Annotated in this window: 35 protein-coding genes (1 of these 35 running past the window's edge); 19 read left to right on the top strand and 16 right to left on the bottom strand. The window is 41.8% G+C overall.

Annotated elements, in window-relative coordinates:
- Positions 1 to 33: 33 nt before the first annotated feature.
- Complete coding sequence (locus RMX98_RS19605) at positions 34 to 291, bottom strand: 4-Cys prefix domain-containing protein (RefSeq protein ID WP_322679554.1); 258 nt, start codon at positions 289 to 291, stop codon at positions 34 to 36.
- Positions 292 to 480: 189 nt separating this feature from the next.
- Here RMX98_RS19605 and RMX98_RS19600 point away from each other — a divergent pair, with 189 nt between their 5' ends.
- The 8 genes from RMX98_RS19600 (at position 481) to RMX98_RS19565 (ending at position 11,111) form a co-directional block, all read left to right on the top strand.
- A complete protein-coding gene (locus RMX98_RS19600) occupies positions 481 to 1,356 on the top strand; it encodes an MBL fold metallo-hydrolase (RefSeq protein WP_322679555.1) in 876 nt (291 codons plus the stop codon).
- A 362-nt stretch (positions 1,357 to 1,718) separates the two neighbouring features.
- A complete protein-coding gene (gene purC / locus RMX98_RS19595; protein ID WP_322679587.1) occupies positions 1,719 to 2,456 on the top strand; it encodes a phosphoribosylaminoimidazolesuccinocarboxamide synthase in 738 nt (245 codons plus the stop codon).
- A gap of 176 nt (positions 2,457 to 2,632) precedes the next feature.
- Complete coding sequence (locus RMX98_RS19590) at positions 2,633 to 5,137, top strand: BamA/TamA family outer membrane protein (RefSeq protein WP_322679556.1); 2,505 nt, start codon at positions 2,633 to 2,635, stop codon at positions 5,135 to 5,137.
- Between the two features lie 507 nt (positions 5,138 to 5,644).
- The gene (gene lpxC, locus RMX98_RS19585) at positions 5,645 to 6,493 is read left to right on the top strand and encodes a UDP-3-O-acyl-N-acetylglucosamine deacetylase (RefSeq protein WP_322679557.1); all 849 of its coding nucleotides are present in this window, start codon (positions 5,645 to 5,647) and stop codon (positions 6,491 to 6,493) included.
- Positions 6,494 to 6,589: 96 nt separating this feature from the next.
- Positions 6,590 to 7,120: a 3-hydroxyacyl-ACP dehydratase FabZ gene (gene fabZ / locus RMX98_RS19580; RefSeq protein ID WP_322679558.1), complete on the top strand. Its 531-nt coding sequence runs from the start codon at positions 6,590 to 6,592 to the stop codon at positions 7,118 to 7,120.
- A 312-nt stretch (positions 7,121 to 7,432) separates the two neighbouring features.
- Positions 7,433 to 8,248 (top strand): acyl-ACP--UDP-N-acetylglucosamine O-acyltransferase, encoded by an 816-nt coding sequence (lpxA, locus tag RMX98_RS19575; protein ID WP_322679559.1) that lies wholly within the window; start codon positions 7,433 to 7,435, stop codon positions 8,246 to 8,248.
- Positions 8,249 to 8,484: 236 nt separating this feature from the next.
- Positions 8,485 to 9,654, top strand: coding sequence for a lipid-A-disaccharide synthase (lpxB, locus tag RMX98_RS19570; protein ID WP_322679560.1), 1,170 nt, complete (start codon positions 8,485 to 8,487; stop codon positions 9,652 to 9,654).
- 203 nt (positions 9,655 to 9,857) lie between these two features.
- The gene (locus tag RMX98_RS19565) at positions 9,858 to 11,111 is read left to right on the top strand and encodes a DNA cytosine methyltransferase (RefSeq protein WP_322679561.1); all 1,254 of its coding nucleotides are present in this window, start codon (positions 9,858 to 9,860) and stop codon (positions 11,109 to 11,111) included.
- A 33-nt stretch (positions 11,112 to 11,144) separates the two neighbouring features.
- Here the strand turns inward: RMX98_RS19565 and RMX98_RS19560 are convergent, their stop codons facing one another.
- The 5 genes from RMX98_RS19560 to RMX98_RS19540 all read right to left on the bottom strand — a co-directional run bounded on the left by RMX98_RS19560 (position 11,145) and on the right by RMX98_RS19540 (position 14,514).
- Entirely contained in the window at positions 11,145 to 12,110 is a 966-nt protein-coding gene (locus RMX98_RS19560; protein WP_322679562.1) for an aldo/keto reductase, read from the bottom strand.
- A 43-nt stretch (positions 12,111 to 12,153) separates the two neighbouring features.
- Positions 12,154 to 12,372, bottom strand: a complete 219-nt coding sequence (locus tag RMX98_RS19555; protein ID WP_409881623.1) for a type II toxin-antitoxin system VapC family toxin — start codon at positions 12,370 to 12,372, stop codon at positions 12,154 to 12,156.
- Positions 12,368 to 12,673 carry a hypothetical protein gene (locus RMX98_RS19550; RefSeq protein ID WP_322679563.1) on the bottom strand — a complete coding sequence of 102 codons (306 nt, stop codon included), beginning with the start codon at positions 12,671 to 12,673 and terminating at the stop codon, positions 12,368 to 12,370. The genes RMX98_RS19555 and RMX98_RS19550 overlap by 5 nt, the downstream gene beginning before the upstream one ends.
- The gene (locus tag RMX98_RS19545) at positions 12,651 to 13,589 is read right to left on the bottom strand and encodes a hypothetical protein (protein ID WP_322679564.1); all 939 of its coding nucleotides are present in this window, start codon (positions 13,587 to 13,589) and stop codon (positions 12,651 to 12,653) included. Before RMX98_RS19545 ends, RMX98_RS19550 begins: the two co-directional genes overlap by 23 nt.
- A gap of 403 nt (positions 13,590 to 13,992) precedes the next feature.
- Entirely contained in the window at positions 13,993 to 14,514 is a 522-nt protein-coding gene (locus RMX98_RS19540; RefSeq protein ID WP_322679565.1) for a hypothetical protein, read from the bottom strand.
- Positions 14,515 to 14,754: 240 nt separating this feature from the next.
- Here RMX98_RS19540 and nfi point away from each other — a divergent pair, with 240 nt between their 5' ends.
- The 3 genes from nfi (at position 14,755) to RMX98_RS19525 (ending at position 18,153) form a co-directional block, all read left to right on the top strand.
- Entirely contained in the window at positions 14,755 to 15,420 is a 666-nt protein-coding gene (gene nfi, locus RMX98_RS19535; RefSeq protein ID WP_322679566.1) for a deoxyribonuclease V, read from the top strand.
- 107 nt (positions 15,421 to 15,527) lie between these two features.
- A complete protein-coding gene (locus RMX98_RS19530; RefSeq protein WP_322679567.1) occupies positions 15,528 to 16,079 on the top strand; it encodes an FHA domain-containing protein in 552 nt (183 codons plus the stop codon).
- Between the two features lie 115 nt (positions 16,080 to 16,194).
- Entirely contained in the window at positions 16,195 to 18,153 is a 1,959-nt protein-coding gene (locus tag RMX98_RS19525; RefSeq protein WP_322679568.1) for an FHA domain-containing protein, read from the top strand.
- 166 nt (positions 18,154 to 18,319) lie between these two features.
- On the opposite strand, the gene RMX98_RS19520 is transcribed toward RMX98_RS19525, so the two are convergent.
- On the bottom strand, positions 18,320 to 18,691 hold the full coding sequence (locus tag RMX98_RS19520; RefSeq protein ID WP_322679569.1) for a hypothetical protein: 372 nt from the start codon (positions 18,689 to 18,691) through the stop codon (positions 18,320 to 18,322).
- A 728-nt stretch (positions 18,692 to 19,419) separates the two neighbouring features.
- Here RMX98_RS19520 and RMX98_RS19515 point away from each other — a divergent pair.
- On the top strand, positions 19,420 to 20,703 hold the full coding sequence (locus tag RMX98_RS19515) for a type IV pilus twitching motility protein PilT (RefSeq protein WP_322679570.1): 1,284 nt from the start codon (positions 19,420 to 19,422) through the stop codon (positions 20,701 to 20,703).
- Positions 20,704 to 21,338: 635 nt separating this feature from the next.
- Here RMX98_RS19515 and RMX98_RS19510 read toward each other — a convergent pair.
- From RMX98_RS19510 to aroF, 3 genes are all read right to left on the bottom strand, one after another.
- Positions 21,339 to 24,686, bottom strand: a complete 3,348-nt coding sequence (locus tag RMX98_RS19510) for an efflux RND transporter permease subunit (protein WP_322679571.1) — start codon at positions 24,684 to 24,686, stop codon at positions 21,339 to 21,341.
- Positions 24,687 to 24,825: 139 nt separating this feature from the next.
- Entirely contained in the window at positions 24,826 to 26,130 is a 1,305-nt protein-coding gene (locus RMX98_RS19505; protein ID WP_322679572.1) for an efflux RND transporter periplasmic adaptor subunit, read from the bottom strand.
- Positions 26,131 to 26,652: 522 nt separating this feature from the next.
- Entirely contained in the window at positions 26,653 to 27,525 is an 873-nt protein-coding gene (gene aroF, locus RMX98_RS19500; protein ID WP_322679573.1) for a 3-deoxy-7-phosphoheptulonate synthase, read from the bottom strand.
- An 807-nt stretch (positions 27,526 to 28,332) separates the two neighbouring features.
- On the opposite strand from aroF, the gene RMX98_RS19495 reads away from it, so the two are divergent.
- The 5 genes from RMX98_RS19495 (at position 28,333) to RMX98_RS19475 (ending at position 33,004) form a co-directional block, all read left to right on the top strand.
- Positions 28,333 to 28,827, top strand: a complete 495-nt coding sequence (locus RMX98_RS19495; RefSeq protein WP_322679574.1) for a hypothetical protein — start codon at positions 28,333 to 28,335, stop codon at positions 28,825 to 28,827.
- Positions 28,828 to 28,971: 144 nt separating this feature from the next.
- Positions 28,972 to 29,667, top strand: coding sequence for a pentapeptide repeat-containing protein (locus RMX98_RS19490; protein WP_322679575.1), 696 nt, complete (start codon positions 28,972 to 28,974; stop codon positions 29,665 to 29,667).
- 836 nt (positions 29,668 to 30,503) lie between these two features.
- Positions 30,504 to 31,109, top strand: a complete 606-nt coding sequence (locus RMX98_RS19485; protein WP_322679576.1) for a DUF4360 domain-containing protein — start codon at positions 30,504 to 30,506, stop codon at positions 31,107 to 31,109.
- Between the two features lie 516 nt (positions 31,110 to 31,625).
- Entirely contained in the window at positions 31,626 to 32,480 is an 855-nt protein-coding gene (locus tag RMX98_RS19480; protein ID WP_322679577.1) for a DUF72 domain-containing protein, read from the top strand.
- An 83-nt stretch (positions 32,481 to 32,563) separates the two neighbouring features.
- On the top strand, positions 32,564 to 33,004 hold the full coding sequence (locus RMX98_RS19475) for a hypothetical protein (protein ID WP_322679578.1): 441 nt from the start codon (positions 32,564 to 32,566) through the stop codon (positions 33,002 to 33,004).
- Between the two features lie 138 nt (positions 33,005 to 33,142).
- Here the strand turns inward: RMX98_RS19475 and RMX98_RS19470 are convergent, their stop codons facing one another.
- Complete coding sequence (locus RMX98_RS19470; protein WP_322679579.1) at positions 33,143 to 33,376, bottom strand: hypothetical protein; 234 nt, start codon at positions 33,374 to 33,376, stop codon at positions 33,143 to 33,145.
- 781 nt (positions 33,377 to 34,157) lie between these two features.
- Here RMX98_RS19470 and RMX98_RS19465 point away from each other — a divergent pair.
- A complete protein-coding gene (locus RMX98_RS19465; protein WP_322679580.1) occupies positions 34,158 to 34,571 on the top strand; it encodes a hypothetical protein in 414 nt (137 codons plus the stop codon).
- A 412-nt stretch (positions 34,572 to 34,983) separates the two neighbouring features.
- A complete protein-coding gene (egtC, locus tag RMX98_RS19460) occupies positions 34,984 to 35,796 on the top strand; it encodes an ergothioneine biosynthesis protein EgtC (protein WP_322679581.1) in 813 nt (270 codons plus the stop codon).
- 249 nt (positions 35,797 to 36,045) lie between these two features.
- On the opposite strand, the gene RMX98_RS19455 is transcribed toward egtC, so the two are convergent.
- The 5 genes from RMX98_RS19455 to RMX98_RS19435 form a co-directional block, all read right to left on the bottom strand.
- Positions 36,046 to 36,780 (bottom strand): amino acid ABC transporter ATP-binding protein, encoded by a 735-nt coding sequence (locus RMX98_RS19455; protein ID WP_322679582.1) that lies wholly within the window; start codon positions 36,778 to 36,780, stop codon positions 36,046 to 36,048.
- Positions 36,773 to 38,260, bottom strand: a complete 1,488-nt coding sequence (locus RMX98_RS19450; RefSeq protein WP_322679583.1) for an ABC transporter permease subunit — start codon at positions 38,258 to 38,260, stop codon at positions 36,773 to 36,775. Before RMX98_RS19450 ends, RMX98_RS19455 begins: the two co-directional genes overlap by 8 nt.
- 197 nt (positions 38,261 to 38,457) lie before the next feature.
- A complete protein-coding gene (gene cls / locus RMX98_RS19445; protein WP_322679584.1) occupies positions 38,458 to 39,900 on the bottom strand; it encodes a cardiolipin synthase in 1,443 nt (480 codons plus the stop codon).
- A 1-nt stretch (position 39,901) separates the two neighbouring features.
- The gene (locus RMX98_RS19440) at positions 39,902 to 40,747 is read right to left on the bottom strand and encodes an endonuclease/exonuclease/phosphatase family protein (protein ID WP_322679585.1); all 846 of its coding nucleotides are present in this window, start codon (positions 40,745 to 40,747) and stop codon (positions 39,902 to 39,904) included.
- Between the two features lie 232 nt (positions 40,748 to 40,979).
- Positions 40,980 to 41,056, bottom strand: the 3' end of a protein-coding gene (locus RMX98_RS19435; protein WP_322679586.1) for an MFS transporter. The gene runs 1,210 nt beyond the window's last position; only the last 77 of its 1,287 coding nucleotides appear in the window; its start codon lies off the right edge, out of view — the gene reads right to left on this strand; it ends in the stop codon at positions 40,980 to 40,982.

Here is a 41,056-nt window from a genome sequence, read left to right as displayed (position 1 = left end):
TATGGGTCAGCCACTTTATATAGTACATAAATACTATAAAATAGCGATCACGCTGTGCCAGTTGCGTAAGTCCTGAAATTGAGGGACAAATTGCTTAATTACGCAAGGTTCGTCTATTTTATCTGCATCTCTAGCTTCATAAGTTCTACTAAATCCACCCTCACCCAAAAGTCGTATTACCCGAAAACGGTTTCTGAATAATAGTGTGAGTGTTTGTCCACACTTAATGCAAAACTTATTATCATCAGGATTAAAGGGATTTGCACAACTGGAATTAGAACAGTAAAGCATATTTGGGAATATATCAGCAGATAGTGTCTATATTGAGTTTTCCCAATTTATGCTGACTGGGTTTCACAGTCTTTATATTTTTGAGCAGATTTACTTCTACTGGCATCTACAATCTCAAGTCACTTTTGCTAGCGTAGGGATATAAGGTTTATCGCTCCCCAGTAAGCGCCTGGAAGCAAAAGGATTAATATGGCTCATTTAAATCAGCGTCGTCCCCAAAATGTCAACGGCGATTTTTATGTAGATAGTACTTGTATTGATTGTGATACCTGTCGCTGGATGGCTCCGGAAGTATTTTATGATGTTGATGACCAATCGGCTGTTTATCATCAACCAACGAATGATGCGGAAAGATTAGCAGCGCTGGAAGCACTTTTAGCTTGTCCTACTAGTTCTATTGGCACAGTTGAGAAACCAAAAGATATCAAAGTTGCTCAAGAACAGTTTCCAATATTAGTAGCAGAAAATGTTTACCATTGCGGCTATCATTCTGAAAAATCTTACGGTGCTGCTAGCTATTTAATTCAACATCCAGAAGGTAACATTTTGGTGGATTCTCCCCGGTTTACGCCGCCTTTAGTCAAGCGTTTAGAAGAAATGGGGCCAATTCGCTATATGTATTTAACTCATAAGGATGATGTGGCAGATCATCAAAAATTTGCCGAGCATTTTCAGTGCGATCGCATCCTCCACGTTGATGATATTACTGCCGATACTCGCAATGTAGAAATACAGCTAACTGGTTCTGAACCATTTACCTTGACACCAGATTTATTAATTATCCCAGTTCCCGGTCACACCAAAGGACAAACCGCCCTACTCTACAAAAATAAGTTTCTTTTCACAGGCGATCATCTCGCTTGGTCAGAAAGCTTGCACCAACTGACTGCATTCTACGGTGTCTGCTGGTATTCTTGGCCAGAACAGACTAAATCAATGCGTAACTTGGCTAATTATTCTTTTGAGTGGGTGCTACCAGGTCATGGACGAAGGTTTCATGCTGATAAAGAAACCATGCGCCAGCAGATGCACAAGTGTATTGAGTGGATGGAATCTTTGGATTGACATTAGCATATCTTGCAAAAGTGCTTAACATCCCACACACTAGGCACTCCACTTAATCACAATTAGCCTTCATCCCCGACTTAGGGACATCCAAAAATTACATTACTCAATTTTTGCATCCAATAGGAGCAGGGGAACAAGGGGGACAAGGTAGACAAGGTAGCAATACCTCTCCCAAGTCTCCCCAAAGCGATTGATTATTTTTTTATTTGGAAGTCCCTTAAAAGACTTAACCCTTCAAAACTTTTTGGTTTTGAAGGGTTAACTTCAGGGTTTTCGGCATTTTTCCTATAACTAAAGATAAAATGGTGAAGCCTCAAAGGACATACCTTTGTCAATCGCCTAAAACTTTACCTGCCACCATGTCTGTTAATTCCAAGTTATACGAAGGCAAAGCAAAAATTCTCTATACAACGGACGATCCGGAAGTCTTGTTGGCTGATTTTAAGGACGATGCCACGGCGTTTAACGCCCAAAAGCGTGGCAGCATCCAAGGTAAAGGAAAAATCAATTGTAGCATTTCCAGCCAACTTTTTAAACAGTTGGAGGCTCATGGTATAAAGACTCACTTTATCGACAGCCCTGCCCCAAATCAGATGCGCGTGAAGGCAGTAAAGATTTTACCCTTAGAAGTGGTGATCAGAAATATTGCTGCTGGCAGTTTGTGTCAGCAAACAGGATTACCAGTGGGTACAATTCTAAAACAGCCATTGGTTGAGTTTTATTACAAAAACGATCCTTTAGGAGATCCTTTGTTGACACGCGATCGCCTGTACCTACTAGAACTAGCGACTGCGGAACAAGTAGACGCAATTACACATCTAGCATTGCAAATCAATGAATTTCTCAATAACTTTTGGCTGCGGTGCGGCATTACCCTAGTAGACTTCAAACTAGAGTTTGGTTTGGACTCACAACAGCAGTTGCTCTTGGCAGATGAAATTAGCCCCGACACCTGCCGTTTGTGGGATACCGCAGAAGAAGACTCAAACCGCCGGGTAATGGACAAAGACCGCTTTCGCCGAGACTTAGGAAATGTAGAGGATGCCTACCAGGAGGTTTTACAAAGAGTGCTAAAAGCAGTAGAAACTACAAGTTAAACAGGTAAAAACCAAAAGGTCAGAAGGAATTATATTTAACTTTTGCCTTTTGCCTTTTGCCTTGTAAAGTAAAAAAGCAAAAGAAAAAAATTATGTTTTGAAATTTTACCTTTGGCATGAGGGCATTATTGCCTTGTGATGGTGTGTGTGTGGTCGTGAAGAGGAATATAAGTAAAATGCGTTTATCTCCAGTATTGCTGGCAGCAGTAGCAATTGCAGCCCCTTTGGGTGGCTCATTGAGTGCAAATGCAGAAACCGCCAACAGTTCAAAACAGACAACAGAAGTTTTGACACTAGAAACAAATCAGCAGCCAGAAAACGACACTGGTCAGGTTAACTCCAGTAAAAGTCTAGAATCTCAACCTAAATCCATAGGGCTTATGGAGGGAGAGCGCCAGCAATCCCGCGTTGTCGCAATTTACCCTGCCAATCCAGCAGCCATAGCGACTCCAAAGGTAATAATACCAGGCTCCACAACGCCAAAAACGGCACAAACCCCCCAAATCAATCCCAGCCCAACTCAACAGCCATCTCCTGCTCCAGACATCCCAGCGCCAGAAATTCAAGAACCAACGCCTTCTCCAACTCCTGAGACGACTCCAGTCCCAGAAAATGTTAACCCACCAACAACAGAACCTTTATTACCCACAACTCCAGAACCATCAAGCACTCCAGACATTCCATTCCCAGGTAATCAACAAAGAACACCTGCCCCACGCCCAGGCGCTACTCCCAGTCCGCAGAATGTTAACCCGCCGACAACTCCGGGAAATACTCAACCCAACACAGCCCCAGAAGCCAACGATCCCCGCGTACTGGTGTCGGAAGTAGTAGTTAGATCGCAGGCTGGGCAACTACCACCAGGGCTAGAAGAGCAAGTTTACAGAGTAATTCGTACCCAACCAGGGCAAACGACAACCCGCAGCCAACTGCAAGAAGATATTAACGCCATCTTTGGTACTGGCTTCTTTTCCAACGTCCAAGCAACGCCAGAAGATACCCCCTTGGGAGTGCGCGTGAGCTTTGTTGTGCAGCCTAACCCCGTCCTCAGTAAAGTAGAAGTGCAAGCTAATCCTGGCACTGGTGTTCCTTCTGTACTACCAGCTAATACTGTAGATGAGGTATTTAAAGAACAGTATGGCAAAATCCTCAATTTGCGTGACTTGCAAGAAGGCATCAAGCAGTTAAACAAACGGTATCAAGATCAAGGTTACGTACTAGCCAACGTGATTGGAGCGCCACAAGTCTCTGAAAACGGAGTTGTTACCTTGCAAGTAGCAGAAGGCGTAGTAGAAAACATTAGAGTCCGGTTCCGCAATAAAGATGGTCAAGAGACAGACGAGAAGGGACAACCGATTCGCGGACGGACACAGGATTACATTATTACACGAGAATTGGAGTTGAAGCCAGGACAGGTATTCAATCGCAACACAGTGCAAAAAGACCTACAGCGCGTGTATGGACTAGGACTGTTTGAAGATGTAAATGTGTCCCTTGACCCTGGTACTGATCCCAGCAAGGTAGATGTAGTAGTGAATGTGGCTGAACGCAGCAGTGGTTCTATTGCGGCTGGGGCAGGGATTAGTTCTGCTAGCGGACTTTTTGGAACAGTAAGCTATCAACAGCAAAACCTGAACGGTAGGAACCAAAAACTGGGGGCAGAAGTACAGGTGGGAGAACGGGAACTGCTGTTTGACCTGCGGTTTACAGACCCGTGGATTGCAGGAGATCCTTACCGGACTTCCTACACAACCAATATTTTCCGCCGCAGTTCCATTTCGTTGATTTTTGATGGCAAAGATGAAAATGTTAGGACGTTTGACCCAGCGAATCCGACTAATGAAGATGCTCAGGATCGCCCGCGCATTCTCCGGGTAGGTGGTGGTGTCACCTTTACCCGTCCCCTCTCCTCCAATCCTTACAAAACTTCTGTCTGGACTGCCTCAGCAGGTGTACAGTATCAACGAGTTTCCGCCCGTGATGCCGATGGCAATCTGAAAACAAGAGGAGCGGTATTCAATGATGATGGAATTCCTCTCGACGAGAATGGAAACCCCACCAGCCAACCAATCGAAATTCCACTGACCGAATCTCCAGGAGGTCAAGACGATTTACTACTGTTGCAATTAGGGGCACAGCGCGATCTCCGCAATAACCCCCTGCAACCCACTAGTGGTTCTTATCTCCGCTTCGGAGTCGATCAGTCGGTTCCCATCGGACTAGGCAACATTTTCCTCACAAGATTGCGGGGTAGCTACAGCCAGTATTTACCCATCAAGCTGATTAACCTCAGCAAAGGGGCACAAACTTTAGCATTTAACCTGCAAGCAGGAACCATCCTTGGTGACTTGCCTCCCTACGAAGCTTTTACCCTTGGGGGTAGCAACTCCGTTCGGGGTTATGAAGAAGGAGCATTAAGTAGTGGACGCTCTTATGTGCAAGCATCAGTTGAGTATCGGTTCCCAGTTTTTTCAGTAGTCAGTGGCGCACTATTTTTTGATCTCGGCAGTGACCTGGGAACTAGTACTAGGGCGGCTGAAGTGTTGAACAAAAATGGCAGTGGCTTCGGCTATGGTCTTGGCGTTCGCGTCCAGTCTCCACTGGGGCCAATTCGGATTGACTATGGTATAAACGATGATGGTGATAGCCGGATTAATTTCGGTATTGGCGAAAGATTTTAATTTGTCATTACTCATTGGTCACTTGTACTGAGTTTCGACACAACGACTACGCTCAGTGCATCGCTTGGCGGTAATCGAGCGACTTGTACTGAGTTTCGACACAACGACTACGCTTAGTGCATCGCTTGGCGGTAATCGAGCGAAGTCGAGATTCAACTACCGCGCAGTCGTTGTGAGTCGAGATTCAACTACCGCGAAGTCGTTGGCGCACTTGTACTGAGCGACTTGTGCCGAGCGAAGTCGAGGTAAGCCGAAGTACCCTCTCCAAGAGTTGTATTGGTCATTAGTGAATCACGAAGGACAATTGACATAGACGCTTCTGCGGCTTCCCGCAGGGTAGGACAAAGGACAAATGGACAATTCTCTTTTGAGATTAGCTTGCTAATTTTTACATTTACCTCAATACTGTTCCGATAAAGGGATTAATGACATTTTTCGGGAAATATCAGGGATCTTACCAAAACAGACGATGAACAATACTAAAGGAAATATATTCACTTTTCGATTATGCAACAGCACACTCTAGCAGCCGAAATCACCCAAATAGGGGTGGGACTGCATAGCGGTGTGAGTACCCAGGTGCGGATACTACCAGCAGAGCCGGGAAGTGGACGCTACTTTGTGCGGGTAGATTTACCGGATTTGCCGATCGTTCCAGCCCAAGTGGCGGCAGTTAATCACACTGTTCTCTCAACTCAGTTGGGTAAGGGTGAGGTATCTGTTCGCACGGTAGAGCATTTGTTAGCAGCGCTTTCGGGTATGGGTGTGGATAATGCCCGTATTGAAATTGATGGGCCAGAAGTCCCACTTTTAGATGGTTCAGCAAGTGTGTGGACAGCCAATATTGCCCAAGTTGGCTTAGTATCACAACCCGTGAACAACCAAGTTCCCAAGGCTATTACAGAACCAATATGGGTGTATGAAGGGGATGCCTTTGTATCTGCCCTCCCAGCACCAGAAACCCGCTTTAGTTACGGTATTGATTTTGACCTGCCTGCCATTGGTAATCAATGGCATAGTTGGTTACTAACTGCTGAACTAGAAAAAGCTTCTGATAGCTTTGCCACAGAAATTGCTCCGGCCCGTACTTTTGGGTTACTGCATCAAATTGAACACTTACAAAAAACAGGGTTAATTAAAGGTGGCAGTTTGGATAATGCACTTGTTTGTGGATCAGAAGGTTGGATAAATCCACCATTGAGATTTGCAAATGAGCCAGTTCGTCATAAAATCTTGGATTTAGTAGGAGATTTAAGTTTACTAGGAACTTTTCCTATTGCTCATTTCTTAGCGTATAAAGCTAGTCACAATTTACACATTCAATTGGCTCAGAGAATTTTAGATTTTAGATTTTAGATTTTAGATTTGATCTAAAGTTTAAAATTCAAGATTATTAAGGCTTTCGATATACACTTGCCTACTCAATCAGATTAAAAATCAACTACACGGCCAATGTCAATCCTCACCGAAGTGAATACGATCAATACGACTACACCTACATCTACCGAACCACAGGCTATAAATGAGACTACAATCAATTCTGAGATTAAAACAACTTTCACTTCTGAAGAAATTCAGAAATTGCTACCCCACCGCTATCCATTTTTACTTGTAGATAAAATAATTGATTACGTTCCAGGGGAAAAAGCTGTTGGTGTTAAAAATGTCACTATCAACGAACCCCATTTTCAAGGACATTTCCCTGAACGTCCACTGATGCCAGGGGTGCTAATTGTCGAAGCAATGGCACAAGTTGGGGGCATTGTCTTAACTCAAATGTCTTCGGTACAAGACGGGCTGTTCGTCTTCGCTGGTATTGATAAAGTTCGCTTTCGCCGCCAGGTCGTACCGGGAGATCAACTAATAATGACAGTGGAACTGTTATGGGTAAAACAACGTCGTTTCGGTAAGATGCAAGGTCGTGCCGAAGTTGATGGTCAACTTGCTTGTGAAGGGGAATTAATGTTTTCTTTAGTTAGCTAAAAGTTTGCTTTCGTGGTACGGGCATAGCCGTGAAATGCCCCTACTGAATTCTAAAAAAGGATAACAGTTAAAAAATCCACAACAGCATCTGATAATTTATCGATTTTCGCCGCCCTCTCTCTACGAGACGCACTCACAAACACACTTAACTTGCTTTGCCCGACACTTTCGTTCACTGAAATACTTCACGCTCAACAATGTCAGTCGCCTCGATGGGACAGCAGTTGGTATAACTCTCTTAACCAGAGTAATGCACTGCTTTAAAATCCCACCCCGGCGCTGGCTTATCAAGACAGTTCTGGAGATTCACCCTTGAAAACGCTAATTCATCCAACTGCTGTAATTCATCCGAAATCGGAACTTCACCATACAGTGCAAGTCGGTGCCTATGCTGTGATTGGAGCGCATGTCAAAGTGGGCCCTGAAACAATAATTGGCGCTCATGCAGTGCTAGAGGGACCTTGTGAAATTGGGGCGCAAAATCAGATTTTTACAGGTGCAGCCATCGGTATGGAACCCCAGGATCTCAAATTTGTGGGAGAACCAACTTGGGTCAAAATTGGTGATAACAACTTAATTCGTGAGTACGTTACCATTAACCGCGCTACCGGTGCCGGTGAAGCGACGGTAATTGGTGATGGTAATCTGCTGATGGCTTATGTCCATGTGGCTCATAACTGCGTGATTGAAGACCAGGTAGTGATTGCTAACTCTGTGGCGTTGGCGGGTCATGTCCATATAGAGTCACGCGCAAGACTGAGTGGGGTTTTAGGTGTCCATCAATTTGTGCGTATTGGTAGACACGCAATGGTGGGAGGCATGGCACGTATTGACCGCGATGTAGCCCCATATATGCTAGTAGAGGGAAATCCAGCGCGGGTGCGAACCCTCAATCTTGTTGGACTCAAACGCTCTGGTATGGATTCAGCAGATTTACAAATGCTCAAAAAAGCTTTCCGCATTCTCTACCGTTCTGATTTGTCCTTTAAAGGTGCTTTGGAACAGTTGGAATTGTTAGGGGATAGCGAAGAATTGCAGCATCTGCGCCGCTTTCTGCTACTTTCTCAGATGCCTGGAAGACGTGGCTTGATTCCCGGTAGGGGAAAAAAAGCCGTGAGTGATGAATAGTGAGATGTGAGATATTATAATGTCTGTCGAATTAACCATAATCAAAGCACCCCACCCCCAACCCCTCCCCGCTCTTCGAGAGGAGGGCAAGAGGGTAGTTAGTAAGGAGTTAGTGGGGAGGGGTTATGAGGAATTCTGGTTATTGATCAGACATTATGAGTTATGAGTTGATGACTTAAATATGTTTAACTCCTCACTCCTAACTCCTATAATTTTTACTAATTACCAATTATCAAATGCGGATATTTATCAGCACTGGCGAAGTATCTGGCGATTTACAAGGGTCGCTGCTAATTTCAGCGCTGAAGCGTCAAGCTGTGGCGGTTGGGTTGGAATTAGAGATTTTGGCGCTGGGTGGCGAAAAAATGGTAGAGGCTGGGGCAATTCTGTTGGGAAATACTAGTAGTATCGGCTCAATGGGTATTCTAGAAGGGCTGCCTTATATTTTACCGACTCTCCAGGTGCAACGTCAGGCGATCGCTTCTCTAAAACAAAATCCACCTGATTTAGTGGTGCTGATCGATTATATGACTCCCAATCTGGAAATTGGGACTTATATGAAACAGCATCTGCCAGATGTACCTGTGGTATATTATATTGCTCCCCAAGAGTGGGCTTGGTCATTAAGTTTGCGAAGAACTAAGCGGATTATTGATTTTACAGATAAGCTGTTGGCAATCTTCCCCCAAGAAGCCCGTTACTTTCGCGAGAAAGGCGCAAAAGTGAGTTGGGTAGGACATCCTTTGGTTGACCGGATGCAAGATGCTCCTACTAGGGAAGCAGCTCGTGCAACACTAGGGATTGCACCAGAAGAAATTGCGATCGCACTTCTCCCCGCCTCTCGCCGCCAAGAATTAAAATATCTTTTACCAGTAATTTTTCAAGCCGCCCAAACTATTCAAGCGAAATTACCTGAAGTTCGTTTCTGGATTCCCTTGTCGCTGGAAGTTTATAGACAGCCAATTGAAGAGGCTATTGAGCGTTACAGTTTACGGGCGACAGTTATATCAGGTCAACAAATAGAAGTTTTTGCTGCGGCTGATTTAGCCATTAGTAAATCTGGTACTGTCAATTTAGAACTTGCTTTGTTAAATGTGCCACAGGTTGTAGTTTATCGCCTCAGTCGTTTGACTGCGTGGATAGCTCGTAAAATCCTCAAAGGTTCAATAACCTTCGCATCGCCACCTAATTTAGTCGTGATGAAGCCGATTGTGCCAGAATTTTTACAAGAGCAAGCCACAGTAGAAAATATTACCCAAGCAGCGATGGAACTGCTACTCAATCCCAATCGCAGAGAACAAACTTTGCTAGATTATCAAGAAATGCGGCAAAGTTTAGGAGAAGTTGGAGTGTGCGATCGCGCTGCTCAAGAAATTTTGCAAATGGTGGCGGGGACTGGGGGTTAGGAACTGGGGACACTTCAACAGCGCGGTAGTTGAATCTCGACTCACTTCGACGCCGCTCAGTGCAAGTCGCTCGATTACCGCGTAGTCGAAACTCAGTGCATCGCTGGGGACTAGGAAAATTTTGTATATTTAATACGCCATACTCAATACCCAATACCCAATCCCCAATCTCCAATCCCCTTAGAGGTGTCATGGCTTATGAGATGAAAAAACAAAGAGCGATCGCAGTTGACTTATTCGCTGGCGCAGGCGGTATGACTCTTGGCTTTGAACAAGCAGGCTTTGATGTACTGGCGTCTGTGGAAATCGACCCGATCCACTGTGCAACACATGAGTTTAACTTTCCTTATTGCTCAGTGTTATGCAAAAGTGTTGTGGAGACAACCGGAGAAGAAATTAGGAATCGGTCTGAGATTGGCGATCGCGAAATTGATGTGGTAATTTGTGGCTCACCATGTCAAGGATTTTCCCTAATTGGTAAACGGGCTGTTAATGACCCCCGAAACTCTTTGGTGTTTCACTTTCATCGGCTGGTTATTGAACTAAAACCAAAGTTCTTTGTGATGGAAAATGTTCGAGGGATTACAGTTGGTGAACATAAACAAATCCTCCAAACATTAATTAGCGATTTTAGAATTCACGGCTATAAAGTAGAAGAAAATTATCAAATTCTCAACGCTGCAAATTACGGAGTACCACAGTCTCGTGAGAGATTATTTCTCATAGGCGCAAGGGAGGATGTAAAGTTACCGAAATACCCTCAGCCGATTACTAAACAAGCGTTACCAAATAATTTAAATTCTAAAAAAATATCTGATATTCCATTGAGTCCTACAGTATTGGATGCAATTGGAGATTTACCTGAAATAGAAAAATATCCAGAGTTACTAACAAGAGATTGGGTTGTAGCAGAATACGAAAAGCCTAGTAACTATGCTCTTGTACTTCGCGGTATTAAATGCCTAAACGATGATTATTCTTACAAACGAGAATATGATTTGCGAATACTTTCTTCAAGTTTAAGAACCAAACATTCTGCGGAAACTGTTAAACGTTTTCAGGAGACTCAACAAGGCGAAAGAGAAAAAATTAGTCGTTTTCATAAGCTACATCGTGATGGTGTCTGTAATACTTTAAGAGCCGGAACAGATAAATATAGGGGTTCTTTTACATCTCCGAGACCGATTCATCCGTCTACGCCGCGCTGTATCACCGTCAGAGAAGCGGCGAGATTGCATTCTTACCCAGATTGGTTTAGATTTCATGTAACTAAATGGCACGGATTTCGGCAAGTTGGTAACTCTGTACCACCGTTACTAGCAAAGGCTGTGGCGGCAGAAATTATTCGCAATTTGAATATTTCGCCTTTTAAACCGAGTTTTGGATACCAGTTGGGAGAGGAAAAGCTATTACAATTTAATATGTCGCAAGCGGCACAATATTATCAGTGTGAATAGTAAGAATACACTCTGTAATATGTGCAAGTTAGGCTAAGTCCAAGCACGGAAGAATGTACTATCTTCCCAGATATTAGCAGTCGCCAGTGCGATCGCTGTTAATTCTTCCTTTTTAAGAGGCACAAAAGCCTGCGCTATCTTGACATTATTCTCTAATTGTGCGATTGTCTCTGCCGCAATTACACAACAATTAACTCCAGGTTGAGACATTGTGTAACCTAAAGCTTGCTCCATACCTGCCAACCCACCTGATTTAAAAAGCCGACCATAAGCCGGAACTTTCATCGCAATCACACCAACATTTTTTGCTTGAGCAACTGGTAAAACTACTGGGATAAATGGACGTGGGTGGTGTTTGTCGGCAGCATTCACAGGTATGAGTGTAGTGTGGAAAGGATAGCGACGCAAGCCTTCGGCAATTACTTGAGGGTCGTGATGTCCGGTAATACCTGCAAAACGCACCAGTTTTTGTTGTATCGCTTCTTCTAAAGCTTTAATAGCGCCAGATGGACTAAAGATGGTGTCGAGTTCTTCAGAAAAAGAAACGTGATGCAACTGCCACAAATCGAGATAATCTGTATTGAGACGTTTAAGCGATCGCTCCAATTCTCGCCATGCACCATCACGATCTCTTCGATCCGTCTTGCTTGCTAGAAACACCTTTGAGCGATGGGGTGGTAGCACTTTGCCTAAATAATCTTCACTCGGCCCATAACTAGACGCTGTATCAAAGTAGCGGATGCCAAGTTCCAGCGCTCTTTGAATAATTGCTGTAGCATCACCCTCTTTTCCTTCCCAGGATAGCGGCGTTTGTCCTGCTCCTCCTAACCCGAAGATCGGGAGTTTTACTTGCGTGCGTCCCAGCACCCTTTCTGGCATAGTTGCTGGCGGTGTTGCGGTGTTGGTAGTATTTTGCTCAAAAGCATTAGTTATCACAATACCTCCAGTCACAGCAATGCTGGTAATTAGGAAATTACGCCGCGTTTTTCCTTCTGTCATAATTGGCTTCGGGGGCGAAATTACTTTTATTCTAATATCTTAGCTAAAGAGAATTAATCTGAGAAAGCAAAATTACTGATAGATTAGGGACGCTATGAAAGCGCTGATCGTTAATTAGAAAAGTAGAACATTGAGCCAAAAGTGCTGTTGTTGCATGAATAGCATCTGGTAATTTAATGTTAATACTGGCACGCAGTTGAGCAGCTTCAATTAAAATCTGACGACTGACAGGAATTACTGTTAAATTCTGGGAATTGCTAATCAGTTGTCTGTTGAGCTAAATCCTGATTTTGGAAAGGTTTTACTAATACTTCAGCAAGTGAGAATTCACTATTTACTATACTCGTTAGAGGTTTTTCAGAATGCTCTGAGGGTGACTCCAGAAGGACTATTACCTCGACAGTTGCACCTGCTGGAAGTTCTGGAGAACAGATTTCTACTATACATACCGCCAGGTTTGACGATCGCCTGTTGCCTGAGTCCATTAAGCATGATAGTTTATCCTCATTAGCGCCGGAATATCGCAGTGCTTTTTCTAGTTTAGCGCTGAGGTGCGATCGCATTTTTATCAGCGTAGTTAAGATTTTTCTGATATTCTATGATTTTTTGCTGGGCTATTGCATAATTGGGGCTAGAAGATGGCACGGTTTTCATAAGTGCGATCGCAGCTTCCCACTGACTGACAACTATTTTCCACTCATCTGGAGATTTTGCTGACTGAGTAAGGTTAGCGGCATTAATTGCTTTACTTACTGCTTCTCGAAATGTATCGGTTTGAAGTAACACGGTCGGAGATTCTGAAATAACTGATGAGGGTGTAACTAATATAGAACTTGATGGTATTTGTGTTGAATTTTTAGAGATTAGGGGAAGTATTTCTATAAATCGTGAAAATAAATATATTCCTATAGCAATTGAAAATATCAAAAAAATAGCTAGCCAATTTTTATTTAAATTATGATATTTATGTTTAGTCTTAGCAATTACAGTTCCTTCATTATTCGATAAAATATTTGATTTCATTTGGTATACACCCATTTCTCCGCGCAATCTATTAAGTTCTTGATCTGTATTAAAATCAGTCTTGGATTTACTTGCATCTGTTTCTTTAGTGCCAGAATAAGCAGATATTATTCGCTGTCTCACCAAATGTTCAATTTGATAAGTTAGTGCCCCAGCAGAAATATAAAACAGCCCAAATATTACTATTATATTATTTTCGATTCTTGTGTAGTATTCAACTGGCTTAGTGTAGCTAATATGAAACAATGGTAAGAGCATTGTACAAAAAAAAGCTGCTATCAGTGTAGAAATTGCAATTACAAGCCAAGCATACAATCCTTCCCACCAACTCATTATTCCTGGAAATAACCCTTTGCTTCTACCTATTTCTGGTGCTTGAATTTCTGATATAAACCGACTAATGAGTAAGTGTAATAAGTGATGAGTAAAAGAAATTATAGGAATAGGAGATAGCATTAACAGTATTGTCAAGATAACAAATAATTCGGGGCTTTATGCCAAGTATGTAATTCGGTAGCCTATTTTTCCAGGATTATTGAGTACAAATATAATAAAACTCAAAAATAGATTCAAAATTAATGCTTTTAACCAAGAAGTAGGATAAGGAAACCATAAAGGCCAGTAAAAGTTTTGTAGTTTCTGTTTAGTAGATTCTTGAATATTAGTATTTTTCATAATTAACAAATGCGAAAAACTGATAAATTATCGTCTATGTTAGGATTCCCCATATACATACAAAAGCAACATTTACAAAATTTTTAGAGCTAAATATTTAAAATTTCCTTGATTAATTAGATTTTTGGCATCAGCCCCTGCTGTAGAATCTTTCTCTGCACCTATGTATGATTCAAATTAGATACTAACGTTCCTTTGTAATCACAGAGCTACCATTACTAATACTTACTTTTTGAATAAAAATGTCAGTACAAGAGGATAAAATATCAGTACCTATTTGATTAGCAATAAATTCAAAATCTTGGTTTGTTAATCCCCGTGCAGTATCACCACTTAAGTTAATAAAAATAGTTAGAAATTGAGATTCACTAGAAGACTCTTCATTATCTGCTGTTTCTAAGTCACTTTCTACTAAGCCTAGATCAAATTCTTGATGCCAAGCTGGAAACTCCTTTCCTGTTTGTTGACCGTAAACTTTAACTTTTGCAACAGATGCAGCCCCTAAAGCCGTTAAACCTTTGCGGATAAATGCAACTAAAATTTGCTGATTTGGTACTTCGGCAGATTCTAGCATTACCTCTAAGCAAACATCCTTGAAGGCAACTTTTGCATTGATCCCTTTAGGGTGTAGGTGGCGGTTCATCAGAGATGCGATCGCCTCAGTATCTCCATGTTTTGCAAGTTTTAGAATATTTGGCTGTGTCATAACCAGTAAAAGAAAAAATCTCGGAAAATAAACTTATATTCTCAGGATTCCCTCTTGACAGCCTTAAGTAACATTATGATGTAAAATATCAGCTAAACTGGGCTAAAATATTTAGTATAAAGATAGTCATTCACAAAGTTTTGCAAAAAATCTATTTTCCCTGTATCAACATAAAAAATTCTTGTTTTTGTGCTTGCCTTAACAGGATTAATATTAATCAGTTTAATTCCAACTTTCAATATGAAGTTTTATCGAGATCATGCTTGGCCTTCGACATTAGAAGAAGCCATAGTTATCCAGGAAACGCTGCGAGATCAAGTAATTACTGAGGATCAACTGCAAGAACCTATCCAGTATGTTGCTGGAGTGGATATGGGTTTTGAAGCTGATGGAACCATTAGCCGTGCAGCTGTGGCAGTACTGAGTTTTCCTGATTTGGAAGTAATCGAGACAAGCCTAGCATACCGTCCTACGACCTTTCCTTATGTTCCTGGATTTCTCTCATTTCGGGAAATTCCAGCTGTCCTCGATGCTCTGGAGAAGATAAAAACAATACCAAATATCATCCTGTGTGATGGTCAAGGAATTGCCCATCCCCGTGGATTAGGTATAGCTAGCCATTTAGGGTTACTTACAGATATGCCAACAATTGGTGTAGCTAAATCCAGGTTGGTAGGTAAGTATGAAGAATTGCCAGAAACCAAAGGCAGCAGCCAACCACTGATATATAACGGTGAAACGGTTGGGGCAGTTTTGCGATCGCGCACAGGAGTAAAACCTCTGTACATCTCCAGTGGTCATCGAATTAGTTTACCTACGGCGATTGACTATGTATTACGCTGCACGCCCAAATATCGGCTGCCAGAAACTACACGCATTGCTGATAAATTAGCATCGGATAGATAAAGCTTGTTGAAGTTTCTTCTAAATACTTGCTTGCACCTACTCAATCGTGTTAGGAATCGCACAGAAAGAAGTTGATGTAGCTAAATACCACTTACGAAGTTAGAACAATGAACGCACTAACTTTACATTGGCACGATGCAGGCCAAGATAAAACTCAGAATATTTACGAACAACAGCCAAGTCATAATCCTGGTACTGTCCGCATCGGTCGTGACCCCCTCCGGTGCGATATTGTTCTGAGTCATCCTACTGTGTCTGGTCTGCACATTGAAATATTTTTTCATCACCAGCAACAGCGTTTTTATATCAGGAATTTGCGATCGCAGAATCCCCCCGTTGTCGATGGACGGCAATTAGTCCAAGGTGAAATGCCTTTAACTCAGGGCAGTAGTATCTCTTTGGGACAAATAATACTCAACGTTACTAGCGTTTCTACGGGTAACATACCAGCAACAATTTTGTTACCACCCCATCCACCAGTACATATCGGACATCATCACCATCCACCAACACCCCCCGCACCACCGCCAGGAGTTTATGGCTTAGAATGCCCCAAATGTCATAAAGTTTCCCCAGGCGAGAATCTACAAATTGGCTGTCGTTGGTGTGGGACATCTTTAGCTGCGGCTGTGAGTGTACTAGTAGCACCGGGTAGTTGAGAAGTAAGGTAGGGGAGAAATCAATTCAAAATTCAAAATTCAAAATTCAAAATTAAAGAACTTTTGCCTCCTCTTTCCCAATGACCAATGACCAATGACTAATGACCAATAACCAATGACTAATGATTTACAAATCCAATTGAGTTGGGAAGAACCAGCGACGGGTGAACGGCGAGAACCGAGGTTGAATATGCCGATCGCTTTTGGTCGGGAATTTGCTCGCTTACCTGCTGAACTTAGGGGAGTGCGGGTTTCTCGGATGCTGCTCAACAGTAACGAAGTCTCTCGCTACCATGCCTTAATTGACTGGGAACAAGACCATTTAGTGGTGATTGATCAAGGCAGCGTTAACGGTGTCTATGTCAATGGTCAACCACAAACGCGCAGTATCTTAGTTAATGGTGATACATTGCAAATTGGCCCATATCTGATCGCAGTGACATTTGCTGCTAACGCCTCTGCACCAGATACTAGCCCCCCTTCAACGATTCACTTCAACGCAAATACCAATCGCCCAGACCCCAGCTTGCCTGTAGCCCAGCCGCTAACACCCGTGGCAAATAATTTTCCACCATTAGCGTTTCAGGCACAAAAAGTAGCTGTGCAAGCACTTCATGCTACAGGATTGCCAGTAGAAGAATCCGATTATCTCGCGATCGGAGCGGGATTGGGTAGCTTTTTATGGACTGATTTGCTGCGAATTAGTGGTGTACGTGCTGAAAAAATTGTCGCTTTGGGATTAGAGGCGGAACCTTATGCTCGTTACAAGCGCCTTTGTTTGAATTCGCAAATTCCCTTATACGAAAGACTGCGTTCTAATTCTGACTCTTGTCCTGATAATATTTGGGGTTGGCCTAGTTATGCCTTGCGTGAGGCTTGGCATGATTTCACCAAGGGAGAGATGAAGTCAGCATTCAAGTATTTGTGGCAAGTGTTTGCTGAACCAACATTTGCAGAAACTTATACTCCTCGTGCAGGTAATGTTTTTGATTCTATAGACCGGGAGACGAAGCGCATTGGCTGGAATCAAATTTATCGCTATGGGCGAGTTAGGGTAATTCGCAAAACTGATGATGGCAGATATTGTGTAGGCTATTCTCGCAGCCCAGGAAATTATGCTTTTTTAATTAGTCGTTATTTACATTTAGCTACTGGATATCCAGCAATTCAGTTCCTGCCAGATTTGCAAGCTTATAGAGAAAAATATCAAGACTTTAAATCTGTAGTCAATGCTTATGAAGCTCACGATCATGTTTATGAGCAACTAGAGCAACATGGTGGTACGGTATTGATTCGGGGGCGGGGAATTGTCGCTTCACGGATTGTGCAACGCATTTATGAAGCTAGAAAGCGAAATCGGAATATTTCAGTTTTGCATTTAATGCGATCGCCTAAACCCCAAGGCAACAAATTTCAAAGAGCCACGCGCCTAGTCAAAAATCATTACGAATTTCAACCCTTTAACTGGCCGAAAGCCTGTTGGGGCGGCGAACTTCGGGCAATGTTAGAAAAAGCCACTCCCGATGAACGCAAACGTTTACTAGCAGACTGGGGTGGAACTACCACCGCCGACCGCCACGACTGGCAGGAAATTACTGCTCAAGGGTTAAGCGAAGGCTGGTATCAGATTACCTTCGGCGAGGTGCTGGATGTGGAACGAGATCCCCAAAACCGCACTATTACCCGTATCCGAGAGCAAAGCTTTGGGGAAATTAAATTGCTAGCTGACTTTATTGTTGATGCTACTGGACTGGATGCCAAAGTAGATGCCAATCCCCTGCTGGCAGATTTGGTGAAACATTACAATTTACCAGTGAATCATCTGGGGCGATTGACTGTAGCGAACAATTTTGAATTAGTAGAAATGCGTAGCGATCGAGGTCAAATGTATGCTGCTGGGGCGATTACTTTAGGTGGACCTTATGCCGCAGTTGATAGTTTCTTGGGCTTGCAATACGCTGCATTAGTCGCCGTTGATGGACTCGCCGCCGCCCGTGCGCCTGGAGTTCAAAGGTTGAATACTATAAGTTCCTTTAGACAGTGGTTGAAGTGGGTGTTAAATCAATCACCTTAGTTTAATAAAGCAGGGCGCAGGAGGAATACAGTATTTATCTAGCTGTTTTAAGTACCAAACTTGAAACTTAAGGTTCAAAAGCTAAATAAAAACTGATTGATCTTACAAATGAAAAAACCCGGCTTAACCGGGCAGACGCACTGTTTGTCTAATTCACCTGTAATGACTACTTAATCTCACAAGTTAGAGGACAAGCAGCGTAAACAGTAGTCTGCATTTGGTCTGCCTCTCCATGCAGCCAGCTTAACCATTTAACTTCACTAGGATGAACTCCTTTAAGAGTTAGCACGCCCGCAGCTAATACAACTGCCATGACATTAAACATGATTAAAGCACTTGCTACAAGCAAAACCGCACTCACAGGCATCACAGATTGCAGAATAATCGACAAAAGACATCCCACGGTAGCCATCAAGACAACTAGTGGAAAACCCACAACCAACAAGCATACTGCTAATGTAAAAGTCCATATTAAAAAGCTTTTAATCATCAACAAGGAGTAGGTCTTTCCTAGATTAGAGCTTTGAGCAGAAACCATGACTTTTCCTCCTAAAAAACACAGCATATTTTAATTTCAGTCATATCTCGTTTTTTGCGAGTAAACTGAATTCTCTCAGTGAAATTCAGTATATAAAAACTAATCGGAAAAATGAGCATTTATTTACTAAAGTTTACAGTTAATCTTTTGTAATTATGGATATAAACTCAACTTTACATCTATTAAAAATACTTCTTTGCTGCATCTATCTTCAGGTATAGAACCTAAAAGGTATGAGCTTTTAACCTTGATCCCCAAGATATCACTCCTATTGAACTTAATATTTCTTATAAAAATTCGTAGCGGCTCTCATAATTCCTAAATGGGCTGAATAAATGATCTGCTAGTATTTATGCTGTTAATTGCTGGCAATTCGTGCCCATACCTGAGATAAATTTCTCATCTAAGCCATGAGAATATTTACTTTAAACAGCAAGTACTGAAAAATACTTTTAGACCAGCGTGTATTTGCTGAGGTGTTTTTAGTCCTTGCGTGTGTTAAACCAGTTTAGATAGGTTAAATAATTTATCAAAATATTCTGAGTAGTGGAATCTCAGGAAAAAAAGATACCAACTGAGGTGGATGGAATGGATTGACCGTGGTTCTTAAGTTTCAATCGCCTTACATTACCGCTAAAGCTCGCAGGCAAGCATTCTCCAAAAGTCATCGAAGCAAGTGACTTGACTTTTCATTAATTCAACTTTTTAACTGCCAAATGTGAAGATATATGACAGAATCACAGTCTCCATTAAATACTAACTCTGCTGCTGGACGTAACCTGCCACCAATGCCGCCGCCACCGCCACCAACCCCAACCTTTAGTACGCAGAGGCAGATGACGCAAACACTGGATATGTCAATGGATAGAAGTACTAATCCGCCTGTTGCAGGTCATCGTCCGGGTAGTCCACCGCCAATACCTAGTTCAGTTCGCCCTCAAAGCAGCAGTGCGGGGCCCACTTTAGAGAAATTAATTAGAGAAGCTTACGATCATGGATATTCTGACTTGCACTTAGGTGTAGGTGAAGTACCCCGCTTCCGCAGTCGAGGAGAAATTCAATCAATGGATTATCCAGAAACAGATAAAGAAGCTTTTATGAGTTGGTTGCGGGAGGTGATGAGTGAGGGGGAAATTCAGCGCTTTGAAGAACATTTAGAATTTGACGGAGCAACTCAATATGATTTTGCTCGCGTGCGGATTAATGTTTTTGGAACTCTTAGAGGGCCTGCAATGGTCTTGCGGTTGATTCCACTGAAAATCTTAACTATGGAACAGTTGAATTTACCGCCAGTTTTCCGGGATATTTGCCATCATCACAAAGGTTTAATTTTGGTGACTGGGCCCACTGGTTCTGGTAAGTCCACCACAATGGCAGCGATGGTTGACTACATCAACAAGGAGATGGCCAAGCATATCATCACCATTGAAGACCCGATAGAATTTATCCATCAAAGCCGCAAGTCTTTAGTCAAACAACGGGAAGTGGGAATGCATACCCGGAAATTTGACAACGCTTTGAAAGCAGCTTTGCGGGAAGATCCAGATTTGATTCTAGTGGGCGAAATGCGGGATAAGGAAACAGTGAACACCGCCCTAAAAGCCGCTCAGACTGGTCACTTAGTCATGGGAACCCTGCACACCAATAGCGCTGTCAAAACTATTGAGCGGATTCTCAATCTCTACTCTGGTGACGAACAGGATGCGATGCGCGTGGCAATTTCTGAGTCTTTAGTGTCAGTAATTGCTCAAGGTTTGTGTCGCACAACTGACGGGAAGCGGGCTGCTTTCCACGATGTGCTGATCAATACTGAGGCTATTAAAGAATGGATCAAAGATGGTAAGTATGATGAAATTGGCGAGTTGATGAAACAAGCTAGCTTTGACGGCATGATTACGATGAATCAGTCGTTACTCAATCTCTATCAAAATGGCCGTATTACTGAAGAGACTGCTTTAGAAATGTCACCAACTCCTAACGAAATGGCGCAGTTTCTCCGAGGTCGGGTTTAAGTCTTTACCCGCAAATATACTTTACTTCAAAACTATACCTCAATACGCGTGGGTTAATAAAAATAGTAGGTTGGGTTGAGCGTAAGCCTTACCCAACCTACGCCAGTTTTAGTTATTTAGCCTTAACTAAACCGTATTTAATTATACCAATCAATATTTTCAGTCTTATTTTTAGTATTTTGTCTGTCCCTCTACGGTGTACACACAAGTCTGAAACAGTTTATATCGTGTCCGGTTAAAGACTTATCATTAAGACTGCAAGGGAGCAGGGGGCAGGTGGTCACTGAATCTCGACTCACTTCGGCGCCGCTCAGTGCAAGTCGCTCGATTTCCGCGTAGCCGAAGTGGGGCAGGGAGCAGCGAAAGAAAGGGTTTTCGGGTTTTGCACAGATGCGGAAATTATAACTAATCAGCCGGATACGATATTAATCATCTTGGTTTAAGCATAAGTTTTACCCCTCCCTAACCCTCCCCGTATGTATTGGGGAGGGAACTAAATTTACTGTTTCTGCCTGACAGATTGAGGGATTAAGGGGGGTAATTTGATTTGTGTATACACAGCTTTACTAAGGAAAGGGATATCTGATAGGACAGGTTGGGTGTGATTCAAAGTTGCACATAGCGTTAATTACGAATTACGCTGACTGTTTGCGCCAACTGCGTTTTTTGAGCTTTGTTTGCCAAGACTCCATGTAAGTGTAGAAAACGGGCGTTAAATAAAGTGTGAGAAACTGCGAGAACACTAATCCCCCAACTACTGCTAAACCAAGGGGGCGGCGTGTATCTGCTCCGGCTCCCAAACCGAGGGCGATGGGTAGTGTACCCATAAGTGCTGCCATTGTCGTCATCATGATTGGGCGAAACCTTACCAAGCAGGCTTCATAGATAGCTTCATAGGGGGTTTTGCCATTTTGACGGGCAATAATTGCAAAGTCAACCATCATAATGCCGTTTTTCTTGACAATGCCAACCAGCAGGATAATCCCCACGAAGGCGTAAATATTCAAGTCAACTTGAAACAGCAACAGCGTCAGTATTGCCCCAAATCCAGCAGAGGGTAAGCTAGAAAGGATTGTCAGTGGGTGAATGAAGTTCTCGTAGAGAATTCCCAACACGATATAAATCACGAAGATGGCAACTAGTAGTAGCAGTCCTAAACCTTGAATCGATGACTGGAATGCTTGCGCTGAACCTTGGAAGCCTGTACTAATAGTCGGTGGAAGTGTTTGACGGGCGAGTTCCTCAATTTTCCCAGTGACGTTACCGAGTGAAACTCCTGGCTTCAGGTTAAAGGAGAAGGTAACAGATGCAAGTTGCCCTTTGTGGTTGATAGTCAAAGGGCCCACATCTTTGCTCAAGGTTGCTACAGCATTGAGAGGTACAAGTTGTCCACTAGGGGCACGAACTGAAAGTAAATCTAGAGCATTGGCATTTTGCTGATATTTTGGTTCCACGCCCATAATTACTTGGTACTGGCTATCGGGGGCGTAAATGGTGGAAACTTGGCGAGTGCCATAGGCATTACTCAGAGCAGTTTCGATTTGATTGGCAGTCAAACCTAGAGCCGAAGCTTGGTCGCGGTTGATGTCTACTTTTATTTGCGGATTTTTAATTTGCAAATCGCTGTTGACATCTTGTAAATCTGAGAGCGATCGCAATTTCTCTTCTAAAGCTGGAGCGTACTGGTAAAGTTCCTGAATATTGGGAGTTTGCAGAGTAAATTGATACTGTGCTTTTGTTTGTTGTCCACCAACATTAATCGCTGGGGGATTTTGTAAGAATACCTTAATTCCAGGCACAACTGATAACTTCGGTCGAAGTTCTTGCACAACTTCATCAGCACTGAGACGGCGTTGAGAACGAGGCTTGAGTTCGATTAAAATTCTGCCAGCGTTGGCGGAAGCATTAGGGCCGCCAGCTCCGACACTGGAGTTAATGGAATCGACATTCGGATCGCGATAAGCGATCGCAGCTACAGCCTGTTGATGTTTTACCATTTCATCAAAGGATATATCTTCTGATGCCTGAGTTGTTGCCGTAATTTGTCCAACATCTGCGTTGGGAACAAAACCTTTCGGTACAATTATAAATAGATACACTGTTGCTACAAGAATCGCTCCCGAAATCACCATTGTTGTGCGGTGATACTTGAGTGATTTCTTCAAACTCCAATCGTATCCGCCTAATATCACATTAAAAATATTTTCTGAAAAGTTGTAGAGACGACGGTTAAAGTTTTGAATTTTGGATTTTGGATTTCGGCTTACTTCGACTTCTCTACGAGACGCTACGCGAACGCTCAGTACAAGTCTCTCAGTCGAACGATTTTGAATTTTGGATTGAGAATTGAGAATTTCTCCTTCATCTTCCCCTGCTTCCCATACTTCCTCTACTTCCTCTGCTCTCTTATCCTCTTGCTCGTGATGAGGTGGACTCAAAAATCTCGAACAAAGCATTGGCGTTAAGCTGAGGGAAATTACGCCAGATACCAAGATGGCAACGCTGATGGTAACAGCAAACTCGCGGAATAATCGCCCCAAAATTCCTTCCATGAACAGTATCGGGATAAATACTGCTACCAAAGAGATGGTCATTGATAAAATAGTAAAACCAATCTCTTTAGAACCATTTAAGGCTGCTTCCATGCGGCTTTCGCCCATTTCCATGTGGCGGACAATATTTTCCAGCATGACTACGGCATCATCAACCACGAAACCTACAGAAAGAGTCAACGCCATCAGCGATAGGTTATCGAGGGAGAAGCCCAGTAGTACCATGACCCCAAAGGTCGCTACTATCGAAAGCGGTACTGCCAAACTGGGAATGACTGTCGCAGAGATATTGCGGAGAAACAGAAAGATTACCAGCACCACCAGAGCGATGGTGAGCAACAGCGTGAATTGTACATCATCCACCGACTCGCGAATTGACTGGGAGCGATCGTAGAGAATATCCATGTTCACAGCCGCCGGAATCTGTGTACGGAAGCTGGGTAGCAGTTTCTTAATTGCATCTACTACCTGAACAGTATTAGTTCCCGGTTGGCGCTGAATTGCCAAAACGATCGCCCGCACTCCAGAATTTTGGACTTCGGCTTCGCTCAGTCGAACGATTTTAGATTTCTCCCCTGCTCCCTTACTCTCCTTCTTGACAGGAAAATACCAACTCGCAATCTTATCATTTTCCACGCTGTCTAGGACTTGACCTAGTTCACCTAGCTGCACTGGTGCGCCGTTTTGATAAGCTACATTCAGGGAACGATAGCTAGCGGCATCGTTGAGTTGACCGTTTGCTTGGATGGTAGAATTCTGCTGTTGACCGTAAAGTGTCCCGGTAGGTAGATTGACATTTCCGTTAGCGATCGCATCAGCTACTTCATCAATTCCTATTCCCTTGACACTCAGCGATTCGGGGTCAACCTGAATTCGTACCGCATACTTTTGGGAGCCGTACACCTGCACTTGCGCTACCCCATCCACCATTGATAGACGTTGTGCTAGCAATGTTTCAGCATACTTGTCTACAGTTGACAGGGGCAGAACAGACGAATTCAGGGAGATATAGAGAACTGGCTGATCCGCCGGATTTACCTTTCGGTAAGATGGTGGATTAGGCATATTAGTCGGTAACTGCTTCGCTCCCTTAGAAATAGCAGATTGCACATCTTGGGCTGCGCCGTCGATATCCCGATTGAGGTCAAATTGCAGCGTCAGTTGTGTAGTACCCAAAGAACTGGTAGAGTTCATCGAACTCAATCCCGCTATGCTCGAAAACTGCTGCTCTAATGGGGTTGCGACTGAGGCAGCCATAGTTTCCGGGCTAGCTCCAGGCAGGTTAGCCGTTACCTGGAGTGTTGGATAATCTACATTGGGTAGGTCGCTGACGGGTAGCTGTTGATAACCGATCAGCCCAAATATCAAAATACCAACCATAACTAGAGTCGTCATGATTGGACGCCGGATAAATAGCTCGGAAATGTTCATCGCGTTCCCTTAAATAAGTGCTGTTAGCGGATAGCTAAGGTTGAGCCAGTGCTGAGTACAGACGCGATTAATCGCGTCTGTAAAGGATTAAGGAGTACTGTTAGCGGTAGCAGGCATTTACCCCTGCTAAGTAAGGAGTTTATCTTTCTCCCCCTGCTCCCCCTGCTCCCCCTGCTCCTCTGCTTCCTACTTCCGGTTTCACTTGGACTGCGGCACCAGCCACTAGGTTGAATTGTCCATCAGTGACTACTTGTTCACCTGATTTCAACCCTTGCTTAATCACTGTTTCGTTCCCAACGGTGTCGCCAACGATAATTGGACGCATTTCTGCTGTTTTGTCAGGTTTGATTACATACACAAACTGTCCCTGTTGTCCACTTTGTACCGCCTGAGAAGGCACAGTAATCGCATTTGGTTCTTCGCTGAGTTTGAGTACTACATTGACAAACTGTCCTGGAAACAAGCGCTCGTCAGCATTGGCAAAAGTACCCTTAAGTTGAATTGTGCCTGTTTGGGTATTGACTCCATTATCAACAAAGGTGAGTTCGCCTCGTACCGGATGTCCTGCATCTTTAGGAGGTAAGGCATCGACTTCTAACTTGCCGTTATTAGCACTATATTTTTTGATGTCTGCCAGCAGTCGCTGGGGAATGGAAAAGTTGACGTAAATCGGGCGAATTTGGCTGATTGTAATTAGCGGATCGGTGGCATTCGCCTGTACCAAATTTCCTTGAGTTAGCTTTAGGCTGCCTGTGCGTCCGGCAATTGGTGAGTAGATGGAACTGTACGAAAGTTGAACTCTAGCATTGTCGATCGCAGCTTCATCTGATGCTACTGCTGCCAAGGCATTTTGGACATCTGCTTGGGCTGCCGCCACTGCTGCTTGAGCATTTGCTACTCCACCTTGATCTGCATTTACTGTCGCCTGTTGAGCATTAGCACTGGTTTGATATTGTTCAGCCTGTTCTTTACTGATTGCCCCTTGCTTGAGCAAAGTACTATAACGTTGAGCTTGTGCATTTGCATTTGTTGCCTGGGCTTTATCCTTGACTACATTTGCTTTTGCCTGGTTCACTTGGGCGATCGCTTTCAATACGTTTGCCTGTGCCTGTTTCACCTGAGCTAAATCTTTAGCTTTAGTAGCATTGGCTTGCATCAGCGCGGCTTGCAGAGGACGGGAATCAATTTTAAATAACAAGTCACCTTTCTTAACGTTCTGCCCTTGTTGAAAATAAACGCCAATAAGTTGTCCGCCCACCTGAGACTTGACAGATACTGTAGAATATGCTTCCACCGTTCCAGTAGCCGCTAGCTGTATTGGAATCGTTTTTTGAGTTGCAGTGGCAACCACCACTGGCACTGCTCGTTTTTTTCCTGCTTCTTTGCCACTTGATTGGGCATCGGAAGCATTACAGGCACTACACAAATAGGCTAGACTTAACATAAGTAGCGAGAACCGCCCTCTTTGAATAATGCTCTGAAAGCGAGGAACAATTTGAGCAGAAGATGAAAGCTTTATCGTCTGAACAGAGGCTAAACAGCGCATATCAACAATTTAGGGGAAAGGGAAAGCACAGATACGTACTAGCTTGTCATTAGACATCGCATTTTCCGCAAAATGGTTGGTTGCGATTAATTCTAATTAGGAAAGCATAATATTAGCTAAACTAAACATTAGTGTACTAATAATTGCTTTTTTCGCCTACCCCTTTTGGAGAGAAATTGTTGTTAAACACTTGTGACTTTTGTACTAAGTCCTTGTGACTTTGGTATGAAGCCATTATGATTTTATTAATATATGGGGCTGTGTCGCAAAAATAGAATAGCCTAAAGTAACTTTATTTTACGAAGGCGATCGCTGTTTGTCTTTAAGCCAAAAGAAATCTTTGGATTCAGATATACAAGCGATGCCTACGGTGGTCACTGAGCCTGTCGAAGTGCGGTAAACTACGCCCTCAACTGAAATTTAAGCAGCACAAAAAATTGGGGCAGGTGACAAACCCGCCCCGATCGCTTCTGATATACTGCGCCCAACGGCTGTAGCTACAGGCTTTAAACTATCAACTAAATGCACCATATCTTCTAAAGAAAGTGCTTGACGGGCATCAGAAACAGATTTTTCTGGTTCTGGGTGACATTCAATAATTAATCCATCAGCACCGCAAGCGATCGCAGCCCTAGCCACAGGTGCTACCAACTCCCGTTTGCCGACGGCATGGGAAGGATCTACAATTACAGGCAGGTGAGTTATTTGCTTGAGTGCTGCCACTGCTCCTAAATCTAGGACGTTGCGAGTGTAATCATCGAAGCTGCGGATACCTCTTTCACACAACACCACATCAGGATTCCCGTGACTGAGAATATATTCAGCAGCCATAACGAATTCTTCAATTGTCGCTGCTAAACCACGCTTGAGTAGTATCGGTTTCCCAGCTTGTCCTAAAGCTTTGAGCAAGTCGAAGTTTTGCATATTGCGGCTACCAACTTGAAGCATATCAGCGTGGGCAGCGACTACTTCAATTTGGGAAATTGACATAACCTCAGTGACAACCGGCATATTGTAATGCGATCGCACCCTTGCCAAAATCTCCAATCCTGACTCTCCCATACCCTGGAAGGCGTAGGGAGATGTGCGGGGTTTGTAGACACCGCCACGCAAAGCCTGTACCGATGCAGTAGATAACGTTTGGGCGACTATCTCCATTTGTTCTAAGCTTTCAACAGTGCAGGGGCCGCCGATAATTACTAGTTCTTCACCGCCGAAAGCGACTTCTTCTGAGATTTTAACGATTGTCTGGTGATTTAGATGGGATTGTGCAGCAAGTTTGGCATTAATCATGGTTTCATTTTCCTGAAAAGTTAAGTATTGGGGATTGGGGATTAGGAAATTTCTTTCCCAGTCTGCGATAACAACAAAAAAGCCCGGAACTTTTAAAGGTTCCGGGCGCGTTCTGATTCATCGACATGACGCTATTTACCCGGAACCTATTCTGGGCCAAAAGTAAAAGCCATAAAACCAGCTACTGAAATAAGTCATGACGATGAAAGTCTCCTTAAAACAACAAAAACCGCAGAGTTCGCTCTGCGGTTCACCGGGCGGTTTCCGTAAGGAAACTCGATTCACTCCCGGTGAACCACCCTAAACCAAAAATAAAAGTAGGAATTTGTATTAAGCATTTACGGGGCTTTTGCTGGAAAACATAAAAACTATACCTATCTAAGGTAACATTATCAGCAAGAGTCGGCGGTGTCAAGACCTCCACAAATTATAAAAAAGCGATAGACTCAGTACAACTGTGGGGAGCCAGACTAGTAAAGCTTTGCAAAATTCAAAATCACGTTTTGTTCTAATTGTGTAGTGAAATATTAGTTGCTTGTCATTAGACATCTGGTGAAAAAGAATGTAAAGACATTCTCTATTGAATAGAATCCAACCAAATCATGTGAATCAGCGAGGATTCTACGCGGTGACTTCCGTCTATCAGAAGTTTAAATCAGGATTGAAAAGTTAAAATATATAATTCTCCTGACTTATGACCTGATCTTGCGAAAGTTAGTTTATTGCAGATAATTGACAATCGCCATAGATTATTCTTACCCAAGCCCTCATTGACCAGATCAACTTTTTAGGATCATCACTTTGATTATGCCTAGTTCCAAAATCTTAGCCCAATCTTTCGACTATTATGGAGCTTACCCCTGCCCAGTCTGTCGGATAGGTAAGATTTCTCACATGCCACTGATGGAAGCTATGGCTTGTGACTTTTGTCAAGAGATTTTTACAGTCAACTTAGAACTACAGCAAATCAAGATGCCTTCTAGACAACCACCCCTAACTTGGCGTTGGAATGGGTTTAGTTGGATAGAAGGCCAGTTAGAAGGTGTGGAATTAGGTTGGGGTTATGGACTAGCAGCAGCAGTTTTTGTAATTCTTCCCACTAGTTTAATTGGCATAGTAGCTTACTATTTTCCTGCTAATCTGAAGGAACCCATTACCTGGACACCATATATATGGACGATATTAACTTTTTTATCACATTTATCAATTATTGTTTGGATTGTGATTGAAATTTATCAGATTCCAGTTGGAGCATATTTGAGAGCGATCGCACGATGGAGAAATGGGGAGATGGGGAGATGAGGAAGAGGGGAAGAAGGGAGGCAGGGGAGGCAGGAAGAGACGATTATTGCCCAATGCCCAATGCCCCACGATCAATAACAAATGATGCAGCGAATACATGGCTCCATCACTCATAATTAAGTTGATTGTCCACGAAAATATCGTATGAGCGATCTGGAGCGGTACTATAGAGTTTTGGAATTAGAGCCTGGGGCAACACTTGACGAAGTGAACCAGGCTTACAAAGATTTAGTCTTTGTTTGGCATCCCGATCGCATTCCTAAAGACAATCTCCGTTTACAGCAGAAAGCACAAGACAAGCTGAAAGCCATAAATGAAGCTCGTGAAAAGTTGCGTTCTCTAAAAACCAAACATCAAACCACATCTAATTCACCTTCACCATCATCTCAATACCAAACACCATCATCTCAATACCAAACACCATCACCTCAATACCAAACATCATCTCAGCCAACCCAGCCACCACCAAAGCAAAACTCAGACTTGAGTGGCAAAGACTACAGTCGGGCAAATTTGAGCAACAAAGACTTATCTGGCAGAAATTTGAGTTATGCCAACTTGAGCGGCGCTAATCTTAGTGACACTTTTATGCACAAAGTCAACCTCAGAGGGGCGAATTTATCTGAAGCAAATTTATTTCGGGCAAACCTCCTTTTAGCCGATCTCCGAGAGGCGAATTTACGCGCTGCTAATTTGATTGGAGCCGATCTCAGTGGAGCCGACTTGCGAGGAGCCGACTTGACGGGAGCGCGGATTCGCTCTGGTGAGCGCCTTCTGGTTAAACTAGTTGGCACTAACTTAGCAGGGGCAATTATGCCTGATGGTTCAATTTATCAATAACCGAGGTTCGCTAGGACACAGAGTAAGGTGGCACAGGTTCGCAACCGATTTTTTAGTGGAAGTACCGAAGTTAACACGCATAAGTAATGCTGTTACTTTGCTTTACGGTTAAATAATCAATTGCGATCGCCTCCTTTTTAGTATAAGTACTTAGATTGACACGCATAAGTAATGCTGTGCCGTTGCTTTGCGGTTAAATCATAAATTGCGATCGCCTAGTCAGTTTTACGGGAACACAATATAAAATCTTTAGTCATTAAGCAAGTACAGATTAAATCTCTAAGGTTTGACTAAGAAGTTAGAAGTCAAAAATTAGAATTAATTCAAGAAAAAATATCGTTAATTGTAGACTGCTAAATATTTTATTTAGTGAGGAAAGGTTTTGTCTTTTATTCAGCAGCCATAGATCAATTACGTATTTATTCTAAATCACGATACTGAATTTACTTTAGAGACTTCTAGAAGTAATTCAGTTCAATTCTAGTTACCTAAACTCAATATGCAGATGTAGCTTCGGTAAGTTAAATAGATAACTTTTCGATAGCTTTGAGGTGTCGATAATGGCTTTAATAGCCTGTATTTCGACTTTTTTGAGCGAATTAATCTAGTTGGCAAATTTATACTTGCCTAATTAATCCGTTGATTATTTTACCGAAAATAAGTTTATTGTAGATTCTTTATCCATATCAAAAAACCATCTAATAGTTATAAGTTATACATGGGTTTATTTCCCATTTAAATATGGTTGATACTGTTTTTTTAACGAGCGATTTTCCGTAATCAACCGCAACCAATTTGGAACTAACACTATCCAAAATACTCAAAACAGGTGAGTTATGAATAACCAAAATCTCAAGACAACATCTATCAACTTTATCAAATCTTCTCTGGCTGCGGCTACATTGATAACAGCTTCTGTCGGTCCTGCTTTTGCTAACGACAAAGTGGAAATTGTCGGCGCAGAATATGGTGGTAATGGCTGCCCTGAAGGATCTGCTAGTGTAAGTGTCAGTCCCGATGGTCAAGAGCTAAGTATTCTATTTGATAAGTTTATAGCTGTAGGAAACAAGTCAGAAGAAAGACGCAAAAACTGCAACTTAAGTATTCCGATTCAAGTCCCCCAAGGCTTTCAAATTTCTCTCTACGATGCTGATTATCGGGGCTATGTTGCTCCTGACACAACTGGCAGACTAAGAGCAGAGTACTTTTTTGCTGGCCAGCGTGGCCCTGTTTTTTCTCGGACATTTAATGGTGAACGTGATTACAACGTCCGCGATCAATTAGTGACTGTAGCTGATGTTTGGTCACGTTGTGGTGATAGTGTAAATATGCGAGTGAATGCTGCGATGACAGCCAGTGGTAGAGGAATGGCAACTGTTGATTCCTTTGATCTCGCCCACCGAGGGTTGGTTTATCATGTCAAATATCGTCAGTGTCGCTAAGTCTTTTCAAAGCTAAAAACAACAAACTCTTAGCTTTAAAAAAAATCTAATTTGTAGGGGTAATTCATGAATTGCCCCTACATTTCGTAATTGATGCGTAAGTCCTATCTAAGTTCATACACTAACCATTTTGGAAGTATTAAAACTTTCAAATCTATTAGTATGAACTATTTTGAATTCGGGAATCTGACATAGTAAAGTACGGCATAAATAAACCACCAATCTAGAATGTCTAAAAAATTTATGCAATGGTAATTACGAATTACCGAAAAAGCACTCAGCACTCCTGAATAATTACACAAAGCGGTACTATAGGAATCCGGTTTGATTAATGAAATTATTTGCGTAGGAGGTAAGAGGTAAGAGGCAATAGGCAATAGGCAATAGTCAATAGTCAAGAAACCTCTTTGAGTTGTACTGAATTTTTTCAGAAATCAAATATGAGTCCTATAGCCTCATCTATAATTACAAACTGGCTGTAAAATTGAATATGATACTTTAAGGCTTTTTGGCTCTGTGAACTTTTTTATCGGTTGTGCTGTTTGGGCATATAAAAGTTGGGTGGGCGAACTCTATCCTCAAGGTACTCGCGCTGCTGATTTTCTCCATCTTTACAGTCGTCGCTTCAGCACTGTAGAAGGTAACACCACTTTTTATGCCGTGCCTAACCAAGAAACTGTAATCCGTTGGGCTGCCGAAACACCAGCAGGTTTTGAATTTTGTCTAAAATTACCGCGAGATATTACCCATCAAGGACTGCTACAACCGTATATTCCGGCTGCTTTAAAATTTTTGGAAGATATGCGCCCGTTAGGTAAACGTCTTGGCCCAATATTTGCCCAGTTACCACCCAGTTATGCACCTGTATTACTTGACGATTTGACCAGTTTTCTGGAAGCTTGGCCGCGTACAGAAGCACCCTTAGCGCTGGAAGTTCGTCATCCTGATTGGTTCAGAGAATCCCATGCTAATAATTTGACAGCACTTTTAGAAAAGCTAGGTGTGGGAAGGGTACTGTTAGACTCGCGCCCGATCTACACTGGAGATGATGACCCCCAGTTGCAATCGGAACGGCGTAAACCTAAATTACCGTTGCAATTGAGTCTGACAGCACCTTTTACTCTGATTCGATTTATTTCTCATCCAAATTTATCAGTGAATCAGCCGTTTATGGAAGAGTGGGTGAGGCAGATTCAGCAATGGTTACAAATGGGAGTGCGAATTTATTTCTTTGTTCATTGTCCAATAGAAGCGCGATCGCCCAGCACAGCCCGTCACTTCCAACAGCTATTGGAACAGAGTAATACACAAGTTCCACCCCTACCTTGGAATAACCTTGAGTATCCCCCCAATCAACTCAGTTTATGGTGATTATATTCAGTAGATAATTGGTGTTGTAATACTTTTCTGTTAAAGCAAATTTTTTAAGCGCAGTTCTACCAAAGGAGGTTGAGATGAGTCGTCTTCTTTATGAAAATTCAGTCTCATACAAAGGATATCTCATAATTCCATTTGTTTTTGGCAAGGTGGATAACTACGAGATTTATTCCTATAGATTACTATCTGAAATTGGTAGAAAAAGCCAATTTCATAAAGCAGAAAACCCAGCAGGTATTTATGGAAATACCAGTAGTAATATCGTTGATATTGCTAAAGAACATATTGATAAAAATGCAGAGTTTGTTCATCAAGGGGATAGTTTTAAGTCTCGCTACATTTATCGAAACAATTTGATTATCATCTGCCAAGAAGGAAACAAATATTTTTATGACCATTACCCACCAGAGTTATTGAATAATATTGCAGCTCCAAAATTATTCACATCCGAATATGAATGTCTGAGTTGGATTAAGCAAGGATTTGATGGGCGACATGTGCGACAAAGAGCTATTTGAAGATGGATAGGTGCGATCGCCCCCGTTTTCTGGGCGATCGCATCGCGCTTTCATGAAGGCAGTTTTCTCGCCAATACCTTACTCCGAGCGTCTTCATCACCTGTGCAGCATTGCCTCGAATTCCACTATCGCCCCCCTTCAAGAATCTACAACAGATGTAATGCGTTTGTAGCGTTTACGCTCTGCTGACCACTTGTTACATACTTGTGTAACTATTTGTCTATCTTGTTGTGATAAAAGCTCATCTGGTTGACTACTAGCTAAAATTTGTGCTGCTTTTCTAGCTTGTTCATATTCCACACCGTATTTGACTAGTTCTGTATGAAATATTTTTTCTTTTTCCTCGACTGATATCAAAAAATTTTGCGGCATAAACTAAGGTTTAAAAGGTGTTGTCAAATTACATCTAACCTTTTCTACAATCTCTGTTGTTCTTTCTCCGGAGTGATTTAGCAACTAGAGCAAGATAACTTTTGATTTTAAATATTACAACTATTAAAGTTTTTTAACCGTAGCTTAATAATATCTTAAGAAGCTGGTCAAAGATACGAACCGAATGTCTCTTGGTCTTTGAGCTTCAGCCAATGTCCTCATAGAGGAGTCACTGAGAAAGCCTTACTCAACCCTTCGCGGAACGTCTTGCAGAGAAGGGGAGTATGAAAGTATGTCACAGATATTAAATAGAACCTGGCAATTGTTTGTATGTCTGAAGTTAAAGTTCACTCGATAACAATTCATTCTCAAGAGTCATGAAAGTAGCTTATCTAAGTAGCTAAATTAAGAATGACTGTACAATTAAAAATAAAAAATTATTAGAGATATTAGGCAAAATAGATTATAAATCTGAGGAAAACTATCAAGTATATTTATATTTTGTTAATATTATGGTACGAAAAATATTCCTTTTGTTGATTTGGCTAGGATTTGTTTTCTATACTATCTTGCTAGCCCCAGTTGATCAATCAGACACGTGGTCTTTAGGATGGAAGCTTTTAACACTTCAATGGGGAGAAATTAACGCTATTATCCCAACAATCTTTTGCTTGATGGGTGTTTGGCCTATGATCTATGCTTGCTTAATGTTTGCTGATGACAGAATGCAAAACTTTCGCGCTTGGCCTTATTTTATCGGCTCAAATTTCACGGGTGTAATTTGTCTTCTACTTACTTTATTTTTCGTAAATCTAATCAAGCATTCTATGGAATAAAAGATAGGTGGCTTTCAATTATTGAGCAACGAACAACAGGAGTTTGTCTTTTAGTTACTACTATTATTTTGCTGAGTTATGCAGTACTCGCTGGAAATTGGGAAGATTATACTCAGCAATTTTTTCACAGGTCTTTTGTTCACCTCATCAGTCTCGATTTCTGTTTGATGTGCTTGATATTTCCGGTTACTTCCTTATTTGATGATGATATGGCACGTCGAGGAATCAAGGATACACGTATTTTTTGGATTGTTGCTCTTTTCCCTTTGTTTGGGTCATTACTATATCTGTGTTTACGTCCGTCATTACCAGAAACTTTTTTAAAAGAGTGCAACACCACAGTAAATAGCCCGTTATGATGTACAGTTATTCATCCAAAGATAGTGGGCTGTCAAGGCAAAGGATGATAAAATGAGGCCAAATGTAGTTGTTCGGATCTTCCTTATGAACACGATGCAGGCAACATTTCTAAGTAATGCAGTTGAAAAATTATGTGATTGAATCTGCTCTTAGCCTAGTACTGAATTGCATAAGCTTGGAACATTTTTTAGTTTATTTATTTATATCTAAATTTATTAAATCTTTTTTTTCAAAAATTTATTCTAAAAGTCATAAACAAAACCATGACTAAAGTCATAGTTGAAGCATACACAAGATAAAAAATAGTTGTTAAATTAGTAAGGATTTGCAATAATTGCCCAGTTAAAAGGTTCGATTTCTATCGGGGCTTGTGACTAAATTTTCTTACTCTTTCAGCAACTTCGTTTTTTTATGTGTAGATTAATTGGCTATCTTGGTAACGCCATCTCATTAGATGAGTTGCTGTATAAACAAGAGCATTCGCTCTACAAACAAAGTTACAGTCCTTTGGAATTAAAATCAGGAGTAGTTTGTGCAGACGGAGTGGGTGTAGGGTGGTACGACGAAGTGGGTAAACCCTTCATTTACCGAAATACAATCCCGCTATGGAACGATACAAATCTGGAAGAGTTGAGCAACTATATACAATCTACTTGTACTGTAGGTTATGCCCGATTAGCTGGGACAGGTGAATCGCTTGACATTAGCAACTGTCAGCCATTTCGTAGTGGGAAACTGTTGTTTGTGCATAATGGCGAGATATCAAACTTTCAAGAAACTCTCTATAGACCAATACGTGAGAGCCTCTCTGATTCCACATATCGTCTGATTCAAGGCATGACTGACTCTGAACACATCTTCGCCCTGTTAGTGGAAATGTGGCAATCGTCTCCAGACAACACTCTGTTCTCAGCATTAAATGCCACAATTCAAAAATTAACTGAGTTGGCATCAAAACACAACACCAGCTTTAGTACCAATGTAATTGTCAGTGATGGTTCAGCAATTGCAGCAATTCGCTATGCTTATCGCACACAAGCGCCTACTCTTTATTGGTCTTATGACGCACTCAAGCATCCAAACCAAGTTATTGTTGCCTCTGAGCCTTTATCTAACAACCAAAATTGGACTGCTTTTCCTGAGCAAAGTACGCTATTTTTTCAAGCTCAGTCATTAGAGCCAACGATTAATGTGTTAGAGAGATTTGCTCCTATTGGAGGATGAACTTTAAATATTTAGTGATTTTTCTCATGAGAAAAATCACTAAATTTATATCATCTGCTGTAACTGGGTGTGAGGCAATACTACTTGGGTTTTGCATCTTTAAACTCAGAATTTGGTTTGGGGAAAAGGTTAAAGGGTAAGGGGGAAAGGTGAATTAAAACCTTTCCCTTTCCCCTTTCCCCCCAAAACCCGAAAAGTATTGAGAGGCATCTGGTTAATCTGCTCAAAAATCTCAGCGATCGCATCGCTTTAAAGCATTTTTTCTAAGAATTGCTTGGCCCTTTCGGACTGAGGATTTTGAAAAAACTTGTTGGGAGTAGTATCTTCTGCTAAAGTCCCTCGATCGAGAAACATAATGCGACTAGCCACAACTCTAGCAAATCCCATTTCGTGAGTAACAATCGCCATTGTTATCCCTGTTTGAGCTAAATCTTTGATTACTTGGAGTACATCTTTGACCATTTCTGGGTCTAAAGCAGAGGTGGGTTCATCAAATAAAATCATCTGTGGTGACATTGCCAAAGTTCGGGCGATCGCTACCCTTTGTTTCTGTCCCCCTGATAATTTGGATGGAAAGATATCTGCTTTTTCCTCTAAACCCACCTTTGTCAATAGTTCCATCCCTTTATTTTCGGCTAACTGCCGATCTATTCCTTTCACCTTAATCGGTGCATAGGTGACATTTTGCAATACTGTCATGTGGGGAAATAGATTAAAGTGTTGAAACACCATCACCAACTGTTGACGAACCTTGGCAATATTGACCTTGGGATGAGTAATTTCTTGCTCTTGAAAATAGATTCTGCCTTTAGTGGGACGTTCTAGCAAGTTCATGCACCGCAGAAAGGTAGATTTACCTGAACCAGAAGGCCCAAGAATCGCAACAACTTCCCCTTGGTGAATCTCTGTGGAAATATCTTTGAGTACGTCGAGTTTGCCAAAGGATTTACATAAGAATTCTGTCCGAATTACGGCTTTACTCACTTTCTCTTAACTTCCTTTCTAAAACGGATGCACTCTTAGTCAGACCCATAACTAAAATATAGTAGATAAACCCCGCAAACAGCAGAGGTTCAAAGTATATATACTTGTTTGCACCAACAATTTGGGCACTGCGTAATATTTCTACGACACCAATTGTTGATACCAAAGCTGAGTCTTTCAACAGCCCAATAGTTTCATTCACCAATGCAGGTAGAATGTTCTTCAATGCTTGAGGCAAAATTATGTCCCACATCATCAAACGATAAGGAACACCCATAGACATCGCCGCTTCAGTTTGTCCTTTATCTACTGCTTGAATTCCACCCCGGATGGTTTCTGACATATAAGCCCCTGAGTTGAGGGTAAAAGTTAGCACCCCTGCTTCTAAAGCCGAGATATCATAACCTGTTAGCTGGGGTGTGGCATAGTAAACCAAAGCTAACTGTAACAGCAGAGGCGTGCCTCGAAATACAGAGGTGTAGGCGTTAGCAAGCCAGGTGAAGGGCTTGATAGCAGTGATTTTACACAAAGACAGAACTGTACCCCAAATTAACCCAAGAAATACTGACAAAAGTGTAAACAACAACGTCAAAGGTATGCCTTTGAGGATAAAGGGGATGTCTGGGATAATTCTGGTAAAGTCTAGATTCAGTCCGCCTTTAGCAGGAGATTCAGATACAGTAGTGGTTGAGGTAGTTTGCGAAAACCATTTTGTAACTAATTTTTCTAGTTCTTTTTCAGACTTCATTTGTTGTAAAGCTTTATTAAAAGGTTCCACGAAGGTCGAACCTTTAGGAAAAGCGATCGCGGAACCACTCTCTTCATCTGAGGGAATAACGTTAAACTCTAAATCTGTGTTGGCTTGGGCGAATCCTCTAGCAACGGTATCCTCAACAATTGCTGCATCAATTCGCCCTGATTTGATCTCCTGAATTATTTCTGGTACCTTGTTGAGTTGTTTTAGCTGAATCCCTGTAACTTTTTGGGCAATTTTTTTAGCATTTTGCTCTTGGATAGTCCCCAGTTGTACCCCAACTTTTTTAAAAGTTAGGTCTTTAGTCTGTCTGAGATTGTTATTTTTGAGAGCGACAATCGTATCTTTTGCTTGGTAATAAATAATTGAAAAATCAACATTTTTTTTCCGCTCTGGGGTGGGAGTCATCCCAGCCATCACAAAGTCAGCCCGCTTTGCTTGCAGTGCCGGAATTAATCCATTAAAATCTGATTCTATTACCTGGAGTTTAAATCCTAGTTTTTGAGCAAGAGTTTTGGCAATATCTACATCAAAGCCAACAATTTGCCTCTCACCATTCTTAGTATCATAAAACTCATAAGGTGGATAATCTGGGGAAGTAACCATCGTCAGCGTGTCTTTGCCTAAAGATGAGGCTGCTTTTAGAGAATGGCTATATGGAATGATATTAATCAATACCATTGTTGCAAGCAGCATCGTTAATAACCATGCTTTTTTTTTATTCATGAATTTGATAATTTTTTAGGAAAACAATGTATATTTCTCCAACATGAAGACTAGCCAATACGGTTCGGATAAGCATTTTTCATTTTCCTTGTGGTCTGGAGAATGGGTTTGCAGGTATTGGGTAAAGGATGTATTCAAAACCTTTCCCCTTTTCCCTTTCCCCTTTAACCAAACCGTATTGGGAGACTAGCCAGTGATTAAAGTAAAGGAGTCAGTAATCGGGAGACTCTCACAGCTAACTTGAACCAAATAGGTTTTTTGTCGTACTCATTAAGATCAACAGCAACACAGACAGCTAAATCATCCTCTAACATCTTCTTCACCCTTTGAACAAATCCAGGCTCGGTAATAAAACCCATAACTTCAAAGTTTAAAGAAAAAGAGCGATTATCTAAATTAACAGTTCCTATTCCTGCTAAACTCTCATCAATGACTATAACTTTTTGGTGCATAAAGCCATTTTTGTAACGATACAATTTGATACCGATTTTTTCCATTTCCGTGTAGTAAGAGAAGGAACATAAATAAACAAATAAATGATCGGGTCGATTTGGTAAGAGAATTCGCACATCTACACCTCGCATTGCTGCCAGTTTTAAGGCTGATAATGTTGCCTCATCGGGCACAAAGTATGGACTAGCAATCCAGAGGTGAGTTTGAGCTTGATTAATTAGTTCGACGAAAAAAAGCTTACAAGCTGGCAGATGATCTGCGGGGCCTGTCGGAAGTATGAATGCAGTTTGATTAATTTCTTGATTAATTTTTACCTGCCAATTCACTTCGATCAGTTCTCGAGTCGCCCAATACCAATCTCGCACAAAGGAGTTTTGTAGGCTTTGTACTGTTGGGCCTTCGAGCATGATATGGGTGTCGCGCCAGGGACTCAAACGAGGATTTTTCCCTAAATATTCATCACCAATATTCAGTCCACCGACAAATGCGATTTCTCCATCCACTACTAGAATTTTTCGATGATTGCGAAAATTAAATTGGAAGCGATTACCCTGACCTTTAGTGGTGTTAAATGCACTCACTGCAATTCCATGCTGTTGTAGAGATTGGATATAAGGACGAGATAGTTTCTTAGAACCAATTTCATCGTAGAGAAAGTAGATGCTTATTCCTTGCTTGGCTTTAGCAATCAACGCTTCTTTAAACTCATTACCTGATTGGTCATCGTTAACAGTATAGGATTGCAACAAAATATAATTTGTTGCCGATGCAATCTTTTTCAGCATCGCTTCATAGGTTTGTTGACCATTAATGAGCAATTCGGTAGCATTGCCTGATGTAAAAGAAATTTCTGTAAAAGCCTCCGCTAATGGTTGCAATTCGGCTAGATTATCTGGTGGCGCAACTTGAAATTTAATCAGTTCGCTGTAAGTTGAATGAAAAAGCTTGTAGTGTTCTGCATAGACTGAACGCAGTGTTTCAGCATATCCATGAAATTTAGTTCTTCCTAAAATCCAATATAACGGAATCGCTAGCCAGGGAAAGGTAATTAGAGAAATGCTCCAGGCAATTGCCCCTTGGGAAGAACGCACATTCATCACTGCATGGGCTGCATGTGTAACTCCTACGATATGAACAACAACTGTAGTTGCGCTAAAAATCGCTAGAACACCACCATCTACAAGCATTTTATTTTTTTTGAGTATTGGTACAAGTAAATTCTACGAGCAATGGTTTATGATCGGATGAACAAATTTGGTCTAGCACCTTAGCACTGGCTTCTTTCACAGTGATATCTCGATAAAAGATATGATCTAAAGGGGGCGATAACAAGAAGCGTTTAATTTTATCCTGATGATCAGGTGCAAAAATTACAGGCGTTAATCCTAATTGAGTTATTACTTCATTCAGGATAACTGCTCTTTTCCGACTCCAAGTATTGAAATCTCCTGAAAATATTAGTGGGCCACGATGTACAGATAACGCTAACTCTAATTCTTTTAGTTGTATTTTAAATTTATTTAAATTTACAAAATTGATCAGATGACTATTGATTGTCAGGAGAGTTGTGCTTTGTTCAGATAGCAGATACTCAGTAATTAAAGAAATTTTAGGAGTTTTAACAATTGGCTCATGATGTTTAGTAGTTATAACTCTTTTGCTAAGTGGACTGATTGTCGCTGCTGTGAAAATGCCCGAATAAGTTTGATGATGAATATCTACAAAGTTAGGAGCAAAGCTCCAATTCATTTTCAGCCATTTTTCCCATTCATCTGCTTCTAATTTTAGAGAAAATTCTTGTAAAAATATGAGGTTTGGTTGATAATTTTCAATTATTTTTGAGAAATCCTTGAGCCAGACTTTATTATAATTCTGTTTAGCGATATTCCAACTGAGAACTTTAATTGATTTACTATTAATTTCTGTTTGAAGTGAATTCTTTTTATCAATTGTGAGTTCTTGTAAACGAAGAAATCTATAACCCGGAACAAATTTCGTAACGAGAGTGTTTACGCGTTCTTGAATATTAGACATTACTAATATTAAAATAAATTTATTCTAGCTTAACGCTATTGCACAGTTGTTATAGAAGGATGGCACGCTTGTAAAGCTATAAGCTATGCTCCATAATCACTACAGCTTTTAAGAGATGCATCAGGTGATTGTCCCTGATGCAATGCCCTGGATCGCTACAAAGTTCAATGCCCGATGAGCCTATAGAATGCTAGCGCATTCGCATTAAGGATTACTAACTAACATTAGATGCTTACTGCTCAGGCAAAACATTTACTGAATGGTTACTAAAATTCTGTTTAAGATAGCGTGGATCGCTTACTCCTACGT

It is taken from the genome of Nostoc sp. DedQUE02 (assembly GCF_034531035.1).
Lineage (GTDB): Bacteria > Cyanobacteriota > Cyanobacteriia > Cyanobacteriales > Nostocaceae > Nostoc.
The sequence above is the reverse complement of the archived record's forward strand: the minus strand, read 5'-3'. Positions and strand labels throughout refer to the sequence as shown.

What these genes read in the sequence shown, in the direction of transcription:
- RMX98_RS19475 (WP_322679578.1), top strand. Translation starts at nt 32,564, where the DNA reads ATGAGTCGTCTTCTTTATGAAAATTCAGTCTCATACAAAGGATATCTC.
- fabZ (WP_322679558.1), top strand. Translation starts at nt 6,590, where the DNA reads ATGTCAATCCTCACCGAAGTGAATACGATCAATACGACTACACCTACA.
- RMX98_RS19600 (WP_322679555.1), top strand. Translation starts at nt 481, where the DNA reads ATGGCTCATTTAAATCAGCGTCGTCCCCAAAATGTCAACGGCGATTTT.
- RMX98_RS19515 (WP_322679570.1), top strand. Translation starts at nt 19,420, where the DNA reads ATGACAGAATCACAGTCTCCATTAAATACTAACTCTGCTGCTGGACGT.
- RMX98_RS19450 (WP_322679583.1), bottom strand. Translation starts at nt 38,260, where the DNA reads ATGAATAAAAAAAAAGCATGGTTATTAACGATGCTGCTTGCAACAATG.
- RMX98_RS19560 (WP_322679562.1), bottom strand. Translation starts at nt 12,110, where the DNA reads ATGACAGAAGGAAAAACGCGGCGTAATTTCCTAATTACCAGCATTGCT.
- RMX98_RS19495 (WP_322679574.1), top strand. Translation starts at nt 28,333, where the DNA reads ATGCCTAGTTCCAAAATCTTAGCCCAATCTTTCGACTATTATGGAGCT.
- egtC (WP_322679581.1), top strand. Translation starts at nt 34,984, where the DNA reads ATGTGTAGATTAATTGGCTATCTTGGTAACGCCATCTCATTAGATGAG.
- nfi (WP_322679566.1), top strand. Translation starts at nt 14,755, where the DNA reads ATGAAGTTTTATCGAGATCATGCTTGGCCTTCGACATTAGAAGAAGCC.
- RMX98_RS19530 (WP_322679567.1), top strand. Translation starts at nt 15,528, where the DNA reads ATGAACGCACTAACTTTACATTGGCACGATGCAGGCCAAGATAAAACT.
- RMX98_RS19550 (WP_322679563.1), bottom strand. Translation starts at nt 12,673, where the DNA reads ATGCGATCGCACCTCAGCGCTAAACTAGAAAAAGCACTGCGATATTCC.
- lpxB (WP_322679560.1), top strand. Translation starts at nt 8,485, where the DNA reads ATGCGGATATTTATCAGCACTGGCGAAGTATCTGGCGATTTACAAGGG.
- RMX98_RS19590 (WP_322679556.1), top strand. Translation starts at nt 2,633, where the DNA reads ATGCGTTTATCTCCAGTATTGCTGGCAGCAGTAGCAATTGCAGCCCCT.
- RMX98_RS19520 (WP_322679569.1), bottom strand. Translation starts at nt 18,691, where the DNA reads ATGGTTTCTGCTCAAAGCTCTAATCTAGGAAAGACCTACTCCTTGTTG.
- RMX98_RS19440 (WP_322679585.1), bottom strand. Translation starts at nt 40,747, where the DNA reads ATGTCTAATATTCAAGAACGCGTAAACACTCTCGTTACGAAATTTGTT.
- lpxC (WP_322679557.1), top strand. Translation starts at nt 5,645, where the DNA reads ATGCAACAGCACACTCTAGCAGCCGAAATCACCCAAATAGGGGTGGGA.
- cls (WP_322679584.1), bottom strand. Translation starts at nt 39,900, where the DNA reads ATGCTTGTAGATGGTGGTGTTCTAGCGATTTTTAGCGCAACTACAGTT.
- RMX98_RS19525 (WP_322679568.1), top strand. Translation starts at nt 16,195, where the DNA reads ATGACTAATGATTTACAAATCCAATTGAGTTGGGAAGAACCAGCGACG.
- RMX98_RS19470 (WP_322679579.1), bottom strand. Translation starts at nt 33,376, where the DNA reads ATGCCGCAAAATTTTTTGATATCAGTCGAGGAAAAAGAAAAAATATTT.
- RMX98_RS19605 (WP_322679554.1), bottom strand. Translation starts at nt 291, where the DNA reads ATGCTTTACTGTTCTAATTCCAGTTGTGCAAATCCCTTTAATCCTGAT.
- RMX98_RS19505 (WP_322679572.1), bottom strand. Translation starts at nt 26,130, where the DNA reads ATGTTAAGTCTAGCCTATTTGTGTAGTGCCTGTAATGCTTCCGATGCC.
- RMX98_RS19490 (WP_322679575.1), top strand. Translation starts at nt 28,972, where the DNA reads ATGAGCGATCTGGAGCGGTACTATAGAGTTTTGGAATTAGAGCCTGGG.
- RMX98_RS19485 (WP_322679576.1), top strand. Translation starts at nt 30,504, where the DNA reads ATGAATAACCAAAATCTCAAGACAACATCTATCAACTTTATCAAATCT.
- RMX98_RS19545 (WP_322679564.1), bottom strand. Translation starts at nt 13,589, where the DNA reads ATGCTATCTCCTATTCCTATAATTTCTTTTACTCATCACTTATTACAC.
- RMX98_RS19565 (WP_322679561.1), top strand. Translation starts at nt 9,858, where the DNA reads ATGAAAAAACAAAGAGCGATCGCAGTTGACTTATTCGCTGGCGCAGGC.
- purC (WP_322679587.1), top strand. Translation starts at nt 1,719, where the DNA reads ATGTCTGTTAATTCCAAGTTATACGAAGGCAAAGCAAAAATTCTCTAT.
- RMX98_RS19510 (WP_322679571.1), bottom strand. Translation starts at nt 24,686, where the DNA reads ATGAACATTTCCGAGCTATTTATCCGGCGTCCAATCATGACGACTCTA.
- RMX98_RS19540 (WP_322679565.1), bottom strand. Translation starts at nt 14,514, where the DNA reads ATGACACAGCCAAATATTCTAAAACTTGCAAAACATGGAGATACTGAG.
- aroF (WP_322679573.1), bottom strand. Translation starts at nt 27,525, where the DNA reads ATGATTAATGCCAAACTTGCTGCACAATCCCATCTAAATCACCAGACA.